Annotated in this window: 58 protein-coding genes and 2 pseudogenes (1 of these 60 cut by a window edge); 24 read left to right on the top strand and 36 right to left on the bottom strand. The window is 71.5% G+C overall.

Annotated elements, in window-relative coordinates; all coding sequences use genetic code 11:
- Positions 1-135: 135 nt before the first annotated feature.
- Positions 136-513, bottom strand: coding sequence for a hypothetical protein (locus ABIC61_RS05980; RefSeq protein ID WP_354029171.1), 378 nt, complete (start codon positions 511-513; stop codon positions 136-138).
- Between the two features lie 44 nt (positions 514-557).
- Complete coding sequence (locus ABIC61_RS05985; RefSeq protein ID WP_354029172.1) at positions 558-983, bottom strand: PRC-barrel domain-containing protein; 426 nt, start codon at positions 981-983, stop codon at positions 558-560.
- Positions 984-1,119: 136 nt separating this feature from the next.
- On the opposite strand from ABIC61_RS05985, the gene ABIC61_RS05990 reads away from it, so the two are divergent.
- The gene (locus tag ABIC61_RS05990; RefSeq protein ID WP_354029173.1) at positions 1,120-1,695 is read left to right on the top strand and encodes a DUF2510 domain-containing protein; all 576 of its coding nucleotides are present in this window, start codon (positions 1,120-1,122) and stop codon (positions 1,693-1,695) included.
- Positions 1,696-1,706: 11 nt separating this feature from the next.
- Here ABIC61_RS05990 and ABIC61_RS05995 read toward each other — a convergent pair whose 3' ends face one another.
- Together ABIC61_RS05995 and ABIC61_RS06000 are read right to left on the bottom strand one after the other, a co-directional pair.
- Positions 1,707-2,705: an acetyltransferase gene (locus ABIC61_RS05995; RefSeq protein ID WP_354029174.1), complete on the bottom strand. Its 999-nt coding sequence runs from the start codon at positions 2,703-2,705 to the stop codon at positions 1,707-1,709.
- Positions 2,706-2,714: 9 nt separating this feature from the next.
- The gene (locus tag ABIC61_RS06000; protein ID WP_097180260.1) at positions 2,715-3,131 is read right to left on the bottom strand and encodes a MarR family winged helix-turn-helix transcriptional regulator; all 417 of its coding nucleotides are present in this window, start codon (positions 3,129-3,131) and stop codon (positions 2,715-2,717) included.
- Positions 3,132-3,182: 51 nt separating this feature from the next.
- On the opposite strand from ABIC61_RS06000, the gene ABIC61_RS06005 reads away from it, so the two are divergent.
- Both ABIC61_RS06005 and ABIC61_RS06010 read left to right on the top strand, forming a co-directional pair.
- Positions 3,183-3,956, top strand: a complete 774-nt coding sequence (locus tag ABIC61_RS06005) for an alpha/beta fold hydrolase (RefSeq protein WP_354029175.1) — start codon at positions 3,183-3,185, stop codon at positions 3,954-3,956.
- 143 nt (positions 3,957-4,099) lie between these two features.
- Positions 4,100-5,341, top strand: a complete 1,242-nt coding sequence (locus ABIC61_RS06010; protein WP_354029176.1) for an ice-binding family protein — start codon at positions 4,100-4,102, stop codon at positions 5,339-5,341.
- 42 nt (positions 5,342-5,383) lie between these two features.
- Here ABIC61_RS06010 and ABIC61_RS06015 read toward each other — a convergent pair whose 3' ends face one another.
- Positions 5,384-7,288, bottom strand: coding sequence for an ABC transporter ATP-binding protein (locus tag ABIC61_RS06015; protein WP_354029177.1), 1,905 nt, complete (start codon positions 7,286-7,288; stop codon positions 5,384-5,386).
- A 121-nt stretch (positions 7,289-7,409) separates the two neighbouring features.
- Between ABIC61_RS06015 and ABIC61_RS06020 the strand changes: the two genes are divergently transcribed.
- Positions 7,410-8,444: a hypothetical protein gene (locus ABIC61_RS06020; RefSeq protein ID WP_354029178.1), complete on the top strand. Its 1,035-nt coding sequence runs from the start codon at positions 7,410-7,412 to the stop codon at positions 8,442-8,444.
- A gap of 18 nt (positions 8,445-8,462) precedes the next feature.
- Here the strand turns inward: ABIC61_RS06020 and ABIC61_RS06025 are convergent, their stop codons facing one another.
- Both ABIC61_RS06025 and ABIC61_RS06030 read right to left on the bottom strand, forming a co-directional pair.
- Positions 8,463-9,143, bottom strand: coding sequence for a response regulator (locus ABIC61_RS06025; protein ID WP_354029179.1), 681 nt, complete (start codon positions 9,141-9,143; stop codon positions 8,463-8,465).
- On the bottom strand, positions 9,140-10,759 hold the full coding sequence (locus ABIC61_RS06030) for a sensor histidine kinase (protein WP_354029180.1): 1,620 nt from the start codon (positions 10,757-10,759) through the stop codon (positions 9,140-9,142). Before ABIC61_RS06030 ends, ABIC61_RS06025 begins: the two co-directional genes overlap by 4 nt.
- 164 nt (positions 10,760-10,923) lie before the next feature.
- Between ABIC61_RS06030 and ABIC61_RS06035 the strand changes: the two genes are divergently transcribed.
- Complete coding sequence (locus ABIC61_RS06035) at positions 10,924-12,357, top strand: cation:dicarboxylate symporter family transporter (protein ID WP_354029181.1); 1,434 nt, start codon at positions 10,924-10,926, stop codon at positions 12,355-12,357.
- Between the two features lie 68 nt (positions 12,358-12,425).
- Here the strand turns inward: ABIC61_RS06035 and ABIC61_RS06040 are convergent, their stop codons facing one another.
- Entirely contained in the window at positions 12,426-13,406 is a 981-nt protein-coding gene (locus tag ABIC61_RS06040; RefSeq protein WP_354029182.1) for an alpha/beta hydrolase, read from the bottom strand.
- A gap of 170 nt (positions 13,407-13,576) precedes the next feature.
- Between ABIC61_RS06040 and ABIC61_RS06045 the strand changes: the two genes are divergently transcribed.
- Positions 13,577-15,133, top strand: coding sequence for an MFS transporter (locus tag ABIC61_RS06045; RefSeq protein ID WP_354029183.1), 1,557 nt, complete (start codon positions 13,577-13,579; stop codon positions 15,131-15,133).
- Between the two features lie 11 nt (positions 15,134-15,144).
- On the opposite strand, the gene ABIC61_RS06050 is transcribed toward ABIC61_RS06045, so the two are convergent.
- From ABIC61_RS06050 to ABIC61_RS06060, 3 genes are all read right to left on the bottom strand, one after another.
- Positions 15,145-15,378: a PLDc N-terminal domain-containing protein gene (locus ABIC61_RS06050; protein ID WP_079237025.1), complete on the bottom strand. Its 234-nt coding sequence runs from the start codon at positions 15,376-15,378 to the stop codon at positions 15,145-15,147.
- Between the two features lie 111 nt (positions 15,379-15,489).
- Positions 15,490-16,146 (bottom strand): response regulator, encoded by a 657-nt coding sequence (locus ABIC61_RS06055; RefSeq protein WP_354029184.1) that lies wholly within the window; start codon positions 16,144-16,146, stop codon positions 15,490-15,492.
- A complete protein-coding gene (locus ABIC61_RS06060) occupies positions 16,143-17,834 on the bottom strand; it encodes a sensor histidine kinase (protein ID WP_354029185.1) in 1,692 nt (563 codons plus the stop codon). The genes ABIC61_RS06055 and ABIC61_RS06060 overlap by 4 nt, the downstream gene beginning before the upstream one ends.
- A 153-nt stretch (positions 17,835-17,987) precedes the next feature.
- Here ABIC61_RS06060 and ABIC61_RS06065 point away from each other — a divergent pair, with 153 nt between their 5' ends.
- The gene (locus tag ABIC61_RS06065) at positions 17,988-19,499 is read left to right on the top strand and encodes a CitMHS family transporter (RefSeq protein ID WP_354029285.1); all 1,512 of its coding nucleotides are present in this window, start codon (positions 17,988-17,990) and stop codon (positions 19,497-19,499) included.
- A gap of 40 nt (positions 19,500-19,539) precedes the next feature.
- Here ABIC61_RS06065 and ABIC61_RS06070 read toward each other — a convergent pair whose 3' ends face one another.
- The gene (locus ABIC61_RS06070) at positions 19,540-21,165 is read right to left on the bottom strand and encodes a phospholipase D family protein (protein WP_354029186.1); all 1,626 of its coding nucleotides are present in this window, start codon (positions 21,163-21,165) and stop codon (positions 19,540-19,542) included.
- Between the two features lie 58 nt (positions 21,166-21,223).
- Here ABIC61_RS06070 and ABIC61_RS06075 point away from each other — a divergent pair, with 58 nt between their 5' ends.
- Positions 21,224-21,646: a hypothetical protein gene (locus ABIC61_RS06075; RefSeq protein ID WP_354029187.1), complete on the top strand. Its 423-nt coding sequence runs from the start codon at positions 21,224-21,226 to the stop codon at positions 21,644-21,646.
- 13 nt (positions 21,647-21,659) lie between these two features.
- Here the strand turns inward: ABIC61_RS06075 and ABIC61_RS06080 are convergent, their stop codons facing one another.
- Positions 21,660-22,346, bottom strand: a complete 687-nt coding sequence (locus ABIC61_RS06080) for an NUDIX hydrolase (RefSeq protein WP_502908788.1) — start codon at positions 22,344-22,346, stop codon at positions 21,660-21,662.
- Positions 22,347-22,477: 131 nt separating this feature from the next.
- On the opposite strand from ABIC61_RS06080, the gene ABIC61_RS06085 reads away from it, so the two are divergent.
- Positions 22,478-22,645 carry a hypothetical protein gene (locus ABIC61_RS06085; RefSeq protein WP_186321919.1) on the top strand — a complete coding sequence of 56 codons (168 nt, stop codon included), beginning with the start codon at positions 22,478-22,480 and terminating at the stop codon, positions 22,643-22,645.
- 42 nt (positions 22,646-22,687) lie between these two features.
- Here ABIC61_RS06085 and ABIC61_RS06090 read toward each other — a convergent pair whose 3' ends face one another.
- From ABIC61_RS06090 to ABIC61_RS06100, 3 genes are read right to left on the bottom strand one after another with little or no spacing between them, the layout of a single operon-like run.
- Complete coding sequence (locus tag ABIC61_RS06090; RefSeq protein WP_354029188.1) at positions 22,688-23,098, bottom strand: PIN-like domain-containing protein; 411 nt, start codon at positions 23,096-23,098, stop codon at positions 22,688-22,690.
- Positions 23,095-23,769 (bottom strand): DUF433 domain-containing protein, encoded by a 675-nt coding sequence (locus ABIC61_RS06095; RefSeq protein WP_144751010.1) that lies wholly within the window; start codon positions 23,767-23,769, stop codon positions 23,095-23,097. The genes ABIC61_RS06090 and ABIC61_RS06095 overlap by 4 nt, the downstream gene beginning before the upstream one ends.
- A 33-nt stretch (positions 23,770-23,802) precedes the next feature.
- A complete protein-coding gene (locus tag ABIC61_RS06100; RefSeq protein ID WP_354029189.1) occupies positions 23,803-24,399 on the bottom strand; it encodes a TetR/AcrR family transcriptional regulator in 597 nt (198 codons plus the stop codon).
- A 159-nt stretch (positions 24,400-24,558) separates the two neighbouring features.
- Between ABIC61_RS06100 and ABIC61_RS06105 the strand changes: the two genes are divergently transcribed.
- From ABIC61_RS06105 to ABIC61_RS06115, 3 genes are all read left to right on the top strand, one after another.
- The gene (locus ABIC61_RS06105; RefSeq protein ID WP_354029190.1) at positions 24,559-25,926 is read left to right on the top strand and encodes an MFS transporter; all 1,368 of its coding nucleotides are present in this window, start codon (positions 24,559-24,561) and stop codon (positions 25,924-25,926) included.
- Positions 25,927-26,032: 106 nt separating this feature from the next.
- The gene (locus tag ABIC61_RS06110) at positions 26,033-26,848 is read left to right on the top strand and encodes a sugar phosphate isomerase/epimerase family protein (protein WP_354029191.1); all 816 of its coding nucleotides are present in this window, start codon (positions 26,033-26,035) and stop codon (positions 26,846-26,848) included.
- On the top strand, positions 26,845-28,002 hold the full coding sequence (locus tag ABIC61_RS06115) for a Gfo/Idh/MocA family protein (protein WP_354029192.1): 1,158 nt from the start codon (positions 26,845-26,847) through the stop codon (positions 28,000-28,002). The genes ABIC61_RS06110 and ABIC61_RS06115 overlap by 4 nt, the downstream gene beginning before the upstream one ends.
- A gap of 219 nt (positions 28,003-28,221) precedes the next feature.
- On the opposite strand, the gene ABIC61_RS06120 is transcribed toward ABIC61_RS06115, so the two are convergent.
- A complete protein-coding gene (locus ABIC61_RS06120; RefSeq protein ID WP_354029193.1) occupies positions 28,222-28,950 on the bottom strand; it encodes an SDR family oxidoreductase in 729 nt (242 codons plus the stop codon).
- A gap of 92 nt (positions 28,951-29,042) precedes the next feature.
- On the opposite strand from ABIC61_RS06120, the gene ABIC61_RS06125 reads away from it, so the two are divergent.
- A complete protein-coding gene (locus tag ABIC61_RS06125; RefSeq protein WP_354029194.1) occupies positions 29,043-29,909 on the top strand; it encodes a LysR family transcriptional regulator in 867 nt (288 codons plus the stop codon).
- A gap of 30 nt (positions 29,910-29,939) precedes the next feature.
- Here the strand turns inward: ABIC61_RS06125 and ABIC61_RS06130 are convergent, their stop codons facing one another.
- The 8 genes and pseudogenes from ABIC61_RS06130 to ABIC61_RS06165 all read right to left on the bottom strand — a co-directional run bounded on the left by ABIC61_RS06130 (position 29,940) and on the right by ABIC61_RS06165 (position 35,208).
- The gene (locus ABIC61_RS06130) at positions 29,940-30,281 is read right to left on the bottom strand and encodes a hypothetical protein (protein ID WP_354029195.1); all 342 of its coding nucleotides are present in this window, start codon (positions 30,279-30,281) and stop codon (positions 29,940-29,942) included.
- A complete protein-coding gene (locus ABIC61_RS06135) occupies positions 30,278-30,760 on the bottom strand; it encodes a hypothetical protein (RefSeq protein WP_354029196.1) in 483 nt (160 codons plus the stop codon). The genes ABIC61_RS06130 and ABIC61_RS06135 overlap by 4 nt, the downstream gene beginning before the upstream one ends.
- Positions 30,761-30,864: 104 nt before the next feature.
- A complete protein-coding gene (locus tag ABIC61_RS06140) occupies positions 30,865-32,772 on the bottom strand; it encodes an alpha/beta hydrolase (protein ID WP_354029197.1) in 1,908 nt (635 codons plus the stop codon).
- Entirely contained in the window at positions 32,769-33,098 is a 330-nt protein-coding gene (locus ABIC61_RS06145; RefSeq protein ID WP_354029198.1) for a hypothetical protein, read from the bottom strand. Before ABIC61_RS06145 ends, ABIC61_RS06140 begins: the two co-directional genes overlap by 4 nt.
- Before the next feature lie 75 nt (positions 33,099-33,173).
- Positions 33,174-33,686: a hypothetical protein gene (locus ABIC61_RS06150; RefSeq protein WP_354029199.1), complete on the bottom strand. Its 513-nt coding sequence runs from the start codon at positions 33,684-33,686 to the stop codon at positions 33,174-33,176.
- 17 nt (positions 33,687-33,703) lie between these two features.
- Positions 33,704-33,853 (bottom strand): annotated as a pseudogene (locus ABIC61_RS06155) (DivIVA domain-containing protein); the annotation flags it as partial.
- Positions 33,836-33,958, bottom strand: a pseudogene (locus ABIC61_RS06160) (DivIVA domain-containing protein); the annotation flags it as partial. The pseudogenes ABIC61_RS06160 and ABIC61_RS06155, both read right to left, overlap by 18 nt.
- A 50-nt stretch (positions 33,959-34,008) precedes the next feature.
- Positions 34,009-35,208: a glycosyltransferase gene (locus tag ABIC61_RS06165; RefSeq protein WP_354029200.1), complete on the bottom strand. Its 1,200-nt coding sequence runs from the start codon at positions 35,206-35,208 to the stop codon at positions 34,009-34,011.
- A 72-nt stretch (positions 35,209-35,280) separates the two neighbouring features.
- Between ABIC61_RS06165 and ABIC61_RS06170 the strand changes: the two genes are divergently transcribed.
- From ABIC61_RS06170 to ABIC61_RS06180, 3 genes are read left to right on the top strand one after another with little or no spacing between them, the layout of a single operon-like run.
- On the top strand, positions 35,281-36,306 hold the full coding sequence (locus ABIC61_RS06170) for an NAD-dependent epimerase/dehydratase family protein (protein WP_354029201.1): 1,026 nt from the start codon (positions 35,281-35,283) through the stop codon (positions 36,304-36,306).
- On the top strand, positions 36,299-37,105 hold the full coding sequence (locus tag ABIC61_RS06175; protein ID WP_354029202.1) for an MBL fold metallo-hydrolase: 807 nt from the start codon (positions 36,299-36,301) through the stop codon (positions 37,103-37,105). The genes ABIC61_RS06170 and ABIC61_RS06175 overlap by 8 nt, the downstream gene beginning before the upstream one ends.
- Positions 37,102-38,052, top strand: a complete 951-nt coding sequence (locus tag ABIC61_RS06180; RefSeq protein ID WP_354029203.1) for a 3-oxoacyl-[acyl-carrier-protein] synthase III C-terminal domain-containing protein — start codon at positions 37,102-37,104, stop codon at positions 38,050-38,052. Before ABIC61_RS06175 ends, ABIC61_RS06180 begins: the two co-directional genes overlap by 4 nt.
- 58 nt (positions 38,053-38,110) lie before the next feature.
- On the opposite strand, the gene ABIC61_RS06185 is transcribed toward ABIC61_RS06180, so the two are convergent.
- Together ABIC61_RS06185 and ABIC61_RS06190 are read right to left on the bottom strand one after the other, a co-directional pair.
- Positions 38,111-39,484 carry a flavin monoamine oxidase family protein gene (locus ABIC61_RS06185; RefSeq protein ID WP_354029204.1) on the bottom strand — a complete coding sequence of 458 codons (1,374 nt, stop codon included), beginning with the start codon at positions 39,482-39,484 and terminating at the stop codon, positions 38,111-38,113.
- A gap of 5 nt (positions 39,485-39,489) precedes the next feature.
- Positions 39,490-39,843, bottom strand: coding sequence for a hypothetical protein (locus ABIC61_RS06190; RefSeq protein ID WP_144751044.1), 354 nt, complete (start codon positions 39,841-39,843; stop codon positions 39,490-39,492).
- A 136-nt stretch (positions 39,844-39,979) separates the two neighbouring features.
- Here ABIC61_RS06190 and ABIC61_RS06195 point away from each other — a divergent pair, with 136 nt between their 5' ends.
- Complete coding sequence (locus tag ABIC61_RS06195; RefSeq protein WP_354029205.1) at positions 39,980-40,561, top strand: LppP/LprE family lipoprotein; 582 nt, start codon at positions 39,980-39,982, stop codon at positions 40,559-40,561.
- 32 nt (positions 40,562-40,593) lie between these two features.
- Positions 40,594-41,643, top strand: a complete 1,050-nt coding sequence (locus ABIC61_RS06200) for a YeiH family protein (RefSeq protein WP_354029206.1) — start codon at positions 40,594-40,596, stop codon at positions 41,641-41,643.
- 22 nt (positions 41,644-41,665) lie between these two features.
- On the opposite strand, the gene ABIC61_RS06205 is transcribed toward ABIC61_RS06200, so the two are convergent.
- From ABIC61_RS06205 to ABIC61_RS06225, 5 genes are all read right to left on the bottom strand, one after another.
- Positions 41,666-42,742, bottom strand: a complete 1,077-nt coding sequence (locus ABIC61_RS06205; protein WP_079236992.1) for an ABC transporter permease — start codon at positions 42,740-42,742, stop codon at positions 41,666-41,668.
- Positions 42,739-43,620, bottom strand: coding sequence for an ABC transporter ATP-binding protein (locus ABIC61_RS06210; protein WP_354029207.1), 882 nt, complete (start codon positions 43,618-43,620; stop codon positions 42,739-42,741). Before ABIC61_RS06210 ends, ABIC61_RS06205 begins: the two co-directional genes overlap by 4 nt.
- Positions 43,621-43,764: 144 nt before the next feature.
- The gene (locus ABIC61_RS06215) at positions 43,765-44,454 is read right to left on the bottom strand and encodes a response regulator (protein WP_354029208.1); all 690 of its coding nucleotides are present in this window, start codon (positions 44,452-44,454) and stop codon (positions 43,765-43,767) included.
- Complete coding sequence (locus tag ABIC61_RS06220) at positions 44,436-45,707, bottom strand: sensor histidine kinase (RefSeq protein WP_354029209.1); 1,272 nt, start codon at positions 45,705-45,707, stop codon at positions 44,436-44,438. Before ABIC61_RS06220 ends, ABIC61_RS06215 begins: the two co-directional genes overlap by 19 nt.
- A gap of 120 nt (positions 45,708-45,827) precedes the next feature.
- Positions 45,828-47,096, bottom strand: a complete 1,269-nt coding sequence (locus tag ABIC61_RS06225; RefSeq protein ID WP_354029210.1) for an MFS transporter — start codon at positions 47,094-47,096, stop codon at positions 45,828-45,830.
- 203 nt (positions 47,097-47,299) lie between these two features.
- Between ABIC61_RS06225 and ABIC61_RS06230 the strand changes: the two genes are divergently transcribed.
- Entirely contained in the window at positions 47,300-47,638 is a 339-nt protein-coding gene (locus ABIC61_RS06230) for a YciI family protein (protein ID WP_354029211.1), read from the top strand.
- Here ABIC61_RS06230 and ABIC61_RS06235 read toward each other — a convergent pair.
- Positions 47,544-48,782, bottom strand: a complete 1,239-nt coding sequence (locus ABIC61_RS06235) for an MFS transporter (protein WP_354029212.1) — start codon at positions 48,780-48,782, stop codon at positions 47,544-47,546. The genes ABIC61_RS06230 and ABIC61_RS06235 overlap by 95 nt on opposite strands.
- Before the next feature lie 23 nt (positions 48,783-48,805).
- Here ABIC61_RS06235 and ABIC61_RS06240 point away from each other — a divergent pair, with 23 nt between their 5' ends.
- The gene (locus ABIC61_RS06240; protein WP_354029213.1) at positions 48,806-49,402 is read left to right on the top strand and encodes a TetR/AcrR family transcriptional regulator; all 597 of its coding nucleotides are present in this window, start codon (positions 48,806-48,808) and stop codon (positions 49,400-49,402) included.
- On the opposite strand, the gene ABIC61_RS06245 is transcribed toward ABIC61_RS06240, so the two are convergent.
- On the bottom strand, positions 49,353-49,982 hold the full coding sequence (locus tag ABIC61_RS06245) for a LysE family translocator (RefSeq protein WP_354029214.1): 630 nt from the start codon (positions 49,980-49,982) through the stop codon (positions 49,353-49,355). The genes ABIC61_RS06240 and ABIC61_RS06245 overlap by 50 nt on opposite strands.
- Positions 49,983-50,065: 83 nt before the next feature.
- On the opposite strand from ABIC61_RS06245, the gene ABIC61_RS06250 reads away from it, so the two are divergent.
- Positions 50,066-50,521 carry an Lrp/AsnC family transcriptional regulator gene (locus tag ABIC61_RS06250; protein WP_354029215.1) on the top strand — a complete coding sequence of 152 codons (456 nt, stop codon included), beginning with the start codon at positions 50,066-50,068 and terminating at the stop codon, positions 50,519-50,521.
- Positions 50,518-51,411, top strand: coding sequence for an alpha/beta hydrolase (locus ABIC61_RS06255; RefSeq protein ID WP_354029216.1), 894 nt, complete (start codon positions 50,518-50,520; stop codon positions 51,409-51,411). The genes ABIC61_RS06250 and ABIC61_RS06255 overlap by 4 nt, the downstream gene beginning before the upstream one ends.
- Positions 51,412-51,568: 157 nt before the next feature.
- Here the strand turns inward: ABIC61_RS06255 and ABIC61_RS06260 are convergent, their stop codons facing one another.
- Positions 51,569-52,465, bottom strand: coding sequence for a serine hydrolase domain-containing protein (locus ABIC61_RS06260; RefSeq protein WP_354029217.1), 897 nt, complete (start codon positions 52,463-52,465; stop codon positions 51,569-51,571).
- Entirely contained in the window at positions 52,465-52,947 is a 483-nt protein-coding gene (locus ABIC61_RS06265; RefSeq protein WP_079236982.1) for an ATP-dependent zinc protease family protein, read from the bottom strand. The genes ABIC61_RS06260 and ABIC61_RS06265 overlap by 1 nt, the downstream gene beginning before the upstream one ends.
- A 90-nt stretch (positions 52,948-53,037) precedes the next feature.
- Between ABIC61_RS06265 and rimK the strand changes: the two genes are divergently transcribed.
- Positions 53,038-54,231 (top strand): 30S ribosomal protein S6--L-glutamate ligase, encoded by a 1,194-nt coding sequence (gene rimK / locus ABIC61_RS06270; RefSeq protein WP_079236981.1) that lies wholly within the window; start codon positions 53,038-53,040, stop codon positions 54,229-54,231.
- Between the two features lie 67 nt (positions 54,232-54,298).
- Positions 54,299-54,940, top strand: partial view of a 3-oxoacyl-ACP synthase III gene (locus tag ABIC61_RS06275; protein ID WP_079239036.1) — the 5' portion only. Its footprint extends 432 nt past the window's final position; only the first 642 of its 1,074 coding nucleotides appear in the window; it begins with the start codon at positions 54,299-54,301; the stop codon falls past the right edge of the window.

The following is a 54,940-nucleotide window of genomic DNA, read 5'->3' on the forward strand; positions in this document are numbered from 1 at the left end:
CGGCCCGGCGGCGTCTGCCCCCACCACCCCCCCCCCCCCCCCGCCCGCCCCCCCCCCCCCCCCCCCCCGCGGGTGGGGGGGGGGGGGCCCCGCGCCCCCCCCGCCTCCAGTCTGAGGAGTCGAGCAGCGCGGCCGTCACCGCCAGCCGGTCAGCGCACCCCAGGCGCGGGCGAACGGGTTCTTCCGACGCTGCCAGCCGTGGTCGGCGAGGACCTGCTTCATCGGGTCGGCGACCCACGACGACTTGAACGTGAAGAACCCGCCGTCGTTCGGCCAGTTCCTCGAACTCATCGACGCCTTGTAGACCCCACCTTCGAGGAGGGTGACGTGCCAGTTCCAGGTGGCGTTGCCGAGGAGGGTCATGCCCCCGCCCCCGGTGGGCTGCCCGGACAGGTTCGTCGACCAGGTCCCGGTGACGCGGTCTCCGTCGGCGGTGACGACGATGGGGTGCTCGCCCCGCCCGGTGAGGTCGATGAGTGCTGCGGTGACGTCGGCTTTCGGCGCGGGATGCATGGGACCCAGTCTGCCGACGGACCGACGCCGCTGCTCGTCTCCGCTCACGTCGGAGGCGTGGTCCCTGCGCCCTCTGTGTCGTCCGCGCCTGCGAGGCCCGTCCCGGCCTGGTCGAGGTTCTCGTCCGGGTCGCCCATGTCCCCGGTCGCTGCGCCGACGGCGGACAGCCCGAAGTGACTGCGAACGGCGTTCGCCTCGGCGAGGGACAGCGTGGGTGCGGCCCCGAGGTGCGGCGCGCCGTCGATGGCGTCCTTCGTGTACCCGACGCGCAGATCCGCGCCGTCGAAGGTGGCGTCCTCGACCGGGACGAGCGACTGGCGCCTCCCGAGCATCCCGGACGCGACGCTGACGTACGCGGCGCTTCCGTCCTCGTCGGAGGGGAACACCTGTGTCACCTTGCCGACCGTTGCACCGTCGCGGTCACGGAGCGTCGCGCCCTCGACCCGGTGGATGAGGCTCTTGGAGATCATGCACGTGAGTCAACGCCGCGGGAGCTGGGCGGACCGAACTGAACGATCCGCCATGTCCGCATGGCAGCCGTCTGCTCCCACCTGCTCTACGGTCGGAGCCGGGGCCTGCCGCTCCCGCGGATCACGAGGAGCTTCGATGTCGACGACACCCCCTGGCTGGTACCCGGACCCGTCCGGACAGCACGGCACCCGGTGGTGGGACGGTGGACAGTGGACGCAGCACGTCGACGGGCCGACCGCGCAGACGGGCCGCCCGCGGATCCCCGACCACGTGCCCACCGACACGGTCTTCGTCTGGATCCTCGCGCTGCTCCCGCTCATCGCGCTGCCGATCTCACTCCTGTACACCCCGGAGTTCCGCTACACCACGCTCGAGCCCGGCGGGGTCCGGACGGTGGACCCGAGTTCGATCTACACGCCCGCGTACTTCCTGCTGCAGCTCTTCAGCGTCCTGCTCTTCGCCGGCGAGGTCGGCCTCGCGTTCTTCGACCACCGCGAACTGCGGCGTCGCGGGGTGGTGCGTCCGTTCTCGTGGGGCTGGGCGTTCCTCCTGTCGCCGGTCCTCTACCTCATCGGCCGGTACGTGGTCGTCCGGAAGGTGGCGCCCGGTCGGCCGATGTGGCCGCTCTGGGTGGGCATCGCGGTCGCGGTCCTCGGAGTCGTGCTGGGGATCGCGCGGGCCGTCACCACGTTCCAGCAGGTCTTCTCCTAGGAGTTCCGACCTCACCGGGGCGGGTGCAGTTCCAGATGGAGAATCGGGTACGGCCGTCCGGTGTCGTCGACGCTGCTCCGTCCGACGACCTCGAACCCTCGGCGGGCGTAGAAGTCGGCCGCTGCGGCGTTCTGTTCGTTGACGTCGACACGGGTGACCGCGTGGTCTTGGACCGCAGCGGTCAGGAGCGCCGAACCGACACCGGAACCATGGTGGGTCGGGTCGACGAAGAGCATCTCGAGCGCGCCGTCGTGCACGCCTGCGAACCCGATGGGCTGACTGTCCGCCTCGGCGATGATCAGTGTCACCGCAGGGAGGTACTGCGTGGGCAGGAGTTCTTCGATCGCGTCGCGGTCGCGTTCGGCGAGGAATTGGTGCGTTGCGTCGACGGCTCGCCGCCACACCGCGACGAGGGCGTCGTGGTCCGCTTCCACAGCACCTCTGAGGCGGAAAGCGGGCGCAACCGGTCGGCCGTCGTCGCGCAGCACGGCCCAGGTGTCGAGACTCGTCCACTCGTCCTTGAACCAGTCGGCGTCGACGGCCCGGCCCTCGTGCCGGAAGCCGAGCCGCCGGAACAGGCGTGCCGCGGCAGCGTTGCGGACGTCCGTCGATGCGGTGATGCGGTGAGCACCCTGTGCGCGGAAGAGGACGTCGACGAGGTGACCGAGTGCCTCCAGGCCGGCCCCGACGCCCTGCGAGGACGGCGCGAGGGTCACGCCGACCTCGTACGTGTCGGGCTGGTCGGCGAGGGCGTGGACGGCCACGTCCCCGACGAGCCTCGTGGTGGTCCGATCGTGGACGGCCAGCTGGAGCCACGCGCCGGACTGCGAGCGCAGCTCTGTCGGTTGGTCCGCGATGAGGGCATCGGTGTCTGCGTCGGACCAGTCGGGGCTCCATGACTGGAACCGGGCAATGTCCGGGTCACGCCGGTACGCGGTGAACGCGACCCGGTCGGCGGAGCCGAGCGGCGTGAGTGCGAAGCGTTCGGTCAGCAGGGGGAACTCGAGCACGGCAGGACCCTAGTGGACGTCCGCGAGGAGTGCAGTGAGCACCGTGGCGAGGTTCCGCCGGTCTGCTTCGTCGAGCGGTGCGAAGAGGTCCTCCAGCACGTCCACGGCGATCTCGTGTCCGGCCTGCAGCGCGGCCTCGCCGCTCGGAGTCAGCGAGTGCTCGAGGCGCCGGCCGCGACCTGCCGTCCGGGTGATGTGTCCGGCGTCACTGAGCCGCGCCGCGAGGGTGCCGAAGGCCTGGTCGCTCTGGAACGTCGCGACGGCGAGGTCGTGGCCCGACGCATGGGGCATGCGGGCGATCGCTCGCAGCGCGTCCCACTGCACCAGTGAGATCCCGATGGGGCGGAGCGCTGCGTCCATCGCCCGGTGGTTGCGGTACTGCGCCCGCTTGATCGCTTGTCCGAGCGCCTCCAGGTCCGTCGTCATGGTGCTACTGTATCAACAGGCTTAAATAAACATGTTGAGACAGGAGTGGTCATGAACCCCAGAGTTCCCTTCGCGCTCGTGCTGCACGGCGGTGGCGGCCCGCGGACCGTCGCCCCGATCGTCGCGCACCTCACGCCGGCGTTCGACGTGCTGGCACCGACCCATCCGGGCTGGGACGGCACCGATCGGCCCGAGGACATCGACTCGATCCGTGCTCTCGCAGGGGTCTACCTGGATCGCCTGCACGCCGAGGGGCGTCGGGACGTCCTCCTCGTCGGATCGTCGATCGGCGGGTGGATCGCGCTCGAGATGGCGATCCGAGCCCGGTCCGACGAACGCTACGCCGGGATCGTCGGAGCCGTCATCGACATCGACGGGGTCGGGGCCGTCGTCGACGGGGAGCCGATCGCCGACTTCTTCTCCCTGGATCCTCGGCAGCTCGCGGAGGTCGCCTGGCACGACCCCGACCGCGGCTTCATCGATCCGTCGTCGTTCACCGACGAGCAGCGAGCCGTGCAGCAGGCCAACGGGAAGACGATGGCAGCGATCGCCGGGCGTTCGATGAGCGACCCCGACCTCCTCGCCCGCCTCGGCGACCTCGAGGTCCCGGTGCTGGTCCTCTTCGGAGCGAGCGATCGTGTCGTCACACCGGACTACGGCCGAGCTGTCGCCGCGGCGATCCCGACCGCCGAGTTCGCCGTCGTCCCCGAAGCAGGACACCTCCCGCACCTGGAGAACCCGGCGGCGACGTGGCCGCCGTTCGATGCGTTCATCGAGGCGCACCTGACCAACCGGACCGCCGGGCGCGACGAGGGTGCGTCGTGACACTGGGCGGGTCCAGCGTCGTCCGGAAGGCGCAGGCATGCTGTGACTGCTCCCAGCCGTCACCGCGCAGGCTTCGGTGACGGAGAACGTTCCCGCGTCGTCGACGTGCAACCAGTGCCTCTCCCGATCAGACAGGGGCCAGCATGGCCACCGGCCGTTTCCTCCGTCCCACGATCATCGCCCTGACGGGCATCGGTCTCGCTGCCTCGCTGTCGGTGATGACGACCTCCGCAGCCTCAGCCGCGACCGTCATCGACGGCCCGGTGAACCTCGGCACGGCCGCGACCTACGGCGTCCTCGGTGCGAGCGCGGTCACCAACACCGGCCCGTCCGTCGTCAACGGCGACCTCGGGCTGTCGCCGGGAACGTCGATCACGGGCTTCGGTGGCGCGCCGAACGGCTCGGTCAACGGCACCACGCACCAGACAGACGCCGCCGCGGCACAAGCCCAGCGCGACACGACGACGGCGTACGACGTCGCTGCTTCGTTGTCCCCGACGCAGACCGGGCTCAACGAACTCAACGGGCTCTCGCTCACGCCCGGGGTGTACTCCGGCGGCGCGTTGGCGCTGGCGGACAACGGTGCACTGACCCTGGCCGGCAGCGCGGACTCCGTGTGGGTGTTCCAGGCGGCATCGACGCTCACCATCGGCTCCGCCAGCCGGATCACGATCACCGGCGGTGCGAGCTCGTGCAACGTCTTCTGGCAGGTCGGCAGCTCGGCCTCGGTCGGCACCGGCGCCCAGTTCCAGGGCACCGTCCTGGCACAGCAGTCCGTGACGGCCACGACCGGCGCGACCGTGCAGGGTCGCCTGCTCGCCCGTACCGGTGCCGTGACGCTCGACACGAACACCATCACGGCGTCCACCGGCTGCCCGGCTCCTGGCACCCCCTCCGAGACGACCGCGCCGGTCATCACCTCGGGCGCGCCCAGCACGGCGACGGCCGGGACGCCGTACTCGTACACGGTGACCGCGACGGGGACACCGACCCCGACCTACACCGCGACCGGCCTGCCCGCCGGCCTGACGATCAACGGGACCACCGGCGTCATCTCCGGCACCACCACGACGCCGGGTTCCTCCACGGTCACGATCACCGCGTCCAACGGCACTGCGCCGAACGACACCCAGACCGTGGTCATCACCGTCCAGCCGACCGCCACGGCGTCGTCCACCCCGACACCGTCCGCCCCCGTGACGACGCCGGTCACCGATGCGACACCGACGGCCGCAATCGGCGGTGGCGGAACCACCCCGACCGGTGAGCTCGCGTTCACCGGCAGCGACCCGACCGTGCCCCTCGGCGTCGCGGGAGGGCTGCTCCTGGCCGGGGTCGGCCTGACCGTCATCGCGCGCCGGCGCCGCCTCGCCGCTCGTCTCTGACGAGTCCGGCGCCACACGAGGCGTGGTGCGACGTCGGCGCCGTCACCGGGGTGCGTTCAGCGCGCTCTCGTCGGCGGCGACGTTCTTCTGGACCGCGAACTGGGTCCGGTGCAGTTCCTCGTAGCGTCCGCCCGCTGCGAGCAGCTCGTCGTGCGTGCCGCGCTGCACGATCGACCCGTCCTCGACGACGAGGATGAGGTCCGCGCTCCGGATGGTGGAGAGGCGGTGGGCGATCACCATCGCAGTGCGGCCCTCCAGCGCCTCGCTCAGGGCGGCCTGGACGGCGGCCTCCGACGTCGAGTCGAGTGCTGCGGTCGCCTCGTCGAGGATGACGACGCGCGGCTGGGCGAGCAGGAGCCGGGCGATGGTCATGCGCTGGCGCTCGCCGCCGGACAGCCGGTAGCCGCGCTCACCGACCATGGTGTCCAGCTGGTCCGGCAGGGACCGGATGAGGGGCTCGAGCCGCGCACGGCGGACGGCGTCCCACACCTCGTCGTCGGTCGCCTCGGGCCGCGCGAGCCGGAGGTTGGAGCCGATGGTCTCGTGGAACAGGTGGCCGTCCTGGGTCACCATGCCGAGGGTGTGCCGCATGGAGGCGAAGGTCACGTCGCGGACGTCGGCGCCGGCCAGTCGGACGGCGCCGCTGTCGACGTCGTACAGGCGCGAGAGGAGCTGCGCGATCGTGGACTTGCCGGCGCCGGACGTCCCGACGAGGGCGACGGTCTGCCCGGGTTCGATCCGGAAGGAGACGCCGTGCAGCACCTCCTCGCCACCGCGGGTGTCCAGCGTGGCGACCTCCTCGAGGGAGGCGAGTGACACCTTGTCGGCGGCCGGGTACGCGAAGCGGACGTCGTCGAACTCGACGGACACCGGCCCCTCGGGGACGGCGGACGCGTCGGGCTTCTCCTGGATGAGCGGCTCGAGGTCGAGCACCTCGAAGACGCGCTCGAAGCTCACCACCGCGCTCATGATCTCGACCCGAGCGTTGGCGAGGCTCGTGAGCGGCGCGTACAGGCGGGTGAGGAGGAGCGCCAGGGTGACGACGTCGCCGGTGTTCAGCGAGCCGCCCAGCGCGAGCGAGCCGCCGAGGCCGTACACGAGCGCGAGGGCCAGGGCGGAGACGAGCATCAACGCGGTGACGAAGACGAACTGCAGCATCGCGGTGCGGACCCCGATGTCCCGGACCCGGGCGGCGCGGACGCGGAACTCCTCGGCCTCCTCGTCGGGCCGGCCGAACAGCTTGACCAGGGTGGCGCCTGGCGCGGAGAACCGCTCGGTCATCTGCGTGCTCATCGCGGAGTTGTGGTCGGCGGCCTCGCGACGGAGCGCGGCCAGGCGGCTGCCCATCCGGCGGGCCGGGATCAGGAAGACCGGGAGCATGACCACCGCGACGACGGTCACGAGCCAGGACGTGCTGAGCATCACGGCGAGGGTGAGGACGAGCGCCACCAGGTTCGTGACGACGCCGGACAGCGTGCCGCTGAAGGCCTGCTGCGCGCCGATCACGTCGTTGTTCAGGCGGCTCACGAGGGCGCCCGTGCGCGTCCGGGTGAAGAAGGCGATCGGCATCTTCTGCACGTGGTTGAACACCGCGGTGCGGAGGTCCAGGATCACGCCCTCGCCGATGCGCGCGGAGTACCAGCGCGTCAGCAGCGACGAGGCGGCGTCGGCCACCGCCACGATCGCGATCACGACCGCCAACCAGACGATCGTGGAGACCGCGCCCCGGGCGGCGATGACGTCGACCACCTGGCCGGCGAGCACCGGTGTCGCGACGGCGAGGAACGCCCCGACGACGGACAGCGCGATGAACACCACCAGCTTGGCCCGGTAGGGGACCGCGAACGTCATGATCCGTCGGAGGGACTCACGGGAGAACCCGTGCCCGCCGTCCCGGGCGGAGGAGATCTTGTACAGCGAGCTCCAGGCCGCGCCTTCCATGCTCATCGCAGGTGCCTCTCGTGGGATCGGACCCGGCTGGGCTGTGGGCGCGTCGGGTGGACCTGGGGAGCCTAACCCGCCTGGAGGCGTCCACCACGACGGGCAACGACTCTGACATGCTCGTGCCATGACGGACACGGGCCCCTCCGCCGCCGAGACTGCTCGACCGTGGTTGCACGCGTTGATGGCCGCGGTCATCGGTGTCGGGACGGCGCACTTCGCCCACGTCTCCGCGTTCCTGGTGTTCTTCACCGGACTGCCCGGCCTCGTGGCACCCCTGGTCGTGCTCGCCGTCAGCGGTGTCGCGCTCGCCCTGGTCGCCGTCGTCGGGACCCGTCGGCGGGCGGCGGCGTGGATCGGACTGACCGCGCTGGTCCTCGTGCCGGCCGTCCTGGTCGCCGACTTCGCCCCCGGCATCGTGGGCGGACGGGGGACCGACGGTGCCTTCGACCTGTCGGCCGGGCCGCTCCCGTACGTCGTCGGGGTGCTGCTGACCGCGGCACCCGCCCTGCTGTTGCACGCCGGGCGAGCCCGATTGGTCGGCCTCGCCGTCTCCGGAGCCGGGGTCGTCGCGGTCGTCCTCGTCGCCGCAGTGGTCGGCCTCGGCGCGCACGACCGGGCCGTGCAGCGCGACGACGAGGCGATCGCCCGCGCCCAGGTCGCGATCGGTGCCGACTTCCGGCCGGTGACGATCGCTCCGTCCGGCTACGGTTCGATCTTCGAGGCCAACATCGAGAAGCGCCTGCCCGGGTTCCTGCAGGTGTTCTCCTCGCCGGCGTCGAAGGGGCACGCGCCGGGGCAGACCAGCGGCGACGACCTGACCGTCGTCACGGTGGCCGCGGACACCACTGTCTGCGGTCGACCGGTCGAGGGGGTCGGGACGGACGGTGCATCGGAACCCGAGACCTCGTGCACCGTCGGCGACCACTTCACCCACCGGGTGAGCCCCCACGGGCACGAGGTGTCCGCGGTCGTCGGGGACACCCTGGTCGCGGTCAGCGCCCGGACCGAGGTGGACGTCGCGGTCCTGCGGGAAGCCGTCCGCTCTGCGGAACCGATCGGGGACGCGGCCTACCGGCACGTGCTGCTCGGCGACGGCGACGAGTACACGGACGAACTCGACGGCAACCGGTGCCCGATCACCGGAGTGGTCTGCGGCTGACGTGACCCGCGCTGTGGCTCACCGCAGCCATCGGTACTCGTACTCGGGTCGGCCAGGACCGCTGTGCCGGACGTCCTTGTCGGCCTGGCCGACCGTGACGAGGTGCTCGAGGTACCGGCGTGCGGTCACGCGGGAGATGCCCGTCGCGGCGCCGGCCTCGGTCGCGGACACGCCCTCCGTCGCGTGCCGGAGGACCTCCCGGATCGACTGCAGGGTCTCGGGCGCGATCCCCTTCTCGGTGTCGGGTGCCGTCGTCGGACGGAGCGCACCGAGGTTCTGGTCGATGTCCGCCTGCGTCAGTGTCCGACGGTCCTCGAACCCGCGACGGAACTCGCGGTACGTGTCGAGGCGCTCGGCGAAGGTGCGGAAGCTGAAGGGCTTGACGAGGTACTGCACGACACCGAGGGCGATCGCGTTCCGGACGGCGCGCGCGTCGTGCGCGGCGGTCACTGCGATGACGTCGACCGCCGATCCCGCCGTGCGCAGGGCCCGGACGAGCTGGAGTCCGTGCGCGTCGGGCAGGTTGAGGTCGAGCAGGACGAGGTCCGGCGGATCGGACGCGACGGCCTCCAGCATCGCCCGTCCGGTGGAGGCCGAGCCGACGACGGCGAACCCGTCGAGGCGAGCCACGTAGGCGGCGTGTGCCTCCGCCGTGAGGGGCTCGTCCTCGACGATGAGGACACGGATCACGTCGGTCACGCGGGCACCTCCGCGGGCGGGAGGTCGACCACGAACGTCGTGCCGTCCGGGCCCGTGGTGACGGTGATCCCGCCGCCGATCCGTGCCACGGTCGACCGCACGAGGTCCAGGCCGATCCCTCGACCCTCCGGGCCGGACGACTTCGACGACCAGCCCCGCCCGTACGCGGCGTCGACGTCGGGGATGCCGGCGCCGTCGTCCCGGACGACGAAGCGGGCGCCGCCGCCGACGGTCTCCACCGTGACGGTGACCCGGCGGTCACGGTCACGGTCCCGGGACCGGGCCTCGGTGACGGCGTCGACCGCGTTGTCGACGAGGTTGCCGAGGACGGTCACCACGTCCCCCGGTGTCGCCGGGAGGGAGCCACTGAGTCGTGCGGTGTCGACCGTCAGGGTGACCCCGTGCTCGCGCGCCTGCGCCTGCTTCCCGGCGAGCACGACGTCGACGACCTCGGCAGTGGCGCCGGGTCCCGGCGCCCCTCCGTCCGCGCGTGCGCGGGTGTGCCGGTCGATCTCGTCCGACGCGAAGAGGATCGCGTCGTCGACGCGACCGAGCTCCATGAGCGCGACCACGGTGTGCAGGCGGTTCGCGAACTCGTGCGTCTGCGACCGCAGCGCGTCGGTGAGGGTCCGGGTCGCCGCGAGCTCGCCGGACAGGTGCAGGAGCTCCGTCTGGTCGCGCATGGTCACCACGGTGCCGAGCGGCTTGCCGGTCGCCCGCGAGAACGCCATCTCCTGGTTCACGACGAGGACACGGTCCCGCGTCTCGTGGGTCTCGTCCACTGCGCGGTCGCCGGAGACGAGCAACGTCCGGAGTCCGTCGGGGAGGTCGATCGAGGCGAGGGGGACCGGGGCGTCGTGCTCCGCCCCGGCGGGGAGGTGCAGGAGTTCCGCGGCGCGGTCGTTGCGCAGCGCCACGGACCCCGCGCGGTCGATGACGACGAGTCCCTCGTGGACGGAGTGCAGCACGCCCTCGTAGGACGCGAAGACGCGCGCGAGCTCCTCCGGTCCACGACCGCCGGTGACCCTGCCGAGGTACCGGCTGAGCAGCAACGAGAACAGTGCCGACACGGCGACGACGGCCAGGGCGAGCACGACGACGGACACGAGCTTCGGGACCAGTGCGGACGAGATGTTCGCGACCGTGACCCCGGCGGCGACGAGTCCGACGATCTTGCCGTCGCGATCGGTGATCGGAGTGACGGCACGCACCGAGGGCCCGAGCGTCCCGGCGAACGTCTCCGTGAAGGTCGTCCCCCGGAGCGCCGGGGCGATCGTCCCGCGGAACGGCAGACCGATCTCCGAGCGGTCCGGGTGCGTCCAGCGGGTCCGGTCGGGCGCCATGATCGTGATGAAGTCCATGTGCGTGTGGCGCATCACGTCGAGTGCGTACGGTTCCAGCTCCGCCGAGGGGTCCGCGGTGCGGGTCTGCTCGAGCACGAACGGGTTGCGTGCGATCGCGACGGCGACGGCGGTGGACTCCGCTCCGGCGTCCGCTTCGAGGTCGGCTCGTGCCGAGGCCCAGCTCCAGGCGCCGCCCACAGCGACCCCGACGACGACGAACAGCAGTTGGAGCACGAAGAGCCTCCGAGCGATGCTCCAACGTCTCCCAGTCACCACCCGGCCTCCTCGCCTCGCTGCGGGAACACCATTCTCCGGCACCGTGAACGCAATGAACACAACCCTCCGCTACGCGCCGCCCGGCACCAGTGTGGGCACGGTCCTCCGAGGAGAAGCCGACCGGCGCGACGACGCTCCGGTCCTGACGACAAGGAAGTCTCATGGCATCGACGCAGTCCTCCACGGCCCGCTCCCGGCGGCGCCGTCTCGATCGTTCGCACTGGTTGTACATCGCGGTCATCGTCGCCGTCGCCGCCGGCGTCGCCGTCGGACTCGCGGCGCCGACCTTCGCGCAGGGTCTCAAGCCGATCGGCGACGGCTTCATCGCCCTGATCAAGATGATGATCGCGCCGGTGATCTTCTGCACGATCGTGCTGGGCGTCGGATCGATCGCGAAGGCCGCGACGGTCGGGAAGGTCGGCGGGCTGGCGCTCGGGTACTTCATCGCGATGTCCACGTTCGCGCTGGCCATCGGGCTCGTCGTCGGCAACCTCATCCACCCGGGCGACCACCTGGACATGTCGAAGGCCACCTACGAAGCGCCGGCGGCGACCGGCGAGGACACGTCGTCGACGTCGGGCTTCCTGCTGAGCATCATCCCGGCGACGCTCGTGTCGTCCCTCACGAGCGGCAGCATCCTGCAGACCCTCTTCGTCGCCCTGCTCGTCGGGTTCGCGCTGCAGGCGATGGGGCCGAAGGGTGCCCCGATCCTCACCGGCATCCGACACATCCAGGTCCTCGTGTTCCGCATCCTGGCGATGGTGATGTGGGCCGCTCCCATCGGAGCGTTCGGAGCCATCGCGGCCGTGGTCGGCGCCACCGGGGTCTCGGCGCTCGTCGCCCTCGGAACCCTGATGGTCGCGTTCTACATCACCTGCATCGTCTTCGTGGTCGGGGTGCTCGGTGTCCTGCTCCGCGTCGTCACGGGCGTCAACATATTCCGGCTCATGAAGTACCTCGGCCGGGAGTACCTGCTCATCGTGTCGACGTCGTCGAGCGAGGTCAGCCTGCCGCGGCTCATCGCCAAGATGGAGCACCTCGGTGTCTCGAAGCCCGTGGTCGGTGTGACGGTCCCGACCGGGTACTCCTTCAACCTCGACGGCACCGCGATCTACCTGACGATGTCGTCACTGTTCATCGCGAACGCGTTGGGCACCCCGTTGAACATCCCGGAGCAGATCTCGCTCCTGGTGTTCATGATCATCGCCTCGAAGGGCGCTGCCGGGGTCACCGGCGCCGGCCTGGCGACCCTCGCCGGCGGGCTGCAGGCGCACCGCCCGGACTTGGTGAACGGCGTGGGCCTCATCGTCGGGATCGACCGGTTCATGTCCGAGGCCCGCGCGCTGACGAACTTCACGGGCAACGCGGTCGCGACCGTCCTGGTCGGCACGTGGACGCGGCAGATCGACAAGGACCAGGTGGAGCGCGTGCTGTCCGGGGGCTCGCCGTTCGACGAGCGCACGATGTCCGCCGACGACCACGGCGGCTCGGCTGCGACGGAGCCCGGGACGGAGCGGATCTCCACCGAGGCGGTCCGCACCATCGTCGAACGCGAGAGCGAGTCCGAGCGCTCGTCGGCGGCGAACCGCCGCTGACGCGCCGGACCGACCACCGGACTGGAGGCGCGGGTCGGGCCCGCCCCGTGCCTCCAGTCCGGTGGTCCCTACGCCTGTACCGGTCCTGCCTGCAGGAGCCGCGACGTCCAGTCGGCCAGCGCCGCCACGGCGACGCGCGCGAGCCGCGCGTCGGGCTGCATGCTCGTGAAGCCGTGGAAGGCGCCGGGCCAGACGTGCAGTTCCGCGTCGCAGCCGGAGGCCCAGAGTCGGCTGGCGAACGCGACGGTCTCGTCGCGGAAGACCTCGGCGCTGCCGCAGTCGACGTAGGTCCTCGGCAGTCCGCTCAGGTCCACCGCGCGGGCCGGCGCGGCGTACGGCGAGACGGCGTCCGTCCCGCGCCGCTCGCCCAGGTAGGCACTCCACCCGGTACGGACGAAGTCGCGGTCGGCGACCCCGACGCCGTCGAACTGCTGCGTCGAGACGGTGGCGTCCCGGTCGTCGAGCATCGGCGACACCAGGATCTGTGCGAGCACCACGGGGCCACGTCGGTCCCGGGCGAGCAGTGCCGTGCCGGCAGCGAGTCCACCGCCGGCGCTCTGGCCGACGAGCACGATCCGCTCCGGGTCGATCCCGAGCTCGTCCGCGTGCGCGGCGGTCCAGACGAGGGCCGCGTAGCAGTCCTCCACCGGGGTCGGGTCCGGGTGCTCGGGGGCGAGTCGGTAGTCGACGCTGATCAGGACGGCGTCGTGCTCGAGCAGGGGATCGTAGGACTCGAGGTTGCCGAGGTGGTGGCCGAACATCATCCCGCCGCCGTGCATCGCGAGGAAGACCGGTGCTGTGCCGGTCCGACCGGTCCGCTCGATGACGGCGATCGTGATCGGAGCGCCGAGGTGCCCCGGGATGGTCCGTGCGTGGCGTTCGAGGCCGCGTGCGGCGAGCCGGGCGTCGAGCTCGGCCTCGGTGCCGTCGAGCTGGCGCATCCGGGGCAGCATCGCCGGGTCGAACCGGAACGGTCCGCGGGCTTGCAGGGCGTCGAGGAAGCCGCTGAGTTCGGTGTCGAAGGGGGGACGGGACAGGGTGTCGTGCATCGCGCACTCCTGACTGCTCAGAAGTGGCGGACCGGACGGCCCACGTGTCGCCACGACCGGATCGGCCGCGTTTTTCCTTCGTCGGCAGCCTAGTCGATCGGCGGTGGGGTACGAACGAGCGCCCGGAGCCTCCGGACCGGACAGCCACCGCGGCCTAGCGTGGCATCGTCATGGCAGCTGAACACCGCAAACCCGTCGAGCCCGATGCGGCTCCGCTCGTCGAGCACCACGCCGCGCACCACGCGGCCACCACCGAAGCGCCCGACGCACCCGAGGCGCCTGCCGGGTCGGCCGACGCCGGCGACCAGCCCGATCCCAACCGCTGGAAGGCGCTCGTCATCTGCCTGCTCGGCGGTGGCATCGTGCTGCTCGACGTCTCGATCGTCAACGTCGCGCTGCAGTCCATCTCGACCGGGCTGCCCGGTGCGACCCCCGAGGCGGTCCAGTGGATCCTGTCCGGGTACGCGCTGTCGTTCGGCCTGCTGCTCGTCCCCGGTGGACGGCTCGGGGACGCCACGGGGCGCCGGCGGATGTTCATCGTGGGCGTCGGGCTGTTCACCCTGGCGAGCGCCCTCTGCGGCTTCGCCCCGAACGGCATCGTCCTGGTGATCGCCCGCCTCGTGCAGGGGCTCGCCGGCGGCCTGCTCACCCCGCAGGTCACCGCGCTCATCCAGCAGCTGTTCCGCGGCAAGGAACGCGGCACGGCCTTCGGCCTCTTCGGCGCCACGGTCGGCATCGCCACCGCGATCGGCCCGCTCGTCGGCGGCCTGCTCATCACGGCGTTCGGCACCGAGAACGGCTGGCGCTTCGTCTTCTTCGTGAACCTGCCGGTCGGGCTCGTCACGATCCTGCTGGCCTTCCGGTACCTGCCCGCCGCGAGCCGAGCCGAGCGTGGGAAGCGGCACGACTTCGACCCGGTGGGAATCGTGCTGCTCGGCGCCGCGGTGGTCGCCCTGCTCCTGCCGTTCGTGCAGTCCCAGGTGTGGGAGGGGAACACGAAGTGGTGGCTCGTGGTCGTCGCCGTCGTGCTCGGCGTGCTCTTCGTCCTGTGGGAGCGCCGGTACGCGCGGACCAAGGAGCCGGTGATCGACCTCGCACTGTTCCGCCGTCGGTCGTTCTCGCTCGGGGTCGGGCTCGCGACGCTGTACTTCGCCGGGTTCACCCCGCTGTTCTTCGTCCTGACGCTCGCGCTGCAGTCCGGGCTGCACTACTCGGCGCTGTCGGCCGGGTTGTCGTCGGTGTCGTTCGCGGTCGGCTCCGGCATCGCGTCGACGATCGGCGGCCGGATCGTGCACCGCTTCGGTCGGCAGCTCATCGTGATCGGGACGATCCTGGTGCTCCTCGGGCTCGGTGCCGTGGTGTGGGTCGTCGCGAACCACTACCGGTCCGACCTCGGGTGGTGGCTCGTCGTGCCGTTGCTCGTCGCGGGCATCGGGTCCGGACTCACGATCTCGCCGAACCAGACGCTCACCCTGTCCGAGGTGCCGGTGGCACAGGGCGGCTCGGCGGGCGGACTCATCCAGGTCGGTGCCCGCGTGGGTTCCGCCATCGGGATCGCCGCGGTCGGCAGCGTCTTCTACTCGGTGCTGGCGAGCTCGAAGGGCGACTACGCGCAGGGCCTCCCGCTCGGGCTCGGGGTGTCGCTCGGGTTCGTCGGGGCGGCGTTGCTCGCGGGCATCGTCGACGTGGTCGTCGGGAAGGTGCGCGGCACCGAGGCCACCGTCTGAGCCGAGCGGCCCTAGGCGGCCGGCCCGTTCGAGCGGTTCAGCCGATCGGCGGCACGGCCGAGCAACCAGTTCACGGCCCAGCCGACGACGCCGATGACCGGCACCGCGATGATCACGACGGTCCACACGACCTTGACCACGTCGCTGCGCCGCCGGTCCCGCCAGACCTGCACGAGTGCCAGCACCTCGATCGCCAGGATCACCGCGATCACCAGGACGTGTGCTCCGCTGACGTTGCCCAGCATGTCGTTCTCCCCTCGTCGCCCGTGACGACGACCGTCCGGGCGGCAGCCACGATACGGAGCGCGCTCGCGCCGGTCGTCATCCCCGCGACGGACATCCGCCAGCCGTGCGGATCAACGACGGGTGTACCGGTGCTCCGGACGCCCCGCCGCGCCGTACCGGAGCTGCATCGTCGCGGTTCCGTCCGCGGTGAGCTGCGCCAGGTACCGCTGGGCCGTCGCCCGGGAGACCCCGATGCCCGCCGCGACCTCCGCAGCCGATCGCTCGGCGTCGACCGACAGCTGCTCGAGCACGAGCGCCGCGGTCGCCGCCCGTGACGGAGAGGCACCCGCAGCGTCGCCGGAGTGCAGGATCCGGAACGCCCGCTCGACGGCCTCCTGGTCGAGGGTCGCCCGCTCGTCGAGGACGTTCCGGGACCGTGCGTACGACCGCAGTCGCTCCGCGAGCAGCGTCGACGGGAACGGCTTGAGCAGGTAGGCCAGGGCACCGCGACGCATCGCACGGCGGACCGTGTCCGAGTCCGACGCCGCGCTGAGCACGAACGCGTCGGTGTCGACGGACCGCAGCAGGTCGAGTCCGCTGCCGTCCGGCAGGTACACGTCGACCAACACCAGGTCGACGACGGTCGACGACAGCACGGATCGTGCGGCCGCGAGCGTGCCGACTGGGTCCAGCGCCCGGAACCCCGCGACCTCGTCGACCTGCCGTCGGTGCAGGTCGGCCACGTGGAAGTCGTCGTCGACGACCAGCACGGTGAACGATGCGGTCACGGGACCACCACTCCTTCGAGCCGGGCGCAGAAGACCGCGCCGTGGTCGTCCCCGCCTGGGGACGCGAGCCAGAGGTCGCCACCGCGTCGTCGGGCGATCTCGCGCGAGAGCGGCAGACCGATCCCCAGGCCGTGCACCTGCGCGGGATCCCGAGGGGCGTCGGTCTCCGGCCTGCCTCGGGCGAAGAGGTCCCCACCAGAGACGACCCCGGGCCCGGAGTCCATCACCGACAGGTGCAGTGCCCCGCGGTCGTCGAGGACCTCGACCTCCACCCACGGGGACGGGTCGTCGCCGCCGAGCGCCGCTGCGACTGCGTTGTCGACGAGGTTCCCGAGCACGGTCGTCACGTCCCCGGGCTCGGTGATCGTCCCCTGCACCAGCGTCTCCGGGCCGATCCGGAGCAGGACGCCGCGCTCGGCCGCCTCGACGCCCTTCGCGCCGAGGAACGCCTGCAGGTACGGCTCGGTCAGCCGATCGGCGTGCTGCACCGGGTAGTGCAGCGGGCCGCGCTCCTGCACGTCGGCCAGGTACGCCCGCGCCCGGTCGGTCTCGCCCGTGTCGAGCAGGCCCGAGATCGCGTGGAGGCGGTTCGCGAACTCGTGCCGCTGGGCACGCAGGGCGGCGCTCATCGAACCGACCGCGTCGAGCCGCCGGGTGAGGGCCTCGACGTCGGTCCGGTCCCGCAGCACGGCGACACGTCCCAGGTCGCGTCCGTCGCGGTGGACCGCGCGGACGTCGACGAGCAGCACCCGGTGGCCGGCGACGACCGTCGCGCTGGAGGGGACGGACGCGGAACGGTCGAGCAGGTCCGGCAGCGGTGCCGGCAGGGCCAGCGACCCCAGTGCGCGCCCGACCGGCCGGGTCAGGTCGAGCAGGCGCGCGGCTTCGGCGTTGCAGACCGTCACGGTCCCCGACGACGCGATCGCGATCACACCCTCGCCCACGCCGCCGAGGACGGCCTGCTGGTTCTGCACGAGGGTCACGAGGTCCTCCGGCTGCAGCCCGAGGGTGAGCCGGACGAGGCGTCGACGGAGCAGCACCGACGCGATCACCGCGAGCAGCACCGCGACGAGTCCCGCCCCGACGACGGGCACGCTGTCCTCGACGAGCGTGTCGTACACGCGGGCCCGGTTGAACCCGACGCTCACCTCGCCGACGACGGGCAGCGGACTGGAGGCGCGGCTCGTCGCCGTCCCGCCGGCTGCGGGCGCGCGGACCGGCACCTTCGCCCGCGCCGACTCACCCAGGGTGCCGCGTGCCCAGGACACGGACTCGCGGCCGTCGAGTGCCTCGTCCGGCGAGGTGCTCACCATCTGCCCGATCCGGTCGGCGTCCGGGTGGGCGAGTCGGATCCCGCGGTCGTCGGTGACCACGACGAACAGCGCTCCCGTGCGCTGCTGGGTCGCGCGCGCCGCCTGTTGGACCGGCCCGTCCGCGAGTGCGTCTCGGTCGAGGGAGGTGCCGTCGACGCTGAGCCGGGCGACCTCGGAGCGGAGGTCCTGCTGCGACGCCACGCTCTGCGCGATCGCGAGGGCCGTCCCCTCCGCCGCCCGTTCGAGGCGGCCGACCTCGATCCGGACGAACACGGCGCTCGTCAACGCGATGACCGCGACCACGACGAGGAGCTGCAGCAGGAGCACCTCGGTGGCGAAGCGGAGCCGTGGGCGCCGTGAGCGGTCGTCGGTCACGGGGACAGCGTACGGATCGCGAGCCGACGCTCGTGAGCAGAACGCGCAGAAAGCGGTCAACGCGCGTTGGTGGGCCAACGCGCAGAAGCGAGCCGTGCCTCCAGGCCGGGTCGTAGCGTGCCCGGACTGCTCGACACGGACGAAGGAGTCCTGATGCTCGTCATCCTCGGCTACGCGATGGTCCTGACCTTCATGGTCCTGATCATGACGAAGCGCATGTCACCGGTGCTCGCCCTCATCATCGTGCCCACCGTCTTCGGGCTGTTCGCCGGTGCCGGGCTGGGCCTCGGGGACATGGTGACCAAGGCGATCGGGACGCTCGCGCCCACCGCGGCGCTCCTGATGTTCGCGATCATGTACTTCGGACTGATGATCGACGTCGGCCTGTTCGACCCGCTCGTCCGGTTCATCCTGCGCGTCACCGGGAACGACCCGGCGAAGATCGTCCTCGGGACGGCGCTCCTGGCGGGAGCGGTGTCGCTCGACGGCGACGGCTCGACGACGTTCATCGTGGTGACGGCGGCGATGCTGCCCATCTACCTGAAGCTCGGGATGCGTCCGGTCGTGATGACCTGCGTGGCGGGACTCACGAACGGGACGCTCAACATCGTGCCGTGGGGCGGACCGACCGCTCGTGCCGCCGCGGCGCTCGGGATCGACCCGACGGACATCTTCGTGCCGCTCGTGCCGTCCCTGGTCGTCGGACTGCTGCTCTGCTTCGGGTTCGCGTGGTCGATGGGACTGCGGGAGCGCAAGCGCCTCGGACTGATCGAGTTCACCACGGCGGCGCGCGGCGGGCGGGTGCCGGCGACGGCCGGTGCGTCCGCGGGCTCGCGTGCAGGGTCCCGGATGCTCGCGGCCGCTGGTGGGACGGGCGGTGGGATGTTCACCAGTCCGACGGTCGCGCTCGGCCTGCGCGGCGGGAAGGCAGACGGGCGCCGCGCGGACGGTGAGGGCGTGGACGGAACGGACACGGTCGGCTCGGCCGAGTCCGACGGCGCCGGGACGATGGCCGAGACGATGCTCGACCCGAACCGGCCGACTCTCCGACCCGGGCGGATCTGGGTCAACCTCGGGCTGACGGTCGCGGTCATGGTCGCCCTGGTCGTCGGACTGCTGCCGCTCCACTTCGTCTTCATGATCGGCACCGCGATCGCGCTGCTCGTGAACTTCCCGCAGCTCAAGCAGCAGACCGCACAGATCGTCGCGCACGCACCGAGCATCGTCGGCGTGGTCTCGATGGTGTTCGCGGCCGGGGTCCTCATCGGCGTGCTCGACGGCACCGGGATGGTCTCGGCGATGGCCGACTGGCTCGTCGCGGTCATCCCCGACTCGATGGGGCCGTACCTGGCGGGCATCACGGGGCTGCTGAGCATGCCGCTGACGTTCTTCATGAGCAACGACGCGTTCTACTTCGGCATCCTGCCCGTGCTCTCCGAGAGCGCGGCGTCGTTCGGCATCACGCCCGCCGAGATGGCGCGGGCGTCGGTCGTGGGGCAGCCGGTGCACATGCAGAGTCCGCTCGTTCCGGCGATCCTGCTGCTCGTGTCCCTGGCGAACGTGAACCTCGGCGATCACCACAAGAAGGTGCTCTGGCGCGCGGCGGTCGTCGCGGTGGCGATGCTCGCGGTGGCGATCGTGGTGCGGGTCATCCCGTTCGGCTGAGCGCCTGCCGCGCCTTGCACGGCCCGCACCGTGCCTCCCGTCAGAAGCGGGTCGAGCCGCGCATCCCGCGGGGCCGGCCGTCGGGGTCGACGGCGATGCGCGCCGCCGGGCGCGCCCACAGGCGCTGCAGCGCCGAGACCGGCTCCGGCTCGTGCTGCCGGATGCGACCGGGCGGACGCGGGCCGAACCGGCCGTCCTCGTCCCAGTGGTCGACCGCGCGGGCGTGCGAGCGCCAGAGCGCGAGGAGTTCCGCACCGGACCCGGCGAACCGTTCGTCGTCGGGGGTCGTCGCGAGGTGTTCCGCCCAGAGTTCGTGGCGCAGTCCCCTCGCGAGGGAACGTCCGTCGTCGCTGGTGTCCACGACGGCGCACGTGAGCTCGCTGTCGGACGTCCACGAGCGTCGGTTGAAGTTGTCCGACCCGATCGTGAACCACTCGTCGTCGACGATGCACACCTTCGCGTGGATGTAGATCGGACGGCCCGACTCGTGCTCCAGGTCGAAGACACCGACCCGGTCCGGGGCCGTCCGGCGCAGCGTGCGCAGCGCGTCGATCTGCCCGAGCCTGCTCGGCGGGCCACTGAGCGCCCCGTCGGAGTTCGGGTACCGCGGCACCAGGACGATCACGTGCAGGTCGGGGTTGCGTTCGAGGGCCTCGGCGATGCCGGTCGCGACCTCGCGCGACCACAGGTACTGGTCCTCGATGTAGAGCAGCGACCGGGCACGGGTGAACGCCTTCGCGTACGCGCGTGCGATGCTCCGCTCGCCGAGCGGGGCGAACGGGAACGGCGGGCGCTTGACCCCGTAGGTGCGGAGGAGCTGCACGGCGTGGCTCCCGGCAGCAGGGGGTGCCGGCGTGCGCTCCGGCAACGGCTCCGGACGACGGGGCATGTGGACGAGACGCTGCAGGAGCATCCGGTACGGCAGGCTGCGGTCCAGCGGGAGCGGGTCGTCCCACCGTTCGGCGAACACGGCCAGCACGTCGGCGACCACCGGGCCGCGGAGCTCCATCGACGCGTCGTGCCAGGCGGGGCGCTCGCCGTAGCGGGCGTCGATCGACACGGGCTGCGGATCGCCCTCGTGTGCGGCGTCGTCGCGTCGGCTGTGGCACAGGTCGATGCCGCCGACGAACGCGACGTCGCGGGACGGATCGGCACGGTGCTGGACGACGAAGAACTTCTGGTGGTGCGAACCGAACACCCGGACGCGCTGGTCGAGCAGGACCTCGCCGCCGGCGTCGTTGATCTTCTTTCCGAGCAACTCGTTCGAGCGGGCGCTGATCGACGCGCTGATCCGCTCGCCGTGGGAGCGCCAGATCAGTCCGCGGACCTCGACACCCCGGCGCGCGGAGTCGGCCAGCAGGTCGCCGATCGTCGGGCCGTCCGGCGACAGGCGTTCGTCGGCGTCGCCGCGCCAGTCGGTGAAGAACACGCGGTCGCCGGGCTCGAGGGCGGACAGCTCGGCCTCGATGCGGGCGAAGTAGGGGGCGCCGTGCACGAGTGGACGGACGTGGTTGCCCTCGGACCACGGGGCGGCGTCGCGGCCGGTGTCGCCCTCGGCGTCGGGGGCTGCATCGGCGTGGGCGCTCGCGTGCCCGGCGTGGATGCTCGTGGCGAGGTTGCCGCGTTCCTCCCTGGAGAGGAACCAGTCGCGCGGATCGGTGGGCACAGTCGAACAGTACGGGACGGTGTGGCAGGGTGTGCGCAGGGCAACGGGAGGGGAAACCGTGCGGAGGACGATCGGTGCCGGGGCAGGGCTGCTGGTGCTGCTCGTTGCGAGCCTGACCGGCTGCGCGCTGCAGACGAGCTCCTGCCGCGACTACGTCCAGCTCGACACCGAGGAAGCGCGGACCGACGAAGCCGCCCTCGTGGTCGACGCCCGGGTGAGCGCGACCGACCGGACCGTGGACGTCGACGGCGTGTACCGGCTGCACGCGGCCACCGTGACCGACGTCCGGAAGGGGACGGCGCCGTCACACACGCTCGACGTGTTCGCGCCGACCGACCAGTGCACCACCGGTGGGCAGGCCGTCGAGTACTCCGACGGCGACCCGCTCGACGAGCCCGGCGCCTACCGGCTGTACCTCCACGAGGAGCGCGACGGGCTGTGGCGGCTCATCGTCCCTGACGCCGTGGAACGGCTCGACTGATCGTCGGGGACCGTCAGGCCCGTCGGCCCGGCAGGGCGATCTCGCGGTGGTCGTCCCACGGCTCCGCCCAACCGAGGCGGTCGAACAGGGCATCGAGCAGCATGGCGGTGAACCCCCAGACGACGTGCTCGCCCGAGACATCGTCGATCGTGAACGCCGGGCCGCGCCACTCCTGCCCGCCGCGGCGGATGATCGTCACCCCGCGGTGCGCCGGGTCGAGCAGGTCCGCCACCGGTGCGCGGAACACCGCGGCGGACTCAGCTTCGTCGACCACGCGGACGGGAGATGCCTCTCGCCACCATCCGAGGACCGGTGTGACGAGGTGCCGCGAGAACGCGAGCGGCACCGGGGCGATCGTGCCGAGGACGTCCACGCCGGCCGGGTCGAGGCCGGTCTCCTCCTGCGCTTCGCGGAGCGCAGCGGCGACGGCGTCGGTGTCGCCGGGATCGACACGGCCGCCCGGGAACGCGACCTCACCGGGGTGCGCACGGAGCGTGGTGGCACGGGCGAGCAGCAGGACGTCGAGGTCTCGCGTCACCGCTGCGTCGTCGGCGGTGCGGTCGCTCGGGACGTCGTCGAGCTCGCCGAACAGGACGAGGACCGCTGCGTTCCGGGACGCATCGGCCACGGGCATCCCGGTCACGAGCGGCGCGGCGCCCGGTTCGACGAGCGCGGACAGCTGCTGGCGCGCCGAGTTCACGTGGACAGCCTAGGCGCCGGGCCATCCACAAGGCGTGCCCCGGGGGACCTCGTCAGGGACGCCACGTACGTTCCGAGTCAGCAGCACCGGGACCACGACGGTCCCGGGCGATCACTGCGAGGGAGCAGACCATGAGCGACACCGACGGCACCGCACCGAAGAACGACTCCGAGGGCACCCCGAAGCCGGACGGCCTCGGCGAGGACGGCACCATCCCCAACGAGCCCGACGGTCTCGCCGCCGGACACGTCGGGGACGACTCGCACTTCAACCCGGAGGAGGACGGCGACGCGGAGTAGCCCTGCGGAGCCCGGCGGCACCGCGCGGACCGAGTGCGCTCGTCAGACGACGTTGAGACGTTTGCGACGGAGCCCCGACTCGCTGAGCGCCATCACGAACGGCGGCTGCACCTGCGCCAGACGGTGGATCGCCCGCTCGTGCCGCAGACACAGGTCGCCCATCTCGGCCGCGATGAGCTCACCCCGCGCGAACGTGATCACGCGGGCGTCGTGGACGTAGATCGCTTGCGCCTCCAGCGGTCTCGTCGCCACGCGGTGGTCCTTCGCCAGGAGCACGTACCCGGAGCGTGTGCCTTCGGCGATCCACTCCTCGTCGGGCATGCGCTGAGCACGCTCGTCTCCGTACTCCTCGGCAAGCGTCCGTGCGACCCATCCGGCTCCTCTGAGGCGCGCGATGAGGAGCTTCCCACCGACCGAACGGTCGAGGAGGAACCGAGCCTCGTCCACGGTCACGCGGCCTGGAGCAGGAGCGAGCGGAGTTCGACGGGTTCGAGCGCGAAGTCGTCGGCGACGTCGGTCATCGACTCGCCGGCGCGCACTCTGCTCACGACGTCCTCGACACGGACGCCGATCCGAGCGACCGTGGGCTGCCCGGCGTTGCGGCGTGGATCGACGACCACGTCGATGCGCTCGAACGTCGGCAGGCGGAGGAAGTCCACGAACCCCTCGCGGTAGACGATGCTCTGCAGGTACTGGTCGACGACATCGCGGAAGACACCCTGGTGGTTGCGGACGACCACCAGGTCGCGGTCGCCGTTCTCGATCAGGATCTCCGCTCCGTCCGTCCGGAGCTTCTCGCTCAGGAGCGCGTTCTCCAGGCCGATCTCGTGGCGCAGGACTTCGACCGCGGGGCGGATCCGCGCCATCGGGAGACCTGCTCGCCGGAAGGATTCGACGATGTACCCCTCTGCGAGAGCGTTGAACGGCACCGTGAAGCTACGACCCGCCCGCACTCCGGTGAGGATGGGTGCGCTCCAACCCCATGCGCCCTCGCTGCGCTGCTTGAAGCGATGACCGTGTGCCCAGCGAGCGAACGACGTGGACGGTGCGCGCACGATCTGTGCCGCCTCGTTCAAGGAGTAGATCGGCGTCGTGTGCGCGGCGTCCGAGATCGGCGTTTGCATGCAAACAGGATAACGAGGGTGGCGGCGTGCTGGCTACAGCACCCGCTCGAGCAGTCGCAGCGTCCCCGCGATGTCGACGTCCCGGTCGAGCAACCACTGCACCTGGAGCCCGTCGAACGCGGCGATGATGAGCGACGCCACCTGGTCGAGGTCTGCGTCCGTGTGCCGCCCCGAGGCTGAGAGCTCGTCCCGGAGCTGCGTCGCCAGATCGGACCGAGCGGTCGCGAACCGTTCGGCGAAGTAGGACCGCGCGGTCTCGTTCCCCGACTCCACCGAGGTGCCGAGCAGCGTCGTGTAGAGCGTCACGAGGGCCGGCTCGCTGACGTTCCGATCGGCGACGACCCCGAGCCGGGTGAAGACGCCGGCGGTGTCGCCGAGGGCGCGGTTCGATGCGGCGTCACGCTCTCGCAGCACCTCGACGAGCAGGGCCTCGCGCGACGAGAAGTAGTGCCGGAGCGCCGCGTGCGAGACGCCGATCGCCTCGCCGATGGCCCGGAGTGACGCTCCGTCGATGCCTCGTGACGCGACGACGTCGAGGGTCTGGTCGAGGATCTCCTGCCGACGCTGCACGCCCTTGGCGTAGGGCCCACGGGCACCAGCGCCGCTGCCGGTTCCATCGTTGGAGGTCACCCGGACAAACCTACCGGGCGCCGTGAGTCGCTGAAGAGCCGGCGAAAAGTACCGCAACAAAAACTTCCAAGTGGAGGTTTCTGGTGCTACAGTCCCGATCACCTAGCAGCACTAGGTATTCAGTGGGCCCCGAAGCCCCCGATGACTCGAGGAGGAGTCATGTCGACACCGACGTCGAAGGAAGAACCGCAGACCGGTCTCGCCGGCACTGCGAACCCGCCGGTCACCGCAGCCGCGGGCGCGACGGGCAGCGACCCCGCAGCCGCATCCCGAGCGTTCTCGGTCGAGGGCATCACCCAGGCCGTCAGTTCCGTCCGCGTCGGCGCCGGCTACATGTGGGCGCTCAGCCTGGCGCAGTTCGGCTTGTTCGCCGCGCTGCTCACACCGGTGTTCGTCGGCATGACGATCAAGGCGACGGCCCTCAACCCGGACAGCCCCGAGACGATCGTCGGGTCGGTCCTGCCGTTCGGCGCACTCGGCGCGCTCTTCGCCAACCCCCTGTTCGGCGCGATCTCGGACCGGACCCGCACGCGGTGGGGCCGTCGGCGGCCGTACATGGTCGGCGGCACCGCGGTGTTCCTCGTCGCTCTCGTGTGGCTGGCGTTCTCACCGAACGTGCTGCAGCTCACCATCGCGTGGGTCCTCGCGCAGGTCGCCGCGAACGCCGTCCTCGCCACGCTGACCGCGAGCTTCGCCGACAACGTGCCCGAGTTCCAGCGCGGCAAGGCATCGAGTGTCATCGCCCTCGCGCAGAACGTCGCGATCCTCGCGGGCCTGTACCTGGCCGTGTACCTCATCGGCAACCTGCCGCTGCTGTTCATCGCCCCCGGCATCCTGGCGATCGCCGTGATCCTCGTGTACTCGTTCGTGGCCCGCGACGACCTGCCGACCACGCCGATCAAGCCGTTCAGCTGGATCAACCTCATCTCGTCGTTCTGGACGAACCCGATCAAGCACCGCGACTTCGGGCTGGCCTGGTGGGGGCGCTTCCTCATCACCTTCGGCACGTTCATGTTCACGACGTACCGCCTGCTCTACATGGAGGACCGCATCGGTCTCCCGCAGGCCGAGGCCGTCGGTGTCGTCGCGTTCGGTGTGCTGCTCTACACGGTCGCGCTGATGGCCAGTGCGGCGATCTCCGGCTGGGTCTCGGACCGGATCCGACGTCGCAAGGTCTTCGTGTGGGGTTCCACCGCGCTCACGGCGGTCGGCCTGGTGATCCTCGCCCACGTCGACAGCGTCGGTGGCTTCTACTTCGCCGAGATCGTGCTCGGCTTCGCGTACGGCATCTACGCCGCGATCGACACCGCGCTCGTCGTCGACGTGCTCCCCGACCCCGAGCGACCCGGCAAGGACCTCGGTGTCATCAACATCGCGAACGCGCTCCCGCAGTCGCTCGCACCGGCCGTCGGCCTCTTCCTCCTCGGCATCGGCGGCGGGCAGAACTACACGCTCATGCTCTGGGGCGCGGGCGTCGCGGTGCTGCTCGGCGCACTCGTGATCCTCCCCATCAAGTCCGTCAAGTAGCGCGCGTGCCCACCCAGCGGCCTGGAGGCGCGACCCGACTCACGAAGGCGAGTCGCGCCTCCAGGCGGTCACCGCACACAACGCAAGCCCCCTGAAAGGACCAGCCATGGCACCCGCCATCTCCCTGCAGCTCTACACGGTGAACGCCGCACTGGAGCCCGACCTCGACGGCGGCGTCCGCCGCCTCGCCGAGATCGGCTTCGACACCGTCGAGGCGTTCGCGTTCGTGGACCGAGCAGCGCAGCTCAAGTCCGCGTTCGACGCCCACGGCATCGCCGCCAAGACGGGGCACGCGTTCCTCGTCGAGGAGACCATCCCGCTGCCCGACGGCACCGTGATGACCGCTCCGTCGCACGCAGCGACGTTCGCCGCCGCGAAGGAACTCGGCGTCGAGATCGTCATCGACCCGTTCGTCGGCCCCGACCACTGGACCACCCGCGAGGGCGTCGAGCGCGTCGCCGCACGCCTCAACGCCGCCGCTGCCGAAGCCGCGGCGCACGGCCTCCGCGTCGGCTACCACAACCACGACCACGAGCTCCGGCCGCAGATCGAGGGCACGCCCGCACTGCAGGTGCTCGCCGGACTGCTCGACCCGGCCGTCGTGCTCGAGCTCGACCTGTACTGGGCATCCGCAGCAGGCATCGACCTCGTGCCCTTCATCGAGGAGCTCGGGGACCGCATCGTCGCCGTGCACGTCAAGGACGGCCCGATGCGCGACGACATCTCCACGGCGTCGATCCCGCAGGACCAGACACCGGCCGGCCAGGGCGACGTCCGGCTCGCCGAAGCACTGCACGCTGCCACTGCGCTCGAGTACGCCGTGATCGAGTTCGACCACTCCGAAGTCGACATCTTCGACGCCGTGCAGCAGTCCTACGCGTGGCTCGAGGCCACTCTGAACAAGCAGGAGGTGTCCGCATGACCCGCACCGGCCGTGTCGGCATCGGCTTCATCGGCGCCGGGATGATCAGCGAGCAGTACCTGGCGAACCTCACCACGTTCCCCGACGTCGAGGTCGTCCGCATCGGCGACATCGACACCGAACGGGCCGCCGCGTCGGCGGCGAAGTGGGGCGTGCCTGCGTCCGGCACCGGCGACGAGGTGCTCGCCGACCCGGACGTCGAGATCGTCATCAACCTCACGCTGCCCGCCACCCACGTCGAGGTCTCGACGCAGGCGCTGCGCGCGGGCAAGCACGTGTGGAGCGAGAAGCCGATCGGTGTCGACCGGGCCTCGGCCGCGTCGCTCGTGGCCCTGGCGGACGAGCTCGGGCTGAAGCTCGGCATCGCGCCCGACACCGTGCTCGGCCCGGGCTGGCAGACCGCCAAGCGCGCCATCGAGGCCGGCGCGATCGGCACCCCGCTGACCGCCGTCACGAGCATGCAGTGGCAGGGGCCGGACGTGTTCCACCCGAACGCCTCGTTCCTCTACGCCAAGGGTGCCGGTCCGCTCTTCGACATCGGTCCGTACTACTTCACCGCGCTCGTGCACCTGCTCGGCCCGGTCGAGTCCGTCGTGGCGACGGGGTCGAAGTCCCGGGAGACCCGGCAGCTCGTCGTCGGGCCGAACGCGGGCGACGAGTTCCCCGTCGAGGTCCCGACCCATGTCTCCGTCCTGACCGCGTTCGAGCAGGGCGGCAACGCGCAGTCCCTGCTGTCGTTCGACACCCCGCTGTTCCGGCACGGCGTGTTCGAGGTGAACGGGACCGAGGGCACCATCGTGCTGCCCGACCCGAACACCTTCGGTGGCGGGCACCCGATCCGGATCGCCCGACCGATCACCGCCGACGCGACGTTCCCCTTCTCGCAGGACTTCGACGTGCTGCTCGACGAGGAGCCGACGGTCGGTCGTGGCCTCGGCGTGCTCGACATGGCGCGGGCGATCCGTGGCGGAGGCTCGCACATCGCGACCGGTGAGGTCGGTTACCACGTGCTCGACACGATGGTCGCCGTCGAGGAGTCGATCGCCGCCCGCTCGTTCATCGAGGTCGAGTCGACCGTCGCACCGATCGCGTCGCTGCCCGAGGACTTCGACCCGCTGGCTGCGACCCTGGAGGGCGCGACGGCCGCGGTCTGAGCCGACGGTCTCCGTCCCGGAGACGACTCGGCCTCCGTCCCCGGTCTCCGTCCTGCGCCGTGGGGACTCTGTACGACACTTCCGCTGTCGCACGACGTCCGCGTTGTCGTCCCGAGCGGCTCGTGACTGTGCGCGTGTGCAACGAACGACGAAGCCGCTGTCGTACGACAGCGGCTTCGTCGTTCCGGGTCAGCCGTCGAGGACTCCGACCGTCTCCCGTCACCAGGGCACGACGCCGGCGTCCTCGAAGAAGCCGCCGCGCGGACCATCGTCGGGGAGCGTCGCGAGCCGGATGGCGGTCGCGGCCCCTTGCGCGGCCGTCCGGTCGCCGGCGAAGCCGTTGAAGTCCGTCGCGACGAGGCCCGGGCACGCGGCGTTCACGATGATCGGCGTGTCCGCGAACGCGCGGGCGTACTGGGTCGTGATCCCGTTCAGGAACGTCTTCGACGGCGAGTACGCGGCCATCACCGGCCCGGGCTGGCGGCCGAGCGAGCCCATGCTGCTCGACGCGTTCACGATCCGCGGCGCGGGCGAACGGCGGAGCAGCGGCAGCATCGCGTTCGTCACTCGGATGACGCCGTACACGTTGACGTCGACGACCTGCCGGACCACGTCGAGGTCGAGCGTCGTCGGGTCCTGCGTCCACGTGACCGGGTCGAACGGGCCGGAGATCCCGGCGTTGTTCACCAGGACGTCGAGTCGGCCGAAGCGTTCCTCGATGTCGGCCGCGGCAGCGGTCACGCTCGCGTCGTTGGTCACGTCGATGCGGACCCCGTCGGCGGCGATCCCGCTCGCGCGGAGCCGCTCGACCGCGCCGCGGCGTGCGTCGTCGTCGCGGGCGCCCACGAGTACCCGGAGTCCCTGCCGGCCGAGTCCCTCGGCGATCGCGGCGCCGATGCCCTTGTTGCCGCCCGTCACCAGGGCAGTGGTCGTGTTCTCGTTCTGCATGGTCTGATCGTCCGTCCGGAGCTCGCTCGGCGTCCAACACCGATCCGGTCCGCTGTGGTACCCGACGGGTATCGCCGACGTAGGCTGCACCCGTGGACGATGTCGAGACGCGTGAACTCCGGTACTTCGTCGCCGTCGCCGAGGAACTCCACTTCGGCCGTGCGGCGCTCCGGCTCGGGATGGCCCAGCCGCCCCTGTCGCGGGCGATCCGGCAGCTCGAGGAACGCATCGGCGTCCGGCTGTTCGACCGTGATCGTCGCGGCGTGCGCCTGACGCTTGCTGGGGAGGCACTGCTCCGCGAAGCTCCGGCGGCCCTCGACGCCGTCCGGGCAGCGGTTCGCCGCGCACGACGTGCCGGTGCTCCCGAGCGTCGGCTCGTCCTCGCGACGAAGGCCGGGTCGTCGCACGAGTTCCTGCAGGCGCTGCTCGACGCGGCACCCGACGACGTGCCGGTGGAGGTTGTCCTGTGCGAGATCGGGGAGCAGGCCGGACTCCTGCGCGACGGCACCGCAGACATCGCCGTGATGCACCGGCCGTTCGACGACTTCGCCGGGATCGACGCCGTCGACCTGTACTCCGAGCCGCAGGTCGCCATCGTCCCGGCGTCGCACCCGCTCGCTCGGCGACGGTCGCTGACGATGGCCGAGGTCTCGCACGTGCCCGACCTGCCGATGGCCCGGTGGCCGCTCGCGGACTGGACCTACCCGCCCGGACCCGGGCCGGAGGTGCATTCGCAGTCCCAGCTCGCGCAGCTCGTTGCCCTCGGCCGGACGCTCCTGGTCATCCCGCGCTCGAGCCGAGCGTGGCAGTGGCCCGAGCACGTCGCGGTACCCGTGCTCGACGCGCCCCTCGCGACGACGGTTCTCGCGTGGCCAGCAGGCCGATCGACGCCGTCAGTGGCGCGGCTCGTCGAGACGGGGCTGCAGATCGGTGCGGCGGAAGCTGCCGCGAGCGCCTGAGCGTCCGCGCCGGGGTCGGTCGCCGCAGTCTCAGACGGCAGTGCTGAGGAGGGCCAGTCCGACGACGAGGCCCAGCCCTTGCAGGATGGAGAGCCCGGCGACGACGATGCCGATGATGCCGGCCGTCCGCGCGAGTGGCCGACGACCGCGCACCGTGTGGAGTGCCATCGCCGTCCAGACGAGCAGTCCGACCTGGACCAGGGCGATCACTGCGAGGAGCCAGATGTGCTCGATCGCACCACCCGCGACCACGGCGGCGACGATGCCGAGCAGGACGGCACCGAGGCCTGGTCCGCCGATCCACCAGCCGCGGGGGCGGTCGAGGCGCTCCTGTTCGCGGGCGAGGTGGTCCGCCCCCATCTGGGCGCTCACGGGGTGGCCTCTGCCGAGGGACTCGATGCGCCGGGGATGTCGGGCGGGGTGTTCGTGTGCTTTTCGGCGTACTTCTCGCGGTTGAGCTGGTCGACGTCGCCGGGGGTGCAGGGGGTCTGGATCTGGAGCGTCGAGGCGTTCTCCGTGGTGCTGAACTCTGCGAAGAACCCGTCCTCGAAGACCCCAGACGCTGGATACCTGACCTGCTGCCCCGGAGCGTCGCCGGTGAGTTCAGAGCGTGTCGGCTTCCATCCGAGCGAGCGCCAGTGCGCTTCGATGTCGCCGATCACCGCATCCCGCTGGCTCGGATCAGTCCCTGGCCCGATCCGGTTGACGACCCACTGGACGCCGCCACTGCAAGCGCGGGCTGCGGTGTCCGAGGACAACCACTTGCCCGGGACGACGGCCTGCGTGACCTCCGCCCGGGTGTTTGCTTCGCTCCAGACCCGCTTCGCATCTGCTGAATCAGTCGTTGACATGGACGGCTCCTGCTCCGGTGGCGAGTTGTGGTTCGAGCAGCTGGTGATCATCGTGCAGAGGAGCACGGCGGGCACCAGCGCAAGGAGCCCGCAGCGGCGCAGTCTCATCGAATCTCCTTGCCCTCGGGTGTGTACCCGAGGCTCGTGTAGGCGGTGTTCCTGAGCGGAGTGGTACCGGCGTCGAGGTACCCGTGATCCTCATCCTTGCGGGACTCACCCTTGATGGCGGCCTCCGTGGCTGGCGTGGCGCCGTGGCCGTCGGAACCGTGCCACACCCTCCCGTCGATCATCTGGGTGTCGGAGGAGAACGTCCGCGCACCCCACACACCGTCGCCAGGGTTGAGCGGGTGGGTGCTCGGCAGTGCGATCACGTGCGACCGGTTGGCGGTGAACGGGTTCCACGTGTTGATCGGCTGGTCGCCACCGAAGCCCAGGCCAGGTGCTTCGACCGAGCCCCGACCGATGTTCGCGACGTAGTCCTTCGAGGCTTGGGAAGCCCACACGTGGTCCGCAGGGACGTCGACCGCCTGGACGTTCGGAACCCGCATGTCGACACCGGCGGAGGCGAGGAGGGTGAGGTTCGCGACGGGCGTCTTCGCGACGGCAAGCGTTGCAGTCGTCGTGCCGTACGAGTGCGCGACGACGGACAGGTGATTGCCGTCCTTCCAGCCCCGCGTGCCCGAGACGCCCTCGAGGAATCCAGAGAGATTCCGAGCGCCGACTTCCGCTTTCGCTGATCCGAGGACATCGACGCTCGGGGGCATCTCAGGAGTGTCGTAACCAATCCACGCGACAGTAGCCAGGTTCTGGTCGGCCTTGGCGCGCGCTGCTGCGTTCTTCTGTTCCATCAAGAGGTTTTCTGCGCCACCCGCCCATCCCTGCATGCTCTCGGCGACGGTGTTGCCCATCCCCGGGACGTTGACCGTCACGTTCGTTGCCGTGTCGAGGTCACCGATGGCCACCGCGGCGAGCGGCGGGTGTCCGAGCGTCAGCGAGACGATGGTTCGCGGCGCCGAGGCAGTGCCCGCCAGCAGCGTCTTGTCGAGGGCTTCGAGCGACCCCACGATCTCCGACAGCCGCGCGTACTCGGCTCGATCGGCTGGCGTCAGCTCGTCGTTCCGGAACACCTTGCCGGAGAGCTCCCGGTAGCGCGCCTGTGCCTTCGGGAGCTCGGTGTCGAGCGTGTGCTGGTTCGCACGACCGCGGTCGGCGTAGAGCACGCCCCCGAGGTTCCCGACCACCGTTGACAGACCGGTCACCAGCGCGGTGCGGTCGTCCGCGTCGAGGCCTGCCCACCACGCCTTGACGTCGTCGGTCGACGGCGGGTGGTCGAGCAGCCGCTGCGCTTCCCCGGGGTGGTCTGCGGCCCACTTCCGGAGCGCGTCCGGCCCCTGCGCCGCGAGGCCCGCGAGCAGCGGGAGACGTCCGGCATCCCGGAACGCACGAGATGCCGCACCGAAGTCGATCCTGGCGAACGGCGCAGCGAGCATGCTGCCACCGAGCGTCGGGAACAGCCGCGGGGCGCCCCCGATCTGTCCGCGGATCGCCTGGGCGAGGTCGTCCTGCGCCGTCCGCCAACGAGTGTGCAGTCGACTCGCCCGCGCGTGCAGATCGTCGTTCGCGGCGCGGTACTCGTCGGGGACGGCGTCGTCGCTGTCCGATGCCGCGACGCGCGCGCGGAGTTCTTCGATGTCGGCCAGTAGTGAGCGGCGGGTCCGGCGGATCGTGGTCAGGTCGTCGGCGAAGGTCTCGAGCGCCGTGGCCACGGAGCCGGCTGCGGTCGCGAGCCCATCGGCCGGTCCGGTGGCTGCGCTCATCGCGTCGGACAGGGCATCGGTCGCGCCGGGCGAGGAGAGCACGCCGTCGATGCCGCTCCACGAGCGCTGTGCGGCCTGGGCAGCCTGGCGCACCGCATCAGTGGAGGTCCGCAAGGCGGTCGCACTGTCGTTCACCGCTGCGACCGTCGGTGTCACGGTCGGCAGCGCGCTCTCGTCGATGAGTGTCGCACTCACTGGACGGTCCGCCCGAAGCCGCGTGGCGTACTCGCGGTGGCGTGGTCTGCCATCCCGGCGTCTGCCTCGGCAAACGCGTTCATCGCGCCGGTCGCGGCCGTGATCGCCTTCTCGACGGCACCGACAGCGGTGGTCGCGTCACCCTGTCGCGCGCCGAGGAACCCCTGGGCAGCGCCGGCGGCGTCCGTTCCCGCGAGCGCTGCGACGACGTCCCGGAGCGCGGTGTCCACGTCCGCTGCTGCGTTCTGCATCGACGACCCAGCCGTCGCTGCATCTCGGACGATCGCCTCCGACCCGGCGATGTCCACCTTCCACCCGTTCCCCATGATGCCCCCTTGTACGCAACATACTACGGAACCGGGTACCCGCTGCAAGTCGGGCGACGACGTCCTGTGGAGAACTCAGCCGCCAGCGGTCGCGGGCACGGTCGGGGTACTCGATTCCAGGTCGAACCGGTAGCAGGCGCTGTACGCCTGGATGATCGACGCTCCGTCGTCCGCGTTGAAGGCGGCGAAGCGGTCCAGGGGTCCGGTCCCGACGACTTCGGTTCCGCGGCGGATCTCGGCGTCGAACCCGTTCGCCGTGAGTTCGTCCCGGAACGCGCGGGCGGCGGCACGCTCGTCCGAGATCCCGCTCCCGCGGATCTCACGGGTGATCTGGATGCCGCCCTCGCCGGATGCGGTGCTGCAGGTCCGGAAACGGTTGACCGTCGCCGGACCCCAGGACGCGGGGGCCGCTGCCATCAGTGCGTCGAGTAGGTCCAGCTGTTCGGTGTTCGCCGATTCCGCGGTCATCGAGCGGCCCGGGGTCCCCTGTGCGTCGCCGGGTGCTGCCGTTGCGCAGCCGGTCAACGCGACCGCGGCGACGAACACCGTCACGACGACGGGCCAGCGCTGCGTCGTGCCAATGGGCATGGTCAGCGAGTGGCGTGCTGGCGGAGCGCGACGACGATCTCGTCGAGGAAGTCGTCGACCTGGTCCTGGTCGTACCCGTCACGCCAGCGAGTGGGGCGGAACCGGGTGTTGACGACGTCCTCCGGGGTGAGCGTGTCGACCGGCCGACTCTGCTCGTACCCGGCCAAGACCGCTTGGACCCGATCGAGGAAGTCGTCGACCTCCCCCTGGTCGTAGCCCTCTCGGAACTTCGTCGGCTGGAACCGCTTGGCGGCCACGTCCGTTGCGAGCATGTCGTCCCCCTCGTTGTGCTTGCCAGGACATCCTGGCACGAGGGACGTGATCAGCGGGCCACGACGGATCGGTACACCTCGACGACCGCGTCGGTGCGCTGTTCGATCCGCGACCGTGCGGCGACCATCACCTCGGACGCCCGGGTGATCGCATCCGGATCGTCCCGCAGTCGCCGGACCTCGGTCGCGATGCCGTCGGCGTCGGGCGTCGCCGTGCAGAAGCCGCCGCCGTCCGGGACCACCTCGGCGAGGTCGGGGTCGCAGTACAGCACGGGGAGCCCGGTGGCGATCGCCTCGAGCATCACCATGGGCTGGTTGTCGAAGTCGAACGAGCTCGAGACGAGCAGGTGGGCTGAGCGCATGGCGGCGAGGACCTCGTGGTGCGGAGCCGAGCCGTGCAGCGTGACGGGTGCCCCAGCGGCGGCGCGGGTGATCGCCGCTCGCGCGACCCCGTCGCCGTAGACGTCCACGTGCACGCCGTCCGGGAACGCGTGCGCCGCGCGGACCAGGACGTCGGGTCGCTTCTCGGGGGAGAGCCGCCCGACCCACACGATCCGCAGCGGCTCGTCGGATCGGAGGGTGCGGATCGGGGCGTCGCCGATCGCGTCGAGCACGGACGACTCGATGCCGTTCGTGAGCACGGTCACGGGCGTCCGGACCCCCTGCTCGACGAGCTTCGCCGCGAAGTGGTGGGACGGCACGAGCACGTGGTCGCTCGCCCGGGACTGCGCGAGCATCACCCGCCACATCCTCCGAGCCGTGCGGGTGGCCGTGTAGGGCGTGTCACCGGCGACGCGGATCCCGGCGGCGCTGACCTGCCGGCCGTGCAGCGCGGCGAGCAGGACCGTCGTGACGGCGGGGAGCGGCAGGACGTTCCGGGTGTAGACGTCGATCCGGCCGTGCATCGTGTGCACGATCGGGATGCCCAGGTCGTGCGCGGCGCGGATCGCTCCGAGGGCGGCGAACATCTCGGAGTGGGTGTGCACGACGTCGATCCGGCGTGCGGCGAACTCGCGACGGAGCACCTCGCGCAGGCGTCGCGGCGACCAGGCGAACGGGTACCCGTCGGGCCGGAACACGCTCGAGACCGGGAGCCCGACGACGCCCGGATCGTCCGACGGACGGGTCAGCGGGCAGAAGACGATCGCTTCGTGTCCGTCCGCTCGGAGGCTCTCGGCCAGGGCCCGGACCGCGGTCTGCACCCCGCCGAGCGTCGGCAGGTAGTAGTCGGTGACGAGGGCGATCCGCACACGGCCGAGCCTAGGGGAGCAGCGGGCGGCCACGGCCGACGGCACCGCCCGGCGGCACCTAGTATCGGTGGGATGGGGGAGAGCGCGCTCGTCACGGGCGCCAGCGGGTTCCTCGGCGGCCACGTCGTCCGGGACCTGCGGGCGCACGGCTACACGGTGACGGCAGCCGGTCGACGAGCCGCTGCACTGCCCGAGGGCGCGACCTTCGTCGGTGACCTCGACGACCTGGGCCGGTTCGACCTCCCCGTCGACGTCGTCGTGCACTGTGCTGCGCTGTCCTCGCCGTGGGGACGGTGGTCGGAGTTCGAGCACGCCAACGTCACCGGGACGGCGCGGGCGTTCGAGTACGCCCGTCGGGTCGGTGCCCGGCGGTTCGTGCACGTGTCGTCGCCCGGCATCTACGCGGCACCGCGCGACCGCCTGGTGATCCGGGAGCACGAGGTCGACCCGAGCCGTCCGATGAACCACTACATCCGCTCGAAGCTGCACGCCGAGGCGCTGCTCCGTGCCGCAAGCGGCCACAACAGCCGCAGCGCCCGCACCGACCACAGCAACGGCCCCGAGGTCGTCGTCCTGCGCCCGCGCGGCATCATCGGACCGGGCGACCCCGCACTCGTCCCACGGCTGCTCCGCGTGCACGAACGTGTCGGCGTCCCGCTCCTGCACGGCGGACGGGGGCTCGTCGACCTGACCGCGGTCGAGAACGTGGCGCTCGCCGTCCGGCTCGCGGCCGAGGTGCCCGAAGCGGCCGACCGCACTTTCAACATCACGAACGGCGACCCGCGCCCGTTCGTCGACCTGCTCGACCAGCTCCTCACCGGTCTCGGCCTGCCGCTGCGGCACCGACGGCTGCCGGCGGGTGTCGTCTACGGCATCGCCGGGGCACTCGAGGCGATCTGCGGTGTGCTCCCCGGTCGTCCCGAACCACCGGTCACGCGGTACACCGTGTCGACGATCACGCACTCGCAGACCCTCGACATCACCCGGGCGCGCGAGGTGCTCGGGTACGAGCCGACGGTCACCCTCGACGAGAGCCTGGCGAGCTACGCGAGCGGAGCAACCCCAACAACCCGAGCAGACGGAGCCGACCGTGCCTAGCCTCCGCGCCTTCGTCTGCGGCACGACCTCGCACGGCGTGCACCAGCTCCTCCGCGGCGCCCCACGGGAACGGCGCGTCTTCCCCGCGAACGTCTTCCTGTACGAGGACGGCGACCGCCGCGTCCTGTTCGACACGGGCTACGCCCCGCTGCCCTGGCGCACCGGCCCCGCCGGGTGGGCGTACCGACGCCTGCTGCCACCGACGGTCCCTCCGGGCGCCAGCATCGGCGAGCAGCTCGGAGCGCGAGCCGCGACCGTCACCCACGTCGTCCTGTCCCACCTGCACCCCGACCACATCGGCGGCCTCGCGGCGTTCCCGCACGCCACCGTCGTCGTGACCGAGCCGATGCGACGGACCATGGCGGATCCGACGCTGCGTGCTGGCGTGCTCAAGGCGCTGCTGCCCGCCGGGCTGGAGCCGCGCCTCCAGGCCGTGCCCGACCGGGCCTTCCGACTCGACGCGACCACGGGGCTCCGGACCGCCGACCTGTTCGGTGACGGCACCTACCGACTCGTGGACCTGCCCGGCCACGCCGACGGCCACGTCGGCGCGCTCGTCGCGGGCCGTGTCCTGCTGGCCGGCGACGCCGCCTGGGGACGCGACCTGCTCGGGCACGAGGGACGGATCCGCCCGATCCCGCGCGCCGTCGCACACGATGCGACGGTGCAAGCCGAGACCGCGCGGCTGCTGCTCGACGCCGAACGGACCGGGGTCCGACTGCTGTTCAGCCATGACCACCACCCGGTGGACTCAGATCTGCTGCGAGACCAGCGCACCGACGAAGGGGGACCGTCATGAGGAGCTGCCGGATCAGCGGATGGGGCACGTACCTGCCCGAGACGACGGTCACGTTCCCGTCGAGGTCGGGCACGGTCACCCGGCACCGGATCGCTGACGACGTCTCGCACCTCGACATGCTCGCGACGGCGGCCGAGCGGGCGATCCGGCACGCGGGCATCAGCCCCGACGACCTCGACTGCGTCATCGCCGCGTGCGCCGCCGGCGTCCAGCCGATCCCGTGCACCGCTGCGCTCGTCATGGAGCGGGTCTCGCCGGGTGCCCGCGCTGCCGCGTTCGACGTGAACTCCACGTGCACGAGCTTCATCACCGCGGTCGACGTCGCCTCGCGGTACCTGGCCGACGGCGAGTACGAGCGGGTGCTGATCGTGTCGGGGGATGTCGGCTCCCGGTTCCTCGACCCCGAGCAGCGGGAGTCCTTCGAGCTGTTCTCGGACGCTGCCGCGGCGGTCGTCCTCACCCGGGTGGAACCGGCCGATGACGGACCCGGCGTCCTCGCGAGCCTGCAGCAGACCTGGCCCGAGCACGCGCACGACACGGAACTGCGGGGCGGTCTGTCCCGGTACCCGGCACAGGACTACGCCGACGGCGACCCTGCCGACTACCGGTTCGACATGCACGGGCGGCGTGCACTGATGGGGATGCTGAAGGTCCTGCCGGGGTTCTTCGACCGGTTCTTCGCGAAGGCGGGACTCGGACTCGAGGACGTCGACCTCGTGGTCCCGCACCAGGCCAGTGGTGCGCTGGGCATCGCGATGCGGCGGATCGGGATCCCGTCAGGCGGGTACGTGGACGCGGTCGCCGAGTACGGGAACATGGTGTCCTCGTCGGTGCCGTACACGCTCGCGCGCTGTCTGGACGACGGGCGGTTGTCGCGGGGCGACACCGTGCTGCTGTGCGGCACGGCCGCGGGCCTCACCGCGAACGCGCTGGCGTTGCGGCTGTAGACGGTACCGACCGTCGGACTGGAGGCGCGGTGCGGGGCCGACCCGCGCCTCCCGTCCGTCAGGTGGTGCCGTTCAGGGCGCCGGACCAGAGCCGAGCGATCGGCACGTCCCGCCCGAGGATCTGCTCCGCCGCGCGGTGCCCGGAGTACAGCGCGCCCGCGACCGTCGCCGGGTCGTCGGTCCAGGTGGCCTCGCCCGCGAGGTGCAGCCGGCCATCGATCGGCACCCCCAGGTCGTCGTGGTCGTCCGTGGTCGACCCCGGGAGCATGTGCGCGTACGACCCCCGGGCGAACGGGTCGTCCTGCCACGCGGTCACCTGCACCGTGCTCGGAGCGGGGACGCGATCGCCGTACAGCCGGCGCAGCTGCTCGAGCACGGAGGCGGCGACCTGCTCCTCGCTCCAGCCCCGGATCGCCCGTGCTGCCGGCCCGGCAGCGAAGGTGAGCAGCGTCGGCACACCGTCGAGCCGGGTCAGGTCGTACCAGGAGTGCCACCAGCGGCCCTCGGGACCGAGCTGCCGGATCGCGTAGACGTCCTCGTCCCAGAACTGCTCCGGGAACCGCAGGACGACCTTCTCGAACGCGTTCATCCGCAGCCGTTCGAGGGCCTGCCGGTGCCGTGCGGGCAGCGGTGGTTCGATCACGAAGTCGTCGGACTGCAGGACCCCGACCGGGACCGTGACGACGACGGCCTCGGCGTGGAACGTCCCGCGGTCGGTCGTGACCTCGACGCCGTCGTCGCCGTGGCGGACGCTGTGGACGACGTGGCGGAGGCGCACGTCGAGTCCCGCTGCCAGGTGCGTCGGCAGCGCGTCGTAGCCGTCCGGGAAGACCACCTCGTCGCCGTCGATGGAGTCGTCGTCGAGGCCGTGCGCGGCGAGCTCGTCGCTCGGGACGCCGTACTGTTCCTCGCTCCGGTGCTCGAGGTGCTCCCGGACACGCTCTGCCCGTTCGGCGTCCCAGACCTGCGCGGCGATGGCACGCTCGGTGACGTCGCGGTAGGTGTCGGTCGGACCCGATGCGGCCACGACGTCGGCCAGGGTGGCATCGACCGTGTGCACGTCGGCGGCGAACCGTCGGGTGGCGGCGTCGTCGAGCCGGTGTCCGTCCGCCCCGTGGTAGGCGATCGGTCGGCTGTCCACCTGGTACCCACCGACGGTGAACTCGACGGTGCGGATGCCGAACGCCGTGACGGCCTCGGCGACGGCGCTGCCGTCGATGCCGTGGATCCACGAGGCGCCGAGGTCGGTGACGTGCCCGCCGGTCCGGTCGGTGTGGACGCGACCGCCGACTCGATCGCGGGCCTCGAGCACGACGACCCGGCGGCCGGCTGCGGGTTCGCCGTCGCCGTCGCCGTCGGCGCTGGCGAGCAGTCTCGCGGCGGTGAGCCCGGCGACCCCGGCTCCGATCACGACGACGTCGACGGTCTCCACGCGGGTCAGTGCCGCGGACTCCGGCGGCGGCCGAACAGCGCCGCGAGGAGCCGGGGCACACCCGGCCGCGGCCGCACCACGGGCTTCGTCTCGATCGAGCGGGTCGGCGCCCGGAACGCGAGGTCGTGCAGCATGTTCCGCTTCGAGCCGTCCCAGTTCGCGAACAGGTACGCCCCGCCGAGGAACGACATGCTCCGGACCGGGGTGCGCTTCCAGGAGTCGGCCGCGACGTAGTACCCGGCATGCCCGGCGTGGATGTTCTTGATCACGGTGTCGACGTCGATGACGCTGGTGGTCGTCACGACGGCGGTGATGCCCGTTCGGTCACGGGCGACGTACTCGATGAGGTGTTCAGACACGAGGGGCTCTTGGTCGCAGTTCGTCTCGTCGGGTCCGGGGAACGCGAGCACGACGAGGCATGGCCGGAATCGTCGTTGCTTCCGAACCCAAGAATACGCCGTGAACTCTGCGAACCGCGAGGAGGAATCTGAACCCATGCGCATCACCAGGACCACCGGGGGACTCCTGTTCGTCGCGGCGCTCGCCGCTGGCCTGACCGGCTGCAGCGGTGGGGGAGCAGCGACACCGACCGCGACCCGGACCGTGACGGCCACCCCGACGACAGCATCGGAGACACCCACGCCGACGCCGACCGCGACCCCGACCTGTGGTCCGTCGAGCGGCGCCGCGGCCGCCTCCCAGGCGATCGCGGATCTGCCGTTGCCGACCGGCCTCGAGGACGCGAAGTGGGACCCCGCGAACTCCGACTACTCCGGGTACGACGCCTGTGCGCCGCTGTCCTGGTCGGTCGTGAACCTGGACCTCGCGACCGGCAGCTCCCCGGTCGCGATCCTGCTGTTCCACCAGGGCCGGTACCTCGGCACCGCGACCAAGGAGGCGTACGGGTTCGTCCCCGACGTCGCCCGCACCGATCCGTCGACGATCGTGGTGACCTACCACTACCCGGAGCCGGACGAGTCGACCGCCGACGCGAGCGGCCGGACGAACGCCACCTTCACGTGGAACGACAGCACGGGCCGCGTTGACATGAGCGGACAGACGCCGCCCGTGGGCTGACGGCCGTCCGGCGCCCTGCCATGCTGGAGGGCATGCCCCTCACGCGTGCGGACGCCGCTGCCGTCGTCCCCGGCATCGCGCTGGCCGTCGCGATCGGACTCGTCGCCACCCTCGTCGGGACGAATGTCCCGGTCGTCGGTGGCCCGGTACCCGCCGTCGTCATCGGTGCGGTCGTCGGCTGGCTCGTCCGACGCCGCCGACAGGGCGGGCTCGACGCGCTCCAGCCCGGCGTGAAGTTCGCGTCGAGCCGTGTGCTGCAGTTCGCCGTCGTCCTGCTCGGTGCGCAGCTGTCCATCGGCGAGGTCCTGCGCATCGGTGGGGAGACCCTCCCGGTCATGCTCACGACCCTCGTGGTGTGCCTCGTCGCGGCGTGGGGGATCGGCCGGCTGCTGCGGGTGTCGAGTGCGCTCCGCACGCTCATCGGCGTCGGGACGGGCATCTGCGGGGCATCGGCGATCGCGGCCGTCACCCCCGTGATCGGTGCCGTGAGTGCCGACGTCGCCTACGCGATGTCCACGATCTTCCTCTGCAACATCGCCGCGGTCTTCGTCTTCCCCCTGGTCGGTCACGCGCTGGGGCTCTCGCAGCACGCCTTCGGCGTCTTCGCCGGCACTGCCGTGAACGACACGTCCTCGGTGGTCGCCACGGCGACGGTCTACGGTCGCCAGGCGACCGACACCGCCGTCGTCGTGAAGCTGGTCCGGACGCTCATGATCATCCCGATCGTCATCGGGTTGGCCGGACTGGAGGCACGGCGCGCTTCCCGCGAGCAGCTCGCCGCCGACGACGGGTCGGGTCGCGCCGGGGGCGTCCGCGTGCTCCGGTTGGTGCCGTGGTTCCTGATCGGGTTCCTCGTGGTCGTCCTGCTCCGCACCCTCGGGGTGCTGCCGGCCGCCGCGGCCCCGGGGTTCTCCACCGCGGCGACGTTCCTCATCACGGTCGCGCTGGCTGCGATCGGGGTCTCGACGGACTTCGGCGCACTCCGACGTGCGGGCTTCCGGCCGATGCTGCTCGGGATCGCGCTGTGGGTGCTCGTGGCGGGGACGAGTCTCGGCGCGCAGGCGGTCTTCGGGCTGCTCTGAACGGGAGGCCCGGATCGGGGCGTCAGCCGCGCAGCGCCTCCGCCAGCTTCACCCGGCTGCCGGTGCGCAGGAGCGCGTTCTCGTAGATCCGCGCCCCGATGACCACGACCAGCACCACCGAGACCGCCACGATCACGAGGGACAGGATCGGCTCCCACCACTCGGCGGTCCCGAGGAAGATCCGCATCGGCATGCCGATCGGCGCGCTGAACGGCACGTACGACATGACGCCGAGGATGGTCGGGTTGTTGTAGGCGACGATGATCAGGATGTAGGGGATCATCACGAGCATCATCACCGGGGTGGTGACGCTGCCGACGTCCTCCTGGCGGGAGACGAGCACTGCGGCTGCTGCGAACAGCGAGGCGATGAGCACGAACCCGATCGCGAAGAAGCCGACGAACCACAGCATGCTCGGCCCGAGCACGGTGAACATGTTGTCCTGCCCGGTGACCGCGAGCGTCACCGCCGCAGCGATCGCCACCGCCACGATCTGCGCGAACGCCATGACGCTGTTGCCGAGGACCTTGCCGGCGAGCAGTGCCCGCGCCGGGATCGCGGCCATCAGGATCTCGACCACCCGGGTGGACTTCTCCTCGACGACGCTCTGCGCGATCGACTGACCGAACGTCACGGCGGAGGCGAAGTACACCACCCCGAACGCGAGCGCGACGATGTAGATGAGCCCGCCGGGGATCGCGTTCGGGTCGAGCAGCTCGATGCGGGGTGAGACGCTCAGCGCCTGCACGACGTCGGTCGGGGCGTCGTCGAGTCCGACGACCTTGTAGCCGAGCGGGTCGTCCGAGGGCAGGATCGCCGCGTCGACGTCACCGTTCTCGACGAGCCGTTCGGCAGCGGCGGCGGTCGGCGCCTCCGTGACGTCGAGCCCCTTGCTCGTGGGGAGACTGACGCCGTCGACGACCGCGACCGGGGTGGTGTCGCCCGCGGTCGCCTTGCCGACGATGCCGCCGACGACGATCGACGCGACGACCATCAGGATGAGGATGCAGGCCGACACGACGAACGCCTTGCTGCGGACGCGTGCCTGGATCTCGCGCGCGGCGACGAGCCGCACGGACTGGACGAACGAGCCGTTCATCGGACGACCTCCCGGAAGACCTCGCTGAGCCGCGGGACACGCGGCGAGAACGACCCGACGGTGCCGTGCTGGACGGCGCGCTGCAGGACCCGTTGGGCGGTGGGGTCGTCGGCTTCGAAGACGGCGTAGCCTCCGTCGAACTCGCGGACGGTGACGCCCGGTTCGTCACGGAGCCAGGCGACGTCGCCCTCCACGAGGAGCTCCCACGCCGGCGGACCGGCCTGCTTGCGCAGCTCGTCCTGGGGGCCGGCCGCTCGGATGGTGCCGCCGGCGATCACCACGACGTCGTCGCACAGCCGCTCGACGACGTCCAGCTGGTGGCTCGAGAAGAGCACCGGGACGCCTCCGGCCGCTGCCTCGCGCAGCACGGCGAGCACGACGTCGACGGCCATCGGGTCGAGGCCGGAGAACGGCTCGTCGAGCACGAGGACCTCGGGGTCGTGGGCCAGCGCAGCCGCGACCTGCACGCGCTGCTGGTTGCCGAGCGAGAGCTTCTCGACGGCGTCGTCGGCGTGCGGCGCCAGGCCGAGCCGGTCGAGCAGGTCGGTGGTGCGGCTCGCGGCGGTGCGCTTGTCGACGCCGTGCAGCCGGGCGAAGTAGGTGATCTGCTCGGAGACGGGCATCTTCGGGTACAGCCCGCGTTCCTCGGGCATGTAGCCGAACCGGCGACGGTCGGCCGGGCCGATCGTCGCGCCGTCGATCGACACGGTGCCGGCGTCGGCCTGCAGCACGCCGAGCAGGATCCGCATCGTGGTGGTCTTGCCGGCACCGTTGCCGCCGACGAACCCGGTCAGGCGTCCGTCGCCGACCGTGAACGTGACGTCGTCGAGCACGCGGCGGTCGCCGTACTGCTTGGTCACCCCGTCGATGGTGAGCATGTCGTTCCCCTCTCTCGGCGGTTCGGACCGCCTGCGTCGACGCTATTGCGCCGGGGTGGGGCGGTGCCTCCGGCTGGCGACGGGTTTCCGAGGCGCGATCGGCGGCGCCGACTCCACCGCACGGGGGAGCGGGGGACGCGCGGGTCAGCCCGCGGTGCCGGCCACGCCGTGCTCGAACGCCCAGACGACGGCCTGGATGCGGTCGCGCAGGCCGAGCTTCTGCAGCACGTTCGACACGTGGGTCTTCACGGTCGCGTCCCCGACGAACAGCTCGGCGGCGATCTCGGCGTTGCTCAGGCCCCGAGCGAGCAGTCGGAGCACCTCGGTCTCGCGCTCGGTGAGACCGGCGCTGGCCAGCGCCGCGTCGGCTGCGGGCACGGCGTCCGCGCTCGTCGGCGGGGCGGTCGCGGTCGCCCGGCTGATCACCCGCCGCGTCACGTCCGGGGCGAGCAGCGCGTCGCCGGCAGCCACCGTGCGGACCGCGTCGATCAGCCGTTCGGGCGAGGCGTTCTTCAGCAGGAACCCGCTCGCCCCGGCCTCGAGCGCCTGGAAGAGGGCGTCGTCGTGGTCGAACGTCGTCAGGACGAGCACCGCCGGCGGATCGGGGAGCGCCGCGATCCGCCGCGCTGCCTCGAGCCCGTCGACGTTCGGCATCTGGACGTCGAGGCAGACCACGTCCGGTCGATGTCGTCGCACGGCATCGACGGCTTCGGCGCCGTCCGCCGCCTCGCCGACGACACGGAACCCCGGCTCGGACTCGAGGATGACGCGGAACCCGGCCCGGACGAGGTCCTGGTCGTCCGCGAGCACGATCGTCAGGTCGTCGGCAGCCATGCCCGCACCAGGTAACCTCCCCGGGCGCGCGGCCCGATCTCGATCCGTCCGCCCACCGCGGCGACGCGTTCGCGCATCCCCACGTGGCCGAGTCCGCTGCCCGCCGTGTTCCGCGGAGCGCGGTCGCCGTGCCCGTCGTCGGTGACCTCCACCTCGACGCAGTCGGCGAGGTACCGCACGCGGACGTCGGCCCGGGCGGTCGGTCCGGCGTGCTTGAGGACGTTCGTCACGGCCTCCTGCGCGATCCGGTACGCCACGGCGGACACGGTCGGCGGGACCTCTCGCGGGTCGCCGACGACCACGTACTCGGTGGGGTGGCCAGCCGTGCGGGAGGCATCGGCGAGCTCGCCGATGCGGCCGAGGCCCTCGGTGCTCGGAGCGTCGCGGAGGTCGTCGCCCGCGGGGTCGTCCTCGTGGGAGCGGAGGGTGCCGAGCATCCGCCGGAGCTCCTCGACGGCGGTGCGCGCGCTCTCCTCGACCACGCCGAGCGACGCGGTGGCCTGCGCCGGGTCGCGGTCGATCACCCGTCGGGCGGCGCCGGCCTGCACGCCCATCAGCGAGACGTGGTGGGCGACGACGTCGTGCAGTTCGCGGGCGATCCGGACGCGTTCCAGCGTCACGGCCTGCGCGGCGCTCCGCTCGCGTTCGGCGGCGAGCTCGGCGGTCCGGACGTCCAGCTCGTGCTTCGCGACGGCCGAGGCCCACGCCCGGTTGCCGGCGTACCAAGCGGCACCGAAGTAGATGACGTTGATCAGGATGTTGAGCAGCGAGAACGCGATGTAGGGCGGGATCAGCCCGCCGTCGTCGTTCGGCAGTGCGTTCGGGACGGCCCAGCCGAAGGCGATCCCGATGAAGAGCCAGGCGAACATGCCGCCGATCACGACCCACCGGACGGCCTCGGCCCGGACACGGTCGGAGCACCACGCCCCGACCGTGTACAGCGCGATGAACAGGGTGAAGTTGACGAGGAAGACCTCGGGCACGTGCAGGAGCTGCAAGGCCGCGAAGGCCAGTGCCGAGACGACGGCCATGCTCATCGGCCAGCGCCGGCGGAACGCGATCGGCGCGGCGTTCGCGACGATCATCAGCGCGGAGACCCACCACGCGGCCTGGTCGTCGCCGTAGGTGCCCGCGGCGGTGTAGAGCGTCGTCGTGATCGCCAGGCCGGCACCGAGGACGAGCGCGAGGACCGCGTCCTGGCGGAGCTCGCGGCGCCCCACGGGCAGTCGCGTCCACTCCGTCGCCGTCCCCATGCGGACCACGCTAGCGGGTGGGGCTGCCGGACTGGAGGCGCGGGGGGGCGGGGGGGGGGGGGGGCGCCGCCCCCCCCCCCCCCCCCCCCCCCCGCCTCCAGTCCAGCGCCAGTGCTGGCGTCAGCCGTCGGCGTCCGCCGCCGTCGCGATGCGCACCCGGGCCGGCAGGCTCGCCACCGCGGCCCGCCACACCCAGGCCGCCGCCGCGAACACCACGGCCGTCAGCAGCCAGAGCACCCAGGGCACGTCCGTGTCGAGCAACGCGAGTGACGACGGGAACAGCGCCATGCCCACCGAGCTCGCGGTCTGGAACACGCCGATCGCTCGGCCACGGATCCGGGGGTGCGGCGCCTCGGCCATCACGGCGTTCGCGGCCGGCAACGCGATCATGTCCGCCACGGCCAGCAGCACCGCCACGAGGACCACGTACGACCAGGCGGCGCCCCCCTCCAGTGGCGGCAGGACGATGAGCGGCACGGCGGTGAGTCCGGTCAGCGCGGCCCCGACCGCGACGAGCACCCCGCGGTCGAAGCCGGCGACCCACCGCGTCACCGAGGTCTGCAGGCAGGCGGCGAGCCCCGTCGCGACGGCGAACTGCACGGGAGCCACGGCCGCGGGCATGTGCCACCGCTCGACGAACAGCACGCTGAGCGCGACGTTCGGCAGCACCATCGCCGGCCCGATCAGGAACTGCCCGAGCGTGATCAGCCGCATCGAGCGGTCGGCGGCGAACTCGCGGAGCGACCCGGTCCGGACGTCGTCGAGGTCCCGCGGCTGCGGTGCGGTCGACCGGGTGCCGCCGGTGCGCTGCGAGGCGAACACGACTGCTGCGGCGACGCTCGTCACGACGTTCGCGACCACGAGCCAGCGCAGCCCGTCGTGGCCGCCGCCTGCGAGCGTCACGGCGGCGACGATCGCGCCTGCGCCGAGGGCTGCGGCCTTCGTGGCCTCGAGGAAGGCGAACCACCGCTCGAACGGCCGGCCGTCGGACAGGTCGTGGACGTACGCCGTCCACGACGTCCAGTAGAGCCGTTCGGACGCGTTCGCGAGGAAGATCGCCGCGAACACCACGACCGGGTCGTGCGCCACGAGGTACAGCGTGAACCCGGCTGCGGACAACAGGTTGTTGGTGATCATCGACGCCTTCGCGCCGAACCGGTCGGTGACCACCCCGCCGAGCAGCCCGATCGGCAGCGCGAGCAGCGACGCAGCGGTCGACAGCACGCCGATCAGCGCCAGCGAGAGGTCGGTCGTCAGGGTGAAGTAGACGATCGTCAGCGGCAGCGTGAGGCCGGCGCCGATGGTGTCGACGAGGACCGCGAACGTGACGAAGCGGTGCTCGGCGAGCGTGGAGAACGAAGCCCGGAAACGGGCGCGGATGGAGAACACGGGAGACCCTCGGTGTCGTCGCACGGCGTCGGTGCCGCGCGGGCGTACAGGAAGCGCGCGGACGGGTGGTCCGCGTGGAGGGGGAGCCGGCTCTGGTGCCGGCTCAGCGCTTCGTTGCCATGACTCCGCTGTCGTCGGGATCGGGTGTTCGCCGTCACGCTACCGCAGGAGTAGCCTCCCGCCAACGGAGCAGGGGAGACACCATGCAGTTCCTCGTCAACGTCATCGACGACGGGCAGGCCGAGGCCGCCGGTCGGACCGAGTCCGCGTCCCAGGCCGAGATGGACGCGGTCGACGCGCTCAACCAGCGCCTCGGGGACGCGGTCGTCATCGCCGCCGGGGTGTCCGCGCCCGCCGACGCCGTCGTGGTCGACGCCCGCGATGGCGGAGCGACCGCGACGCCGGGGCTGCTCGGCGACCCCGCGGAGTTCGTCGCCGGGTTCTGGGTCATGGAGCTGCCGGACGCCGAGACCGCCCTGCGCGTCGCGAACGAGGCGTCGGTGGCGTGCAACCGGAAGATCGAGCTGCGGCCGCTCCTCTGACGACCGGCCCGAGGGCTGCGCCGACCGCGGTCACCACGGCCCCGGCGACGAACGCCATGACCGTGCCGACGGATCCGACGAGGGCACCTGCGAGGGCCGAGCCCGCGGCCTGGCCGAGCACGAGCGCCACGAAGAGCACCGAGGTACCCGCCGCCGCCCGGTCGGGGTCGATCTCGGTCGTCCACGTGATGAGCGCCCCGGTCGCCGCCGTGTAGCCCCAGCCGAACACCGCGCACGCCAGCAGTGCGGCCACGGTCGACTGCGGCCAGACGCCGAGGACGACGACGGTCACCGCCACGGCACCGGTCGTCGCCGTCCAGGTCGTCGCCGCACGGAGACGGCTCGTCCACCTCGCTGTCAGCACCACGGCTGCGCCGCCGATGCCGAGCGCGATCCACGCCGAGACGGAGGCCGCGACCGGGGCACCGGCGTCGACGAGGGCCGAGCGACCGTAGGTCCACACGACCGCCGAACCTGCGCCGAACAGCAGGGCAAGGGCGATCACCCCGCGGTGCGCGAGGACCCACGCGCGGTCCGGGTGTCGTGCGGGCGCGGCGGGCTGCGTACGTCCGCCGCCGCCACGGTCACCGCGGCTCGCCGCGAGCAGGACGCCGCCGACCACCAACGCGAACACCCCTGAGACCGCCCAGGCCGCACGCCAGTTCGGCAGGAGCACGAGCGCGAGCACTCCCGCACCCACCAGGCCGGGCCCGGTACCAGCGTTGACGATCGACTGCGCCCGTCCCTGCACGACCTCCGGCACCTGTTGGGCGACGAGCCGCACGAGTGCGGGCGAGGCGAGCCCCGCCCCCGCGGACCCGATCACCGAAGACACCCCGAACACCGTCGAGTCCGGAGCGGTCGCCATCCCGAGCGCGCCCGCTCCGGCCACGATCGCGGCAGCGAGCACGAGGACCCGCGGCACCCGTGCGGCGAGCAGGAACCCGACGAGCGCGCCGACGCAGTAGAGCACCGACGCACCGGAGGAGATCCACCCGGCGGCACCGGAGGAGAGCCCGAGGTCGCGCTGCACGTCGGGCAGGAACAGCCCGTACGCCAGCCGGACGAGGCCGTAGGTCGCGGCGATGAGTCCGAGCCCGCTAACCAGGAAGACTCGCTGTCGTAACGAAAACGATCGTTTCACTTTTGAGAGCCTAGGGTGCTCTCATGGTGATGCGTCCAGGAACCGAGCAGAAGCTCCTCGACGCCGCCGAGGAACTCTTCTTCACCCGTGGCATCGCGGCGACGCCCATCGACGCCGTGCTCGAGCGTGCGGGGATCTCCAGCGCCACGCTCTACCGCGGGTACGCGAGCAAGGAGTCCCTCGTCGCAGCGGCACTCGGACGGCGGCACGACGACTGGCTCGCCACGTGGGACCGGACCATCGACGCGGCACGGGACGACCGGGGTCGGTTGCTCGCCGTGTTCGACGCCCTCGACGCCTACCGGTCGACCGCCGCGGGGTCGCGGTGGTGTGCGTTCCTCGGGACGGCGGCCGAGTACGTCGACGCCCCGGAGGACGTGCGCACGGTGCTCGACCTGGAGACCGGGACCCTGCATCGCCGACTGGCCGAACTCGCGGCACCCGTGGTCGGGGATCGGTCCGCGGTGCTCGCCGACCAGCTGCTGCTCGTGGTGTCCGGGTACCTCGCGATGCGGCTGCGCGACCCCGGCCTCGGTACCGGGACGGCGCGGTCGATCGCCGGTGCCCTCATCACCGGAGGTGCGGGAGCACCTGCTCGGCCAGCAGTCCGAGGCCGATGAGCATCATCAGCACGCCGGACACCTTCGTCACGACGACACTCGCCCGCGGACGCGACCGGAGGATCCGCCGTGCGGCCAGGGCGACGAGCAGGTAGACCACCGCGCAGTCGATGAGGTGCAGGCTGCCGAGCACCCCCATCTGCACCGGGGCCGGCCAGCCCCCGGGTGACACGAACTGCGGCAGGAGCGCGAGGAGCAGCAGCACGCCCTTCGGGTTGATGCCGCTCACCCCGGCGCCACGGAGGAACCGCGACCGCGCGCTCGTCCCGAGCGGCCGATCGCTCGCCGCGACCACGGTGCCGGTCCGGGCGACCAACGTGCTGACGCCGAGGTACAGCAGGTACGCGGCACCTGCCACCGTCAGGATCGTGAGGGCCGCCGGGTACTCGGTCACCAGGGCGCCGATCCCGAGCGCCACGACCACGACGACCACCACGTAGCCGCTCACCATGCCGAGGATCGACGGCACCACGGACCGCGGCTGGAGTCCCGCCGCGATGGCGTACGCCCAGTCGGCTCCGGGTGTCAGTGCGAGCAGGAGCGCCACCGTCCAGAACTGCAGCATGAGGGTCAGGTCCACAGACCGAGACGCTACGGACAATCGGGCGGAATGTGCTCCGGTTCTTCCGCGCGACACCCGGTTCTTCTGCAATGATCGCCGCCATGGACGCACTCGACCGGGATATTCTCTCACTGCTGCAGCACGACGGCCGGATGAGTGCCACCGACCTGGCGTCCGAGGTCGGGCTGAGCCTGTCGTCCTGCCACCGGCGGTTGAAGGCGCTCGAGCAGTCCGGCGCCATCGAGCGGTACCGCGCCGTCGTCTCACCGGAGGCCGTGGGGCTGCACTTCGAGGCGATCGTCTTCGCGACCCTCGGCCGCACCGACCTCGAGACGATCGGCGGATTCGAGGAGCGGGTCCGCGCGATGCCGAACGTGGTCGAGGCGCAGCGGTTGTTCGGTGACCCGGACTACCTCCTGCGCGTCCTCACACGCGACCTCGCCGCCTACCAGGAGTTCTACGACACCGAGCTCGGTACCTTGCCTGGTGTGCAGCGGATCTCCTCGACCCTCGTGATGAAGCGTGTGACCTCGGACGGCACGGTGCCCCTCGCATGACCGGCTCGCGCGCGGGCCGGATCACCCGCCGGTCCCTCGTCGTCGGCGGTGCCGCCGTGGTGGTCGCGGGTGCCGCGGCCGAGGCGGTGAACCTGCGTCTCCTGCCCGGCCGGTCGACGATGTACCGGGTGCTCGGGCTCGACGGCCCGGCCGGCACCGTCCCCGACGTCGCCCCCGTCCCGTCGAGCTCGGGATCGTTCGTCTCGTCCGCGCGGAGGGGCAGGACCGTCGGCTGGACGATCGCCGCGCCGGAGGCCGACGGACCCCTGCCGATCGCGGTGGCCCTGCACGGGTACGGCGACGACCACGCGGACTTCTTCGGCTCCCACCTCGGGTACGACCGGTTCCTCGCCGCGCACGTGGCTGCCGGAGGTGCACCCTTCGCGATCGCCGCGGTCGACGGCGGCAACCGCTACTGGCACCGGCGTGCGGACGGCGACGACCCCGCCGCGATGGTCGTCGACGAGTTCCTGCCGCTGCTCGCGCGTCGCGGGTTCGACACCGCGCGCCTGGCGTTCACCGGGTACTCGATGGGTGGGTACGGCGCGCTCCACCTCGCGGGCGTGCTCGGCTCGGCGCGGGTGCGCGCGGTCTCCGCCATCAGCCCCGCGCTCTGGACGTCGGCGGGCGACACCGCCCGCGGTGCGTTCGACGACGCGGCGGACTTCCGGGCGAACACCGTCCTCGGGCGGCAGCGCTCGCTCGACGGCATCGCGGTCCGGGTCGACTGCGGCACCGGCGACGGCTTCGAGCCGGCGGTCCGCACGTACGTCGACGGTTTCTCGACCGCGCCGGCCGGTGGGTTCGAGCCGGGCGGCCACACGACCGCCTACTGGCGGCGCACGGCGCCGCAGCAGCTCAACTTCCTCGCGCGCCACCTGCGGTCCTGACCCGCGTCGACGGCGGCCTGGAGGCGCGTGGCGGGCCCGCACCGCGCCTCCAGACCGTCGACAGTCCGCTCCAGGGCACGTCCCGGTCTCGTCGATGACTGTCCCGGTTCACGATTCCCGGGTTCCGCGAACCAGGACGGTCAGCGCGCGGACGAGCTCAGTCGGTCCGGCGGGCGCCGTGCACCGTGTCGGCGGCGAGCTCGGCGAGCCGGTGGTCGCTCGTCTCCTCGTGCGCGGTGATCGTGACGACCGCATCGCGCGCCTGGTCGACAACGACGTACTGGCCGTACCGACCGTCGAGCCGCCACGTGCCTCCGGGACCGTCCCACGCCGCGATCCCGTAGCGCTCGAACGGCGCTCCGCCGCCGGTCTCGACCCAGTCCGCGTGCATCCCGTCGATCCACTCTGCCGACACGATCTGCGTCGCGCCCCACCGCCCGCGATCGCGGAGCAGTGTGCCGATCCGGGCGAGTTCCGACGTCCGGAGTTCGAGGCCGCTGCCGCCGACGATCCAGCCCAGCGGGCACCGGTGCCACTGCGGGTTGTGGATGCCGAGCGGATCGAAGAGCCGGGGGAGGAGCCAGTCGCGGACGTCCCCGACGACGGCGCCGAGCATGCGCATCGCCACGTACGGCGAGGCGTCGCTGTACTGGAAGACCCCGCCGGGCTCGACCGTGCGACGGGAGAGCATCTCGGCCGCCAGGTCGGGCCACGGGACGACCTCGTCGCCGAACCACGCGAAGTCGATGCCGCTGGTCATCGTGAGCAGGTGCCGGACGGTGACGGCCCCGACCCCGTCGCCGAGCGGGACGTCGGGCAGGAGTTCGGGCACACGGGTGTCGAGCGTGAGCAGCCCCTCGTCGATCGCGAGGCCGACCGCCAGCGCGCACACGCCCTTCGACACCGAGTACACGTTCACCCGGTCGTCGCTCCGCCACCGGTGCTCGGCTTCGTCGTCGCCGATCCGCACGTTCACGCCGTAGGCACTCAGGTGCTCGGAGTCGATGCCGTCGACGATCCGCGCGAGCGCGACCTCGGCGCTGTGGCCCGACATCAGGCGCGCCCGCGGTTGCGGCGGCGGATCTCCTTCGGCGCCCGACCGGCCATGAACGACCGAGCGGGATCGACGAGGAAGCCCTGCCGCAGGGCCTCGCGTCCGACGAGCATCCGGAAACCCATCTGGTCGCGGTTGCTCAGTGTGACCTCGGCGTCGAAGACACGCCCGGCGAGGGTCATCTTCGTGAGGACGACGATCCGCTCCTGGGTGTGGCCGGTCGAGCTCCGGACGATGCGTCGATCGTGCACGTCACACTCGATCGTGACCGCGTCGGCATCGGTGTCCTGCCAGGGGTGCACCGAGAAGCGGACGCGGTCGCCGGGGAGTTCCTCGAGGTCGAACGCGTGGAGTGCCGAGCTGCGGGCGCCGGTGTCGAGCTTGACCTTGATCCAGGGGATGTCGAGGTCCGGCAGCGCCGCCCACTCCCGCCACCCGGCGACGACGAGACCGCCGTTCGGGGACTTCGGTGTTCGGGCCATGTGCCCATCCTGTCGCATGCTCGGACCGGGCGTCCGCATGCTTTGATGGAGCGTCGCCGTCGATACCGAACACCCAGCGGAGCACCCCCGATGAAACTCGCCATCCTGTCGCGTGCCCCGCACGCGTACTCGACGGAGCGCCTGCGGGCCGCCGCGATCGACCGCGGGCACGAGGTCAAGGTGCTGAACACCCTGCGGTTCGCCATCGACCTGACCGGGGACGACCCCGACCTGCAGTACCGGGGCAAGCTGCTCTCCGACTACGACGCCGTCCTGCCGCGCATCGGCAACTCGATCACCTACTACGGCACCGCCGTGGTGCGGCAGTTCGAGCAGATGGACGTGTACACGCCGAACACCGCGAACGGCATCACGAACTCCCGCGACAAGCTCCGGGCGAACCAGATCCTGTCCCGGCACGACATCGGCATGCCCGCGACGACGTTCGTGAACGGCCGCGCCGACGTCCGCGGAGCGATCGAGCGGGTCGGTGGAGCACCGGTCGTGATCAAGCTGCTCGAGGGCACGCAGGGCATCGGCGTGATCCTGGCCCCCGAGGCGAAGGTCGCCGAGTCGATCGTCGAGACGCTGCACTCGACGAAGCAGAACGTCCTCATCCAGAGCTTCATCTCGGAGAGCCGCGGCAAGGACATCCGAGCGCTCGTCGTCGGCGACCGGGTCGTGGCGGCGATGCGTCGGAGTGCGTCCGGCGACGAGTTCCGGTCGAACGTGCACCGCGGCGGGACGGTCGAGAAGGTCACGCTGACGCCGGAGTACGAAGAGGCCGCCGTCCGTTCGGCGCAGATCATGGGCCTGCGGGTCGCCGGCGTCGACATGCTCGAGGGCAACGAGGGACCCCTCGTGATGGAGGTCAACTCGTCGCCGGGCCTGGAGGGCATCGAGCGCGCCACGGGCCTCGACATCGCCGGCGCGATCATCGACTTCATCGCGAACCAGGTCGCGTTCCCGGAGATCGACGTCCGGCAGCGCCTGTCGGTGTCGACCGGGTACGGCGTCGCCGAGCTGCTCGTGCACACCAACGCGGACCTCGTGGGCAAGACGATCAAGGAGTCGGGTCTCTGGGACCGGGACATCACCGTCTTGACGCTGCACCGGGGCTCCGGCGTCATCCCGAACCCGCGGAGCGGCGTCGCCCTGGAACCGGGCGACCGGCTGCTGTGCTTCGGCAAGCTCGAGGAGATGCGGTCGATGATCCCGGAGCGCCGGAAGCGTCGCGCCAAGCTCCGGAAACTGCCGAAGGAACCCCGCCAGACCGAGGCGTGAACCCGCCGTACAGCGCATCCGGATCGCGTACCCAGGACGGATGCGGAAGTATGTGTCGGTGACGATCATGACGGAACGGCCGGTCGACCAGGCGACGAGCAGCGAAACGGAACGGCCCGGCAACGCCACGGCCAAGCACGACAACGTCGCGCTGCTCTCCGTCGCGACCACCGTGGCCGAGCGGGTGACCACCTCGGCCGACATCGAGGAGAAGCTCCGCGGCGTGCTCCGCCGCCTGCGCCTGCCGATGGGTCTGCTCGAACGCGTGGCCGGGGTCAAGGAGCGTCGCAACTGGGGCGAGGGGCAGTCCTTCCAGGACGCCGCCATCGACGCCGGTCGTCGCGCCATGGCCGAGGCGGGCATCCGCCCCGAGGACGTCGGCCTGCTCATCAACACGTCGGTGACGCGCCCGCACCTGGAGCCGAGCGTCGCCGTGCGCCTGCACCACGGGCTCGGTCTGCCGTCGTCGGCGATCAACTTCGACATCGCGAACGCGTGCCTCGGGTTCGTCAACGCGATGAGCGTCGCCGCGGGCATGATCGACTCCGGGCAGATCAAGTACGCGCTCGTGGTGGACGGCGAGGACGCCGACCAGGTACAGCTCAACACGATCGAGCGCCTGAACCAGGGCGGCCGGAACCGCAAGGACTTCATGAGCGAGTTCGCCAGCCTGACGCTCGGCTCCGGCGCTGCCGCGGCCGTGCTCGGC

The organism is Curtobacterium sp. 1544 (assembly GCF_040544915.1).
Taxonomy (GTDB): domain Bacteria; phylum Actinomycetota; class Actinomycetes; order Actinomycetales; family Microbacteriaceae; genus Curtobacterium; species Curtobacterium pusillum_C.

What these genes read in the sequence shown, in the direction of transcription:
- ABIC61_RS05980 (WP_354029171.1), bottom strand. Translation starts at nt 513, where the DNA reads ATGCATCCCGCGCCGAAAGCCGACGTCACCGCAGCACTCATCGACCTC.
- ABIC61_RS05985 (WP_354029172.1), bottom strand. Translation starts at nt 983, where the DNA reads ATGATCTCCAAGAGCCTCATCCACCGGGTCGAGGGCGCGACGCTCCGT.
- ABIC61_RS05990 (WP_354029173.1), top strand. Translation starts at nt 1,120, where the DNA reads ATGTCGACGACACCCCCTGGCTGGTACCCGGACCCGTCCGGACAGCAC.
- ABIC61_RS06000 (WP_097180260.1), bottom strand. Translation starts at nt 3,131, where the DNA reads ATGACGACGGACCTGGAGGCGCTCGGACAAGCGATCAAGCGGGCGCAG.
- ABIC61_RS06005 (WP_354029175.1), top strand. Translation starts at nt 3,183, where the DNA reads ATGAACCCCAGAGTTCCCTTCGCGCTCGTGCTGCACGGCGGTGGCGGC.
- ABIC61_RS06010 (WP_354029176.1), top strand. Translation starts at nt 4,100, where the DNA reads ATGGCCACCGGCCGTTTCCTCCGTCCCACGATCATCGCCCTGACGGGC.
- ABIC61_RS06015 (WP_354029177.1), bottom strand. Translation starts at nt 7,288, where the DNA reads ATGAGCATGGAAGGCGCGGCCTGGAGCTCGCTGTACAAGATCTCCTCC.
- ABIC61_RS06020 (WP_354029178.1), top strand. Translation starts at nt 7,410, where the DNA reads ATGACGGACACGGGCCCCTCCGCCGCCGAGACTGCTCGACCGTGGTTG.
- ABIC61_RS06035 (WP_354029181.1), top strand. Translation starts at nt 10,924, where the DNA reads ATGGCATCGACGCAGTCCTCCACGGCCCGCTCCCGGCGGCGCCGTCTC.
- ABIC61_RS06040 (WP_354029182.1), bottom strand. Translation starts at nt 13,406, where the DNA reads ATGCACGACACCCTGTCCCGTCCCCCCTTCGACACCGAACTCAGCGGC.
- ABIC61_RS06045 (WP_354029183.1), top strand. Translation starts at nt 13,577, where the DNA reads ATGGCAGCTGAACACCGCAAACCCGTCGAGCCCGATGCGGCTCCGCTC.
- ABIC61_RS06050 (WP_079237025.1), bottom strand. Translation starts at nt 15,378, where the DNA reads ATGCTGGGCAACGTCAGCGGAGCACACGTCCTGGTGATCGCGGTGATC.
- ABIC61_RS06065 (WP_354029285.1), top strand. Translation starts at nt 17,988, where the DNA reads ATGCTCGTCATCCTCGGCTACGCGATGGTCCTGACCTTCATGGTCCTG.
- ABIC61_RS06085 (WP_186321919.1), top strand. Translation starts at nt 22,478, where the DNA reads ATGAGCGACACCGACGGCACCGCACCGAAGAACGACTCCGAGGGCACC.
- ABIC61_RS06095 (WP_144751010.1), bottom strand. Translation starts at nt 23,769, where the DNA reads ATGCAAACGCCGATCTCGGACGCCGCGCACACGACGCCGATCTACTCC.
- ABIC61_RS06105 (WP_354029190.1), top strand. Translation starts at nt 24,559, where the DNA reads ATGTCGACACCGACGTCGAAGGAAGAACCGCAGACCGGTCTCGCCGGC.
- ABIC61_RS06110 (WP_354029191.1), top strand. Translation starts at nt 26,033, where the DNA reads ATGGCACCCGCCATCTCCCTGCAGCTCTACACGGTGAACGCCGCACTG.
- ABIC61_RS06115 (WP_354029192.1), top strand. Translation starts at nt 26,845, where the DNA reads ATGACCCGCACCGGCCGTGTCGGCATCGGCTTCATCGGCGCCGGGATG.
- ABIC61_RS06120 (WP_354029193.1), bottom strand. Translation starts at nt 28,950, where the DNA reads ATGCAGAACGAGAACACGACCACTGCCCTGGTGACGGGCGGCAACAAG.
- ABIC61_RS06135 (WP_354029196.1), bottom strand. Translation starts at nt 30,760, where the DNA reads ATGTCAACGACTGATTCAGCAGATGCGAAGCGGGTCTGGAGCGAAGCA.
- ABIC61_RS06145 (WP_354029198.1), bottom strand. Translation starts at nt 33,098, where the DNA reads ATGGGGAACGGGTGGAAGGTGGACATCGCCGGGTCGGAGGCGATCGTC.
- ABIC61_RS06150 (WP_354029199.1), bottom strand. Translation starts at nt 33,686, where the DNA reads ATGCCCATTGGCACGACGCAGCGCTGGCCCGTCGTCGTGACGGTGTTC.
- ABIC61_RS06170 (WP_354029201.1), top strand. Translation starts at nt 35,281, where the DNA reads ATGGGGGAGAGCGCGCTCGTCACGGGCGCCAGCGGGTTCCTCGGCGGC.
- ABIC61_RS06180 (WP_354029203.1), top strand. Translation starts at nt 37,102, where the DNA reads ATGAGGAGCTGCCGGATCAGCGGATGGGGCACGTACCTGCCCGAGACG.
- ABIC61_RS06195 (WP_354029205.1), top strand. Translation starts at nt 39,980, where the DNA reads ATGCGCATCACCAGGACCACCGGGGGACTCCTGTTCGTCGCGGCGCTC.
- ABIC61_RS06200 (WP_354029206.1), top strand. Translation starts at nt 40,594, where the DNA reads ATGCCCCTCACGCGTGCGGACGCCGCTGCCGTCGTCCCCGGCATCGCG.
- ABIC61_RS06205 (WP_079236992.1), bottom strand. Translation starts at nt 42,742, where the DNA reads ATGAACGGCTCGTTCGTCCAGTCCGTGCGGCTCGTCGCCGCGCGCGAG.
- ABIC61_RS06210 (WP_354029207.1), bottom strand. Translation starts at nt 43,620, where the DNA reads ATGCTCACCATCGACGGGGTGACCAAGCAGTACGGCGACCGCCGCGTG.
- ABIC61_RS06215 (WP_354029208.1), bottom strand. Translation starts at nt 44,454, where the DNA reads ATGGCTGCCGACGACCTGACGATCGTGCTCGCGGACGACCAGGACCTC.
- ABIC61_RS06220 (WP_354029209.1), bottom strand. Translation starts at nt 45,707, where the DNA reads ATGGGGACGGCGACGGAGTGGACGCGACTGCCCGTGGGGCGCCGCGAG.
- ABIC61_RS06230 (WP_354029211.1), top strand. Translation starts at nt 47,300, where the DNA reads ATGCAGTTCCTCGTCAACGTCATCGACGACGGGCAGGCCGAGGCCGCC.
- ABIC61_RS06240 (WP_354029213.1), top strand. Translation starts at nt 48,806, where the DNA reads ATGGTGATGCGTCCAGGAACCGAGCAGAAGCTCCTCGACGCCGCCGAG.
- ABIC61_RS06250 (WP_354029215.1), top strand. Translation starts at nt 50,066, where the DNA reads ATGGACGCACTCGACCGGGATATTCTCTCACTGCTGCAGCACGACGGC.
- ABIC61_RS06255 (WP_354029216.1), top strand. Translation starts at nt 50,518, where the DNA reads ATGACCGGCTCGCGCGCGGGCCGGATCACCCGCCGGTCCCTCGTCGTC.
- ABIC61_RS06260 (WP_354029217.1), bottom strand. Translation starts at nt 52,465, where the DNA reads ATGTCGGGCCACAGCGCCGAGGTCGCGCTCGCGCGGATCGTCGACGGC.
- ABIC61_RS06265 (WP_079236982.1), bottom strand. Translation starts at nt 52,947, where the DNA reads ATGGCCCGAACACCGAAGTCCCCGAACGGCGGTCTCGTCGTCGCCGGG.
- rimK (WP_079236981.1), top strand. Translation starts at nt 53,038, where the DNA reads ATGAAACTCGCCATCCTGTCGCGTGCCCCGCACGCGTACTCGACGGAG.